Raw genomic sequence first — 57,145 nt, 5'->3', positions numbered from 1 at the left:
CCGTCCTGTCGAAGGCGAGCGACTTCGATGTCGAGACGATGCTGGTCAATGCCGACCTCGCGCTCTACAGCGCGAAGGACGCGGGCAAGAACCAGTGGCGCCTCTTCGAGAGTGTCATGGATCACGCTTTCCGCAACCGGCAGCTGATGAAGGCCGATCTTCGCAGCGCCATCGAGAGCCGGGCGCTGCGCGCGGTGTTCCAGCCGATCATCGACATGGGCACCATGCGCATCGCAAGCTGCGAGGCGCTGTGCCGCTGGGATCATCCCGAACTCGGCCCGATTTCGCCTGCCATATTCATTCCGCTCGCCGAAGAGATGGGCATCGTCGGCGACATCAGCGACTTCATTCTCGAAGCCGCCTGTGCGGAGTGCGCGACCTGGGCCGAGCATGTCGGCGTTTCCGTCAACATGTCGGCCAAGGATTTCCAGAACGGAGAGATCGTCAAGAAGGTCGAGGCCGCGCTGGCGCGACACAGGCTCAGTCCCGGCCGTCTCGAGATCGAGGTGACGGAGACGGCGCTTCTCGATGACAAGAAGGCCAGCATCCGCTACATCGAAGGGCTGAAGGCGATCGGCGTGCGCGTGGCCCTGGATGATTTCGGTACCGGCTACTCCAGCCTGAGCTATCTTCATTCTCTGCCGCTCGACAAGGTGAAGATCGACCGCAGCTTCCTTGCCGACATCGCGCAGGACCAGCGCTCGCTGGACCTGGTCCGCGGCGTGGTGGATATCTCCCGCGCTCTCGGGCTCAAGGTTACCGTCGAGGGCGTGGAAACCTTCGATCAGCTGCGGATCCTGCATCGCCTCGTCAAGCCGGATCTGGTCCAGGGGTTCCTGTTCGGCTCGCCGCTGAGCGCCTCGGGCATTGCCACGATGTCGAATACGACATGGCCTTTCGCCAGCCAGTTGGACGGCGAAGTCAATTACTCCCGCGCTTGATTTCCTGCCCGCTATCCAGGCAAGGATGCGCCCGCCTGCTTGCCTGCCTCGTTAAGGTTAACGAAGGGTAAAGGCCCGTAGGGAAATATTAGCCTTCTTTCTTCTGCTCTGGTTAGTTATCTTTTCTAGGGCGAAATAGGAGGCAGGGTGATGCGGATAGAATCTTCGCGGGAAGGCATGGCCAGCAGCGCCCCGCCGATTTCGGCGTTCGCCCGCAATGTTTTATCCTTGCTTGAGAATGTCGAATACAGGCGATGCGAGAGCGGCGAGGATCTGGAGGCGATCTATCGGCTTCGCTACAATTCGTTCCGCTCCCATGGACTTCTCCTTTCCGAGGACCCTGCGGAGAAGATGGCCGACGAGCTCGACGAGGCGCCCAATTGCTACCGCTTCGGCGTCTTTCTCGAAGGCACGCTCGTCGCCACCGTCCGCATCCATCACCTGGCGGCAGCCACCCCCTTTGCCCCGATCATGACCGTGTTCGGCGACCAGCTTCGACCGCGCCTCGAGCAGGGCGATTCCTTCATCGATCCGAGCCGGCTGGCCATCGATCCGGAACTGGCCGCTACCAACCGCGCGCTGCCCTATCTGACATTGCGGCTGGCGGTCATCGCCAACACCTATTTCGACACGACAAGCTGCGTTTCCATGATCCGGGCCGAACACACGGCCTTCTACAAGCGTGTCTTCCGGTCGGTGCCGGTGTGCGAGCCACGCCTCTATCCTCCTTTCACCATGCCGATACACTTCTATGAATCGCGCTGCGACCTGAACATGGAATGGATATTGCAGCGCTTCCCGTTTTTCCGTTCGACGGCCATGGAACGGCGGCTTCTCTTCAGTCGCACTGCCATCGGCGAACCCGGCCCGCTGACGATATTGCCGACGGCGCGCTACACCGGCATCGCGGCCTGAGAGGGCGCCATAAGGTCGCCTTGTCAGGGTGATGCTGTGCGTCCATAAGCATGGGCGGTCTGTCGAATGACGAACGGACCTGTTCCGGTGAGACATGGACACGAAGCGGGATATTGCGGCCGAAACGATCTGGGCCGGCGAACTGACCGATGACGAACTCGAACGCGCTCGGCGCGGGTTGATCGAGCGGAACTTCGGAAAGGGCGCATATATCTGCCACAGGGGAGACAGGCTGTCCTACTGGACCGGCGTGATCTCCGGCATCGCCAAGATCAGTGCGATCTCGCGCGAGGGGAAGGCGATGACCTTCGCCGGCACGGCTGCCGGCAGCTGGTTCGGCGAGGGCTCGGTCCTGAAGGACGAACCGCGCAAATACGACATCGTGGCGCTGCGCGAGACAAGGCTGGCGATGATGCCGCGCGCCACCTTCATGTGGCTCTTCGAGAACAGCGTCGGCTTCAACCGCTTTCTGGTCCGGCAGCTGAACGAACGCATGGGCCAGTTCATCGCCACCATCGAGTACGATCGTATTCTGACACCCAAGGAACGGGTGGCGCGAAACCTGTCCTGGTTCTTCAACCCCGTGCTTTATCCATCGGTAAGTCGTGAAGTGGAGATCAGCCAGGAGGAACTCGCGCTCCTGGTCGGACTGTCGCGCCCGGTGGTCAACCGGAGCCTCAAGGAGCTTGAGGAAGAAGGGCTGATCCGCGTGGCGCATGGGCGCATCATCGCGCTCGATCACCAGGCGCTGACCACCTACGAAGCTTGAGGGGAGGCGGGGCGGACAAAGCTCCGCGCAGCAAACCAACAATGCGGGCCCCTGTCTGTCAAGCGGCAAGTTGATTGCCGGTCCTTTTTCGTGGAAACTCGTGAAACATAAGCACAAGGGGCCGATGAACGGCCTCGTCGGAGGAATGCGGGCGTCGTTGCCGCCCGCCGGAGGAGATGGGTTTGGCGCAAGCGCAGACCGTCCTTGACACGTTTCCGAAATATCTGGCGCTGAACGCGAGGCGTTTTGCGGATCGCCCGGCGGTGCGCCACAAGGATTACGGAATCTGGCAGAGCTGGAGCTGGGCAGAACAGTTCGAGGAGATCCGCGCCTTCGCGCTGGGCCTGCGCGAGCTGGGCCTGACGCGCGGCGACAAGGTGGCGGTGATCGGTGCCAACCGCCCGCGGCTCTACTGGACATTCGCCGCCGTCCAGTCGCTGGGCGGCATCCCCGTGCCGGTCTATGCCGACGCGGTCGCCGAGGAGATGGCCTATGTGCTCGATCATGCCGGCGTGCGCTTCGCCGTCGTGCAGGATCAGGAGCAGGTCGACAAGGTCCGCTCCTACGGCGAAAAAATGCCGTCGCTCGAACGGGTGATCTATGACGAGCCGCGCGGCATGCGCGACTACGACCATACGGGTCTGCACAATTTCGTCGATGTCCAGCAGGCGGGCCGCGCGGCACTGGAGGGCGATCCCTCGCTCGCCGCGCGCTGGGAAGACGAAATCGCGGCCGGCAGCGGCGAGGACGTGTCGATCATCCTCTACACCTCCGGCACGACGGGCCGCTCGAAGGGGGTGATGATCAGGGCCAGGGCGGCCGTCAACGCCGCGCTCGACACGGTCGCCTTCGACAACATCACCGAGCATGACAGCGTGCTGGCCTATCTGCCGCTGGCCTGGGTGGGCGATCACTATCTCAACTACGCGCAGGGCTACGTGTCGGGCTTCTGCATGAACTGTCCCGAAAGCCAGGAGACCGTTGCGCACGATCTGCGCGAGATCGGCCCGAGCTTCTATTTCGCGCCGCCCCGGGTCTTCGAGGGTCTCCTGACGATGGTCACCATCCGCATGGAGGATGCCAGCGGGCTCAAGCGGCGCATGTTCGAATATTATATCGATCTGGCGCGCCGCCATGGCGAGGCGATCCTGGAAAAGCGGCCAGTGCCGTTTTTCGCCCGGCTGAACTACGCCATCGGCGAGCTGCTGGTCTACGGACCGCTCAAGAACGTCCTCGGCCTGTCCAGGATCCGCGTCGCCTACACCGCCGGCGAGGCGATCGGCGCGGATCTCTTCGCCTTCTTCCGCTCGCTCGGCATCAATCTCAAGCAGCTCTACGGACAGACGGAAGCCTTCCTCTACGTGACCGTCCAGAAGGACGGCGAGGTGAGGGCGGACACGGTCGGTCCGCCCGCGCCCAATGTCGACATCCGCATCGACGAGACGGGCGAGGTGCAGTTCCGTTCGCCGGGCATGTTCTGCGGCTACTACAAGGAAGACGAGAAGACCGCCGAGGCGATGACGCCCGACGGCTATGTGAAGACGGGGGACGCCGGCTTCTTCGACACAGACGGGCAGCTCAAGATCATCGACCGGGCCAAGGATGTGGGCAAGCTCGCCTCGGGCGCGCTGTTTGCGCCCAAATACATCGAGAACAAGCTGAAATTCTTCCCCAACATCAAGGAAGTGGTGGCCTTCGGCGATGGCCGCGACTATTGCGCCGTCTTCCTCAACATCGACCTGCAGGCGGTCGGCAACTGGGCCGAACGGCACAACATCTCCTACGGCTCCTACCAGGAACTCGCCCAGCATCCGGAGGTCCGCAAGCTGATCGCGGCCGATGTCGACGAGACCAACCGGCGCCTTGCCGCCGAGCCGATGATGGCCGCCTCGCAGGTCCGCCGCTTCCTGATCCTGCACAAGGAACTCGACGCCGACGACGGCGAACTGACCCGCACGCAAAAAGTGCGCCGCTCCTTCATCGCCGAGCGCTACGGCGAACTCATCGAGGCGCTCTATGACGGATCGGGCGAAAAATACGTATCTACGGAAGTGACTTACGAGGATGGGCGCAAAGGCCAGATCAGCGCCACGGTGAAGATCGTGGACGCCCACACTTTCGGAACCGGGGCTGCAGAGCCCGTGCGGGAGGCCGCCGAATGAACGCGCACGCACAGCCCCACGCCATGGCCACCGCGATGGATGACGGCATCGCCATGGGCGACACGCTGATGGAGGTGAAGAACGTCTCGCTGCGCTTCGGCGGCGTGAAGGCGATCACCGACATCTCCTTCGACGTCAAAAAGGGCGAGATCCGCGCCATCATCGGTCCCAACGGCGCAGGCAAGACGTCGATGCTCAACGTCATCAACGGCTTCTACACGCCCCAGGAGGGCACGATCGTCTTCCGTGGCGAGGAGCGGCGCGCCATGCGCCCGCATCACGCCGTGCGCCAGGGCATCGCGCGCACCTTTCAGAACGTCGCGCTCTTCAAGGGCATGACGACGCTGGAAAACATCATGGCCGGACGCTCCGTCATGATGCACCGCAACATTCTCTGGCAGATGCTGTGGCGCGGTCCGGCGCTGGACGAGGAGATCGCGCATCGCGAGAAGGTCGAGGAGATCATCGACTTCCTGGAGATCGAGCATATCCGCCGCACGCCGGTGGGCCGGCTGCCCTACGGCTTGCAGAAGCGGGTCGAACTCGGCCGCGCGCTCGCCATGGAGCCCTCGCTGCTGCTGCTTGACGAGCCGATGGCGGGCATGAATCTCGAGGAGAAGGAGGATATGAGCCGCTTCATCCTCGACGTGAACCAGCAGCGCGGCACCACCATCGCGCTGATCGAACACGACATGGGTGTGGTCATGGACCTTTCCGACAGGGTAGTCGTTCTCGATTACGGCAAGAAGATTGCCGACGGAACGCCGGATGAGGTCAAGACAGACCAGAGCGTCATCGACGCGTATCTTGGCGTTGCGCATTGACCATGGAAAGGAAACGCAATGCCAGACTTGCCGCTCACACCCCTGATCGCCCTGATCGCGGGTGTCGTCATCCTGATCGCGCCGCGCCTGCTCAACTACATCGTCGCGATCTACCTCATCATCATCGGGCTGCTCGGCCTGTTCCCGCAATTGATGGGGTAAGGGGCAACACCAGCGCGAGGGGAACGCGCAAGAGGGAGGAAGCCGGAGAATGGACCTTCTAGGACGGATATTCGTCAAGCCGTTTCAGGATATGGCGGCAGCACCCGATTTCCTGATCCAGGTAGTCTGGGAAGGGCTCGTCTCCGGCACCCTCTATGCCCTCATCGCGCTGGGCTTCGTGCTCATCTACAAATCCTCGCGCATCTTCAATTTCGCGCAAGGCATCATGGTGGTGTTCGCCGCGCTCACTTTGGTGGGTCTCCACCAGATGGGCGTGCCGGCGCTGCTGGCGCTGCCGATGACGCTGGTGGTGATGTTCTTCCTGGCGGTGGCCATCGAACGGCTGGTGCTGCGCCCGCTGGTCAACCAGCCCGACATCATCCTGTTCATGGCCACGATCGGCATCACGCTGTTCCTGATCGGTTTCGGCGAGACCATCTTCGGCGGCGAGACCAAGCGCATGATCACGCGCGAGCTCTACATACCCGCCGGCAGCACCATCTTCGAACCCTTCGGTGGCTTCGTGGCCATCGAGCATCTGGACCTCACCGCGCTTGTGGCGGCCATCCTTCTGGTTACGAGCCTGCTCGTCTTCCTCAACAAGACCCGCATCGGACGCGCGATCCGGGCGCTCGGCGACGATCACCAGGCGGCCCTTTCGGTCGGCATCTCGCTCTCCATGATCTGGGTCGTGGTCTGGTTCATCGCTGGCATCATCGCGCTGGTGACGGGCATCGCCTGGGGCGCCAGGGCAGGGGTCTCCTTCGCGCTGGAGATCATCGCCCTCAAGGCGCTGCCGGTGCTGCTCCTTGGCGGGCTGGAATCGGTCGCCGGCGCGATCATCGGCGGGCTGGCGATCGGCGTGCTCGAAAAGCTCTTCGAGATCTATTGGGGCCAGCCGCTGATGGGCGGCGGCACGGAAACCTGGTTCGCCTTCGTCTTCGCCCTCATCGTCTTGCTGTTCAGGCCCCAGGGCCTGTTCGGCGAGCGCATCATCGAGCGGGTGTAAGAACATGCTCTATCGCGTCGCCGGACAATACAAGACCAGCTACCAGGCCGATTACGCGCTGTTTCCCGTGCGCCAGGATGCGTTCCTGCTGGGCATCATCCTGATCATGGCCTTCGTCGTCTTGCCCGCGACGGCGAACGACTTCGTCTTCCGCGCGCTTCTGATCCCGGTGCTGATCTACGCGCTGGCGGCCATGGGCCTCAACATCCTCACGGGTTATGCGGGGCAGCTTTCGCTGGGCACGGGCGCCTTCATGGGGGTGGGCGCCTATGCCTGCTTCAAGCTGGTGACGATCTTCCCGGAGATGAACATCCTCGTGGCGGTGCTCCTGTCGGGCTTCTTCTCGGCCACAATCGGCATGGCCTTTGGCCTGCCGTCGCTCAGGATCAAGGGTTTCTATCTCGCCATCGCCACGCTGGCGGCGCAGTTCTTCCTGGTCTGGCTGTTCCAGAAATGGGGCTGGCTCTACAACTACCATACGTCCGGGGCGATCCTGGTGCCCAACATCCAGATGTTCGGGATCACGGTTTCCGGTCCGACGGCCACCGCGATGGCGCAGTATTATTTCGTGCTGGGCGTTGTGGCGCTGATGACGATCCTGGCCATCAACGTCACGCGCGGGCGCATCGGGCGCATCTGGAAGTCGGTGCGCGACATGGACATCGCGGCAGAGCTCGTCGGCATCAACCTGATGAAGGCCAAGCTCATGGCCTTCTTCGTGTCGTCCTACATCGTCGGCGTTTCGGGCGCGCTCTTCGTCTTCATGTGGCGCGGGGCCGCGGAGGCGGAGCTGTTCGACGTGCAGCTTTCGTTCCGGGTGCTGTTCATCGCCATCATCGGCGGGCTCGGCTCGATCCTGGGCAACTATCTTGGCGCGATCCTGATCGTGGCCCTGCCGGTTCTGCTCAATGTCGTGCCGCGCGCACTCGGCCTGCCGATCAGTTCGTCGATGGTCGAACATCTCAACACGATGACCATCGGCGCGCTCATCATCTTCTTCCTGATCGTCGAGCCGCACGGGTTGGCGCGCTTCTGGCAGATCATCCGGGAGAAACTCATTATCTGGCCGTTCCCGCATTGAGGACGGCCGCAACCGGCCCGCGTGGCCCAATGAAGGGGGCGGTCCGCCCTTCCGCGACGGAGAAACGGACAAGTGGAGGAACCGAGATGAAAAGACTGATGAAGGCAGCGGTCGCGACGACCGCGATACTGGCGGCGGCCGCGTTCACGGCACCGCATCTTCTGGCACAGGATTCGCTCTATGTGCCGAACCTGTCCTACCGCACCGGCCCGTTCGCGGCGACCGGGACGCCGCTCATGAACGGGCAGAAGGACTACATGACGCTTCTGAACGAGCGCGATGGCGGCATCAACGGCGTGCGCATCGACTATGACGAGTGCGAGACCGGCTACAACACCGAGCGCGGCATGGAGTGCTACGAGGCGACGCGCGCCAACGCGGTCGTCACCCAGCCCTGGTCGACCGGCATCACGCTGCAGGTCCTGCCGCGCACCAATGTCGACCAGATTCCGGTGCTGGCGCCGGGATACGGCTTCTCGCCGATGGCCGATGGCCGGACCTTCAAATGGGCCTTCAACCCGCCATCCTCCTACTGGGACGGGGCGTCGATGCTGCTCAACTTCGTCGCCGACGGTGACCTGTCGAGCCTGGAGGGCAAGAAGATCGCGCTCCTGCATCTCGACGCGCCCTACGGACGCGAGCCGATCCCGCTGCTTGAGGACTATGCCCGCGAATACGGGTTCACCCTGCTGCCGATCCCGGTCGCGGTGACCGAGATGCAGAACCAGTCGGCCCAGTGGTTGCAGATCCGCCGCGAAAGCCCGGACTTCGTCTTCATGTGGGGTTGGGGTGCCATGAATGCGGGGGCCATCACCGAGGCCGTGCGCACGCGCTATCCCATGGACCAGTTCTTCGGCATCTGGTGGTCCGGCCATGACGGCGATCTGGCGCAGGCCGGCGAGGCGGCCTCAGGCTACCGCGCCGTCTCGTGGAACGTGCCGGTGCCGGACGCCCCGATCATGGGGGAAATCCGCGAGCACGTGATCGACGCTGGATTGTCGAGCATTGGCGAGAACGAGATCGACTGGGTTTTCTACCAACGCGGCATCACCATGTCGATGATGCTGGCCGAGGCGATCCGCACCGCGCAGGAAGAGTTCGACGAGACGGTCGTGTCGCCCGAGCAGGTGCGCTGGGGCCTCGAAAACCTCGACATCAGCGAGGAGCGGCTCGAGGAACTGGGCATGTCGGGCATGATTGTGCCCTTCCAGACGAGCTGTGCCAACCACACCGGCCATGGCGGCGGCTGGATCATCGAGTGGAATGGCGAGCGCTTCGAGCGCGTCTCCGACCATCTGCAGGCGGACCGCGATCGCATCACCCCGCTCGAGGAGGCGGAAGCCGCGAAATACGCGGAAGCCAACGCGCCCTGGCCGATGAACGACGAGTGCGAGCTTTAGGTTTCTTACCCTCCCCTTGATGGGGAGGGTCGGACCGAAGGTCCGGGGTGGGGTGATCCCCACCCCCTCCCGCCGCTTCGCGTCGATCTCCTCCATCTAGGGGATGTGGGCGCCAGGCTTAACCGAGTTTCCAGGACCAAAAGAACCATGTCCGACATCGCAACCGCCGCTCCGTCGCCTGCCGCCGCAGAGCCCATCCTGACGGTCAACAATATCGAGGTGATCTACGACCACGTCATCCTCGTGTTGAAGGGCGTCTCTCTCGCGGTGCCGCGCGGTGGCATCGTCGCCATTCTGGGGGCCAATGGGGCGGGCAAGACGACGACACTCAAGGCGATCTCCAACCTCTTGCGCGCCGAGCGCGGCGAGGTGACCAAGGGCTCGATCGTCTTCGAGGGCGAACAGGTCCAGTCCATGTCGGCCAACGCGCTGGTGCGGCGCGGCTGCATCCAGGTCATGGAGGGGCGGCGCTGCTTCGCCCATCTCACGGTGGAGGAAAACCTGATGACCGGCGCCTTCACGCGCCGCGATTCGTCCTCCGACATCGCCCGCGACCTGGAGATGGTCTACACCTACTTCCCGCGCCTCCGGGAACGCCGCTCGAGCCAGGCCGGCTACACGTCCGGCGGCGAGCAGCAGATGACGGCGATCGGCCGCGCGCTGATGAGCCGACCCAAGATGATCCTGCTCGACGAACCCTCCATGGGGCTGGCACCGCAGCTCGTCGAGGAGATTTTCGAAATCGTCAAGAAACTCAATGACGAGCAGCAGGTCTCCTTCCTTTTGGCCGAGCAGAACACCAACATCGCGCTGCGCTACGCCGAATATGGCTACATCCTGGAATCCGGTCGCATCGTCCTGGACGGCGAGGCCAAGGCGCTGCGCGAGAACGAGGACGTGAAGGAATTCTATCTCGGGGTGGGCGGCGAAGGCCGCCGCTCCTTCAAGTCGGTCAAGCACTACAAGCGGAGGAAACGCTGGCTGTCGTGAGCGCCCGTTGGGCCGGTCCGGCCGCGCCTCCGGGTCCTTCAGCCCGCTGAGGCGAGGAACCGCGCGCCTGGCCCTTCGAGGCCCGCCTCGTCGCCCGGGTTGCGCAGCGGGCAGTCCCGCATCGAGAGGCAGCCGCAGCCGATGCAGCCGTCGAGCCTGTCGCGCAGCTCCGTCAATTGCCTGATGCGCTGATTCAGGTCGTTTCGCCATGTGCTTGAAAGTTCGGCCCAATCCTTTGCGTCCGGCGTGCGGCCCTCGGGCAGGGCGGCCAGGGCGTCCCTGATGCGGGCAAGCGGGATGCCCGCCTGCTGGGCGATGCGGATGACGGCGACGCGGCGCAGCACGTCGCGGCCGTAACGGCGCTGGTTGCCGTCACTGCGCCAGGCCTTGATCAGCCCCTTGCGCTCGTAGAAATGCAGCGCCGACACCGCGACGCCCGCGCGCCGCGCGACTTCGCCCACCGACAGGTCGCGGCCGGTTCTGCTGTCCATGTGCTGCTCCTCGCAAGCGCTTGCGCGCCTCAACCATTGTGGAGGTTTTACGCAGGCTGGTGCGATCCTTCAACGGGAGGCCATCGGCGCAGCGTTGCCACGCCGGCGCTAAGCTGCCTATTCGGCCGTCTCGACGGGGCGCGCGCCGCCGGGCCCGTCCGCTTCTGGTGCATCCGGGAGGGTTTCGGCCGGCGCGACCGGTTGCACGATGGCGACGAGGCCGGCTTCCTGCATCTGCGCGAAATGGGTCTCGACATCGGCCATGATGCGGCGCTCGTCGATATCCGGAAAGGCCTCGGCCAGGAGTGCCGTGCACAGATCGACGCTCATCGGGTTCTCGACGAGGTTCCAGAGGGCGCTCGAGATGGGATTGAGCCTGAAGACGGCACCGGCTTCACCCAGGGTGAGGAAGGTTTCGTCCTCGATCTGGTGGTGGGTGGCACCGTCCGCGCGGACGAAGCGCAGGCCGATGGCGAAGGTCCGCTGGGTGCCCTCCTGGGTGGCAGGGGTCGGCGACGCGGCAGCTTCGTCTTCGACGGGCGCCGGCGCGGCCTCGATCTCCTCGCCCTCGACGAAGACGGCGCGTAGTTTCGCCACGGCGTCGGCGAGGTCGCCGTAGCTCAGGCGGTAGCACGGTATGCCGTCGAGCACTGTTGCCAGCCGCGGCAGGGCATCGGCTTGCGACAGGGCCGGCGACAGCTGCTGCATCATCAGTTCCTGAAGCCCGTCGCCGGGGATGACGGAAACCAGCTCGGCGTCACGGCCTTCTTCGCGCTCCAGGAGGACGATCGCGCCCAGCCGGGCCGTGCGGCCAAACGAAGGGCCGGCGCCCTCGGGCAGGGCGAGATAGGCGTATTTGTCGTCTTCGGCCGCGCTGTGGTCGGCGACAAAACGCGCGAGTTGCGCATCGGCTGCGTCCGGCAGGGGCAGCCGCAGCCGCGGGTGCATGCCGAGCGAGATCGCATGCGGCGGCTGCTCGGAAGACAGCGCCAGCACGTCATCGGCGAGCACGGGAAAGCCGGCGGCCGCCAGGGCGACGCTGAGCGTGCTCTTGCCCGCGCGCGAGGAGCCGGGAAACAGCACGGCCGTGTCGCCAAGCACGGCACAGGCGCCGTGGATCGCAAGAAGGTCCGGGTGCTCGTCGAGATGGGCTTCGAGAAGATCGACGGCAAGATTTGCCGCGGCGCGGAAGGGATCGGATTCGTCGACCGGCGCATCCTGCCACGGCGCGCTCAGGCGGAAGCGGCCGTCTGCCAGCGCCACCTCGAGCGGCGCCAGCCTCTGCGCCTCGGTGACGGGCTCGAACGACCAGCCCGTGCACAGGCGCGGCAAAAGCTGCAGCAGAACCTCGCTGCCGCCGACAAAACGCACTGCGCCTTCAAGCGGAGCGAAGGCGTAGAGACGGGTGTCCTCCTGCGTCAACGGCTCGGCCGGGTGGCGCGGGTGGCCGTGGTCGGGCGCGTCTGGGCTGCGGCCGGCGAAAGATCCGTCAGCACGGGCGCGGCATAGGCGGCTGCGGCCGAAAGGCCGAGCAGCTTGAGGAGGTTACGACGACGCATGTCGCTGCCGGGCGTGGCGGAATTCTTCATCAATGTGATTCCTCGCGAGATCGATCCAAGCAACGCCAACTAAGAGCCGAACAGGCCTCGTCAACTTTGACAGGCTCACGAATTCTGACGCCGCGAAACAGAACTGCGCCCGGAAGCCGCTTCCGCGACAATCCTGCCATTGCCCTTGGCGGCTGTTTTCGCTATCAGCGCGGATGATCATGCCGGAGGTAGGTTGACATGGCCGAGACGACGCCGCACGAGCCCGCAGAGTTGGGCGCCCAGATGGACTATCAGGAACACGAGAACACCTACGACCTGTTCCTGGCCATTACGAAATACACGACACTTTTCGTGGTGGCGCTTCTGGTGTCCCTGGCGTTCGGTATGTTCACCGCGGCCGGCTTCATTTCGGCGACGGTTCTTTTCATTCTGATCTGCGTCATCGGCGCATATTTCCTGCGATAGCCGTTTCCTGTCCGCACGCCGGCGACAAGTGGCCGGCGTAGGGAGGAGTGGGCCCGGCCGAAAGGACAGTGGCGGTGGGACAGACGATCTTCGTGCCTAAGGAAAGTGACGCAGCGGAACCGCGCGTCGCGGCATCAGCCGATACCGTGAAGCGGCTGGCGGGGCTGGGCTTTTCCGTAATCGTGGAGAAGGACGCGGGCGTCCTCTCGCGCATCACCGATGCCGAATTCGAGAAGGCCGGCGCCAGGATCGGCAAGGCCGCCGATGCGTCGAGCGCCGATGTCGTGCTCAAGGTCAGGCGCCCGAGCGAGGCCGAGCTCAAGGGCTACAAGCGCGGCGCCATCGTGCTGGCCTCGATGGACCCCTACGGCAACGAGAAGGCGGTCGCCGCGATGGCATCTGCCGGTGTCTCCGCTTTCGCCATGGAGTTCATGCCGCGCATCACGCGTGCCCAGTCCATGGACGTGCTGTCTTCCCAGGCCAATCTCGCCGGCTACCAGGCCGTCATCGACGGGGCGGCGGAATATGACCGCGCCATGCCGATGATGATGACGGCGGCAGGCACCGTGCCCGCCGCGCGCGTCTTCGTCATGGGGGCGGGCGTTGCCGGCCTGCAGGCCATCGCCACCGCAAGGCGCCTCGGCGCGGTCGTCACCGCCACCGACGTGCGCCCCGCCGCCAAGGAACAGGTCGCCTCGCTCGGCGGCAAGTTCGTCGCGGTCGAGGATGACGAGTTCAAGGCGGCCGAGACGGCGGGCGGCTACGCCAAGGAAATGTCGAAGGAATACCAGGCCAAGCAGGCCGCCCTTGTTGCCGAACACATCGCCAAGCAGGACATCGTCATCACCACGGCGCTCATTCCCGGGCGCCCGGCACCGAAGCTGATCTCGGCCGGGATGGTCGCGTCCATGAAGCCCGGCTCCGTGATCGTCGACCTGGCGGTCGAGCGCGGCGGCAATGTCGAGGGTGCGGTCGCGGGCAAGGTCGTGACCACGAAGAACGATGTGCGGATCATCGGCCATCTCAACATGCCGGGCCGTGTCGCGGCCTCCGCCTCGCTGCTCTATGCCAAGAACCTCTATGCCTTCCTGGAGACCATGGTCGACAAGGAAGCCAAGCTGATCGCGCCCAATCTCGATGACGAGCTGGTCAAGGCGACGTTGCTGACCCATGCCGGCAAGGTCGTCCATCCGGCATTCGCGGCCGCCGCGCCCCCGCCCGATGCGGAAACCGCCATTGCGGCCGAGGGTACCGAACCCGGCCTCGACGTCGCGCCGAAGAAGCCCGCGCGCAAGGCCCCGGCCCGCAAGGCTTCGCCGAAATCCAAGCCCGAGGGAGGTGCATGATGGCCGAACCCCAACTGGAGCAGGCGCTCGAACAGCTGGACGGCGCGACCGAGGCGATCCGCAACGCGATCGCCAACATTCGCGCCGAAGACGCGGCCGAAGCAGCTTCCGCGCTCGGCTATGCGGCGGGTGTGGATCCCTTCGTGTTCCGCTTCGCCATCTTCGTGCTCGCGATCTTCGTCGGCTACTACGTGGTCTGGTCGGTGACGCCGGCGCTGCACACGCCGCTGATGTCGGTCACCAACGCCATTTCCTCGGTGATCGTGGTCGGTGCGCTTCTGGCCGTCGGCATCTCGGCTTCGGGACTGGCCACCGGCTTCGGCTTCATCGCCCTGGTGCTTGCCTCGGTGAACATCTTCGGCGGCTTCCTCGTCACCCAGCGCATGCTGGCGATGTACAAGAAAAAAGAGAAGTGAGGCCGGCCCCATGAGCGAGAATTTCGCCTCCTTTCTCTACCTGGTCTCCGGTGTCCTGTTCATCATGGCGCTGCGTGGCCTGTCGCATCCGACGACGAGCCGCCAGGGCAATGTCTATGGCATGATCGGCATGGGCATTGCCGTCCTGACCACGCTGGCGCTGACGACGCCCAGCTGGGGCGGGATGCTGATGATCATTGTCGGTATCGCCATCGGCGGCTCCATCGGCGCCTATATCGCCCGCAACATCGCCATGACGGCGATGCCGCAGCTGGTCGCCGGCTTCCACAGCCTCGTCGGCCTCGCCGCCGTCCTGGTGGCCGCCGCCGCGCTCTATTCGCCCGAAAGCTTCGACATCGGCGTGATCGGCCATATCCACACCCAGGCCATCATCGAGATGTCGATCGGGGCCGCCGTCGGCGCGGTCACCTTCACGGGCTCGATCATCGCCTTCCTGAAGCTCGATGGGCGCATGTCCGGCAAGCCGATCCTCCTGCCGATGCGCCACATGCTCAATGCGGGCATCGGCATCGCGATCCTGCTCCTGGTCGTCATCCTCGTCTCGACCCAGAGCCCCACCGTCTTCTGGCTGATCGTCATCCTGTCGCTGGCCATCGGCATCCTGCTCATCATCCCGATCGGCGGCGCCGACATGCCCGTCGTCGTGTCGATGCTCAACTCCTATTCGGGCTGGGCTGCGGCCGGCATCGGTTTTACCGTCGGCAACCTCGCCCTCATCATCACCGGCGCGCTGGTCGGCTCTAGCGGCGCGATCCTGTCCTACATCATGTGCAAGGGCATGAACCGCTCCTTCATCTCGGTCATTCTCGGCGGCTTCGGCGGCGAGACCACGGCGGCCGCCGATGACGGCGTCGAGCGCAACGTCAAGCTCGGCTCGGCCGACGACGCCGCCTTCCTGATGGCCAACGCGACCAAAGTCATCATCGTGCCGGGCTACGGCATGGCGGTGGCCCAGGCCCAGCACGCGCTGCGCGAACTGGCCGACAAGCTCAAGGCCGCCGGCGTCGAGGTCAAATACGCGATCCACCCGGTCGCCGGCCGCATGCCGGGCCACATGAACGTGCTGCTCGCCGAAGCCAATGTGCCCTACGACGAGGTTTTCGAGCTGGAAGACATCAACGCCGAATTCGCCCAGGCCGACATCGCCTATGTGATCGGCGCCAACGACGTCACCAACCCGTCGGCGCGCGACGACAAGGCCTCGCCCATCTACGGCATGCCGATCCTCGACGTCGACAAGGCCAAGACCTGCCTCTTCGTCAAGCGATCGCTCGGCTCCGGCTATGCCGGCATCGACAACACGCTGTTCTACAAGGACGGCACGATGATGCTCTTGGGCGACGCCAAGAAGATGACCGAGGACATCGTCAAGGCGATGGACCACTAGGTCTCACGATTTCCAGGAGCCCGGCCCGCGCCGGGCTTTTTCTTGTTCGATAATACAACCACAGATGGTTCTTTCCCTAACGGCACAATCGCGCTAGAATTGGCTTTCGCTCGCGAGGGGGCAGCGATGGGCAAGCCGAAAGCCGAGAGTGTCCAGGACCCGTCAGCGGCCGCGCCGCTGGATGTCCGCAAGCAGGCCGTCGTCGTCATCCACGGCATGGGTGAACCTGTACCGATGGACACGATGCGCAGCTTCGTCGACGCGGTGTGGGAAACGGATCCGTCCTTCGACACGCTTGCCGGCGATCTGCAGGGCACGCGGGCCAGCCAGAAGCACAATGATTCCTGGCTTGTGCCTGATCAGCGGACCGGTTCGCTCGAACTCTTCCGGATCACGACGCCGCCCTTCGTTCCGAAAGGGTCCGCAAAGCCGCAGACAGCCGCGCGCACCGATTTCTACGAATTCTACTGGTCCGACATCATGGAGGGCACCACCTTCCAGCATGTCAGGGCGTGGATGGCCGGCCTGCTTTTCAGATGGCCCTATCAGGTCCCGCGCCGTGTCATGGCGGCATGGATTCTGCTGTGGGTCTCGGTCATCGTGGCAACCTGGCTGGCTGTGGCGGGGCTGCTGGGACTGGACCCTCGGGGGCAGCACTCCTTCCTGTGGCAGACCTTGTTTGATCCCTGGTGGAATCCTGAACTTGCCGGGCGCGGGCTGACGCTGTTTGCCGCCGCCATACTGCTCTGGGCGTTCGTGGCGAGGCTGCGTGGCAGCCGGATGCCGGGCGAGCAGTCCGTACGACCCTTCCTGTCCTGGTTGCTGGCACTGGCCGTCCCTGCGGCCATTGCGGCGGCTGGGTGGTTCCTCGTGCCGTGGCCGCAAGTGCTGGTTCCGCCAGTCCTGCTTCTGCTACTGTCCGCGCTGCTCGGCTACTTCATCCAGGTCTTTCTTGTCCCGTATTTCGGAGATGTGGCGCGCTACGTGCGTGCGGCGCCCGACACGATCGCCAAACGCGCGGAGGTTCGCGAACGCGGATTGAAACTGTTGCGCGAACTCCATCGCGTGCGCCCTTCCAAGGAAGGGGAGCCGGCCGATGAGGGTTATCAGCGCATCGTGGTCGTGGCGCACAGCCTCGGATCGATCATCGCCTACGACATTCTGAACCATTTCTGGGCGGAGATGGGGCCGACCGGTAGCCACAACCCGCCTGAAGGCGAGGTTCCAAAGGCCCTCAAGGACGTCGATGACTATATCGCGGCGCATACCGTCTTCAGGCCGGGCACTGCGCCAGGCAGCCGCGCGGGCAGTACAAGGAAGGTGAGCCGCTCGATCATTGGGGCTAGCTTCGACGCGCCCGATTTTCGCGGGCACCAGCGCAACCTGTCCAGGGCACTGGTGCGACAACCGGGCGGGAAGGGCTGGCGCATTTCCGATTTCATCACGCTCGGGAGCCCGCTGTCGCATGCCGAGTTCTTGCTCGCGCGCGACCGTACCGGACTGGAACAGCGCATTGCCGAGCGTCAGATCGCCACCTGCCCGCCTTACCCCGATCCTGCGAGCGGGAGCATCCTCTATCGGGGGAAGGACAAGGATGGAAAGGCGAAAGACTACGCCCATCATGCTTCCGTCTTCGCCGCGACGCGCTGGACCAACATCCACGATCCCCACGTCCTGACCTTTTTCGGCGACATCATTTCCGGCCCCGTCGGTGGCCGGACTGACGGCGGTTCGTCGGTTGCCGACGACCTGTTCGGCCGAGGTATTCGCGATGTCGGCGTCAGGATGAGGCGGCGCTGGTTCGCCTTCTCGCGCCTGTTCACACACACATTCTACTGGTCCCTCGACGTGACTGGGGAACGCGTGAACGGCGATGGCACACGGCCAGAGCCAGAAGCGGCTACAGACGAACGTCTCGACCACGTGACCGAGCTGCGCAAGGCCGTCAATCTCGCGGAGATATTCGACTGACCGGGCAGGCTCGGTGCCGCATCGATCCGTCCGGGTTCATTCCATTGCCTGGACCGACATTCTTCCGGCCTGGCGGCGAGCCTGCCATCCTCGCCTTTTTTTGCCAAAATCTATCCACGCCTTTCGCGCCCGCCGTAACATCGCCCGTCTTGTGTCGCGGGAGAGGCGGATGAAGCGGGTGCGGGAAGAAGACGAAAGGGCGCTCAGGCGCATCGTGGCGCTGCTTTTCGCCTTGGCGCAGGTCGCCGAGCGCGCCGGCGCCATGTCTTTCCCCGCCCGTCTCCTGTTTCTCGCGATCCTGCGTCATGTCGAGATCGTTGCCTGGGCATTCGCCTGCGGCCTCGCTTCCGCCCCCGCGCAAGGGCGGAAGGTCGTCCAGCTTCAATACCTGGACACGGCCGGCCTCTTTGTGCCGAGCGACATCGCTGCCGTCGAGGCAGCCCGTCTCGCTCTTGGCCTGCGGGTCCTGGCGCTGTTCATCGCCGGCTGCGCGAACAGGATCTTGCCACCTGGAGGAAGGCGCGAGATCGTGGACCGCGTTGTCGTAATCGCAAACGCCCGACCGCCGCAAGGCTGGCGAAGTGTCGGAGCGCCTTTTGCTCCCGACACCTCATGAAGCCAATCTGGCCGAAGTAGGAACCTACTGCGCGGAGCGCAGCTGGAATTCCGACACGCCGAGCGCGATGTTGAAGCCCGTCTGGGCCTGCACGCTTAGCGGCTGCAGGGCGACCGTCTCGTGCGAGCCCCCGACCAGCAGATTCGCGCCGCCGCCGATGCCCGCGGTGGCTTCCGCGCTGGCACCGAAATAGTCGCCGGCGAGACCGCCGGGAATGTAGGGATCGGTGGTGGGCGCCAGCACCAGCCATTGCATGATCGCCTCGTCGGTCACGCCGATGTCGAGGCCATAGCGGTTGATCACGCCGATATAGGCTTCCGGCGCGCGGCTCTCGTCGGCCGGCAGGAAGGTGCAGCCGACTTCGCGCGAAGACGAGAGGATCTGGCCCACATTGGCCTCGACCACGCATTCGAGCAGGCCGATTTCCGTCTGGTCCTGGGCGCTTGCCGAGCCGATGGCCAGAAGGGTCGCCGCGGTGGCGAGGAGGGCGGTACGGGTCATGGTCTTCTCCTGTTGACTTGCGACGGGACAACAGGCGGCGCCGCGGAAGGTTCCTGCCGCAGCCTATCTCAGTTCCGACAGGACGCTCCGGATGCGCGCCTCATGCGCTTCCACCTTTCCGGCCGCGATCGCTTCGGCCGCGTGCAGCGCCAGATAGGCGAAGCGGGCCTGCGGCGCGCAGCCCTTGGCGATGGCTATCTTCAGCATGCGCCTGACCGGCTGCCACATGACCAGTGTGTCGATCCACCAGGGCGAGCCCAGCGTGGTGAAGGAAACGAAATGCCGGAGCCGGGTGAGGGCGGGGCGGATCGCTCCGCCATCCGATCCGTGATGAAATGCGACGCCCGGCGCGAAGGTGCGATCGATCCAGCCCTTCAGGATCGCGGGCAGGCCGAACCACCAGGTCGGAAACACCAGGACCAGCGCGTCGGCTTCCTGGAGAAGCCCCGCATGCTCGGACGGTACGCGGGCGGTGGCATCGGCCGCGTAATGCGCGGCCCTTTCCGCCCTGCTCAGGCGGGGCTCGTAATCCTCCTCGTAGAGATCGAGGCACGTGACCTGATGACCCGCGGCCTCGAGTTCGGCAAGCACCAGCTTCAGGAAGCGGCCGTTGAGGCTGTCCGGCAGGGGGTGGGCGAAGACGACGAGGCAGTTCACGCCGGCTCGGCTCAGCTGGTGCCGCGCGTGCGGGCAAGGCCGTTCCTGGCCGCCTCGAATTCGGGATCCAGCCGCAGCGCCTCGGAGAAGGAGCGGGAGGCCCGTTCGCGGTCGCCCCGCCTCTCGAGCACCAGACCCTGATAGGCCCAGCCCTCGGCATTGGTGCGGTCGAGCTGGATCGCCGTGTTGAAATCCGACAGCGCGTTGTCCTCGTCGTCGCGGGCGAGATAGGACAGGCCGCGCGCATTGTAGGGCGGCGCAGTGCCAGGGGCGAGCGAGATCGCCCGCGCGAAGTCCTCGATCGCGTAATCATGCTGGCCACGGCCCTGATAGAGGAGGCCGCGATTGTGGTAGGCGCGCGCGTCTGTCGTATCCAGCTGGATGGCGCGTTCGAAGTCCTGGAAGGCGTCGTTGGTGCGCCCGGCAAGCCGATAGAGATTGCCGCGGCCGATATAGGCGACATCGTAACGTGCGTTGATCTCGATCGCGCGGTTGTAGTCGGCCAGTGCGGCCTGCTGGTCGCCCAGGAAACGGTGGATCAGCGCGCGGTTGGCATAGGCCTGGTAGAAGCGCGGGTTCAGCTCGATCGCGCGGTCGAAATCGGCGATCGCCTCCTGGTAACGGCCGCCGCGGCCATAGGCCGTGCCACGGACATTGTAGGCTTCGTAGTCGTTGGGGTTGCGCTGGATGACAGCCGACAGCGAGGAGATGTTTTCCTGCGATCCTTGCGCCGCCTCGATCCCCGCCACCTCGCCCAGGGGGCCTGTCGCCGTCTGGCAGCCGGCCAGAAGGGCGGTGGCCAATATCGCGGCCGGTGCTATTCCCGCGCGAAGAACGCTGGAGCGATTGCGGAAGATCGTCATGGCGGTTCTACCCTTTGTCATGCAATGGTCGTCACGCAAGTTGGTTCGCGGCAAAGAAAAAGGTGGCGGCGATTCTTCATCGCGCCACCTTATCTATTTTCCGAAAGGGACGAAATCGCGGCGCATCAACGCGCCGGCGCAACCCGTCCACCGGCGACGAGGCCTTCACGCTGTGCCCGCTTGCGTGCCAGCTTGCGCGCGCGGCGGACGGCCTCGGCCTTCTCGCGTGCACGCTTCTCGGAAGGCTTTTCGTAGTGACCGCGCATCTTCATTTCGCGGAAAATGCCTTCGCGCTGCATCTTCTTCTTCAATGCGCGAAGCGCCTGGTCGACATTGTTGTCGCGGACGAGTACCTGCACGGGCGTTCCTGTCGTTCCGTTGTGGCGAATGGCCGGGTTGTTGCTCATCCGAATGGCTGCCTCGCTGAAGCAATAGCCATGCGGTTCCGCTGCGGAAAGCGCGGCGGATTGATCTGGCAATTAGCAGAATCACCTATTCTTGTCCACACGCTAGATGAGCCTGTGCGACAAGTATTTCCGGCCCCTCTGCACTTGCCCGTTGCCGACCGTCGCCGCCGCGCCGTTGGCCGTCGCATTCAGGGCAAGGCCGGTGGCGCGTTTTCGCTAGTCATGACGAATTCGCAGGCCGCGGAAACGGCTCGAACGAGGCAGCATCATGCGTAGATATTCCGCTTTCGCCATCGCACGCGAGGCCCTTCGCGGCCACAAGGGCTGGCCCGAGCAATGGGGGTCGCCCGAACCGCGCAGCGAGTATGACGTCATCATCGTGGGCGGCGGCGGGCACGGGCTGGCGACGGCCTATTATCTCGCCAGCCAGCACGGCATCACCAATGTCGCGGTGCTGGAAAAGGGCTGGCTCGGTGGCGGCAATACCGGCCGCAACACGACCATCATCCGCTCCAACTACCTCTACGACGAATCCGCCGCGATCTACGATCATGCCGTCAAGCTGTGGGACGGGCTGAGCCAGGAGCTCAACTACAACGTCATGTATTCGCCCCGCGGCGTCATGATGCTCGCCCACAATGTCCACGACGTGCAGGTCTTCAAGCGCCACATCCACTCCAACCGGCTGAACGGCATTGACAATGAATGGCTGTCGCCGGAAGAGGCCAAGTCCTTCTGCCCGCCGCTCAACATCTCGCCTTCCGCGCGCTACCCGGTGATGGGTGCGGCACTGCAGAGGCGCGGCGGCACGGCACGCCACGACGCGGTCGCCTGGGGCTACGCCCGTGCGGCGTCCGACCGCGGCGTGCACATCATCCAGAACTGCGAGGTCACCGCGATCCGGCGTTCGGCCAATGGCCACGTGACCGGCGTCGACACGACCCGCGGGCCCATCTCGGCAAAGAAGGTCGGGGTGGTCGCGGCCGGGCATTCCTCGGTGCTGATGGCGATGGCGGGACTGTCGATGCCGCTGGAATCCTATCCGCTTCAGGCGCTGGTGTCGGAACCGGTCAAGCCGGTCTTTCCCTGCGTGGTCATGTCCAACACCGTGCATGCCTACATCTCGCAATCCGACAAGGGCGAACTCGTCATCGGGGCGGGCACCGACCAGTATTATTCCTATTCGCAGACGGGCGGGCTGCACATCCTGGAGCACACGCTCGAGGCCATCTGCGAGATGTTCCCGGTCTTCACCCGCATGAAGATGCTGCGCTCATGGGGCGGCATCGTGGATGTCACGCCGGACCGCTCGCCGATCCTGGCCAAGACGCCGGTGCCGGGGCTCTACGTCAATTGCGGCTGGGGCACGGGCGGCTTCAAGGCAACGCCGGGTTCGGGCCATGTCTTTGCCCAAACCATCGCCAACGACAATCCGCACCCGATCGCCGCACCCTACAGGCTGGAGCGCTTCCGCACCGGCCGGCTCATCGACGAAGCGGCCGCCGCCGCCGTCGCGCATTGAATCGGGAAACCCTGCCATGCTCCTGATCCGTTGCCCCTATTGCCAGGAAGAGCGTCCCGAGCTCGAGTTCCGCCATGCCGGCGAGGCGCACGTTGTGCGGCCTCACAACATCGCCGACATCTCGGACGAGGAATTCGAGGCCTTCTTCTTCCATCGCGCCAATCCCAAGGGCATCACCCATGAGCGCTGGCGCCACGTGCATGGCTGCGGCCGTTTCTTCAACGCGGTTCGCGATACGGTCAGCGACAGGTTCGTGACGACCTACAAGGCGGGCGAGCCGAAGCCGGCTCTGGAGGAGCACAAGGCATGACCAGCTTTCGTCTTGCCGATGTCGGTCGCCTTGACGCTTCGAAGACTGCCCGCTTCACCTTCGACGGGCGGTCGCTTTCGGGCCTCGAGGGCGACACGCTTGCCTCCGCGCTGATCGCCAACGGCATCCATCTGGTGGGTCGCTCCTTCAAGTATCACCGTCCGCGCGGCATCCTGTCTGCCGGCTCGGAGGAACCGAACGCGCTTGTCGGCGTCCACCGCGACGCCGCGCGGCGGACGCCGAACGTACGGGCCACGGTCCAGGAACTCTATGACGGTCTGAGCGCCGTCTCCCAGAACCGCTGGCCTTCGCTCGCCTTCGACATGGGCGCGGTCAACAATCTCGGCGCGCCCTTCTTCTCGGCCGGCTTCTACTACAAGACTTTCATGTGGCCCAAGGCCGCCTGGAAACATCTCTACGAGCCGCAGATCCGCAACGCGGCCGGCCTCGGCACCGCTCCCGAGGAGTCCGATCCGGATCACTACGCGTCGCGTTATGCCCATTGCGAGGTGCTGGTCGTCGGCGGGGGAGCCGCCGGTCTGGCCGCAGCCAGCGCGGCTGCCGAAAGCGGGCAGCGCGTGATCCTCTGCGACGAGCAGGCAGGCCTCGGTGGTGCGCTGCGCTTTGAAAGCGGCTCCCAGATCGACGGCGTGGCCGGATGGGACTGGGCCCAGGCCACGGCCGCGAAGCTGGCCGGCATGGACAATGTCCGCATCCTGCCGCGCACGACGGCCTTCGGCTATTACGCGCAGAACATGGTCGGCCTCGTCGAACGCGTGACCGAGCATCTCGCGACCCCCGATCCCGAACTGCCGCGCGAGAGGCTGTGGCATGTGCGCGCGAAGCGGGTGGTGGTCGCCACCGGCGCCATCGAGCGCCACATGGTGTTTGCCGACAACGACCGGCCGGGCATCATGCTCGCCTCGGCCGCGCGCCACTATCTCAACCATTACGGCGTCGCGGTGGGACGCGAGGTCGGTATCTACACCGCAAACGATTCGGCCTACGGCGCCGCGCTCGATCTTCACCGGGCGGGGATCAGGATCGCCGCCATCGTGGACCTTCGTGACGATCCGCGCGGCGAGATGATTGATGCCGCGCGTGCGGCGGGCATCGAACTCCTCACGGGACATTGCGTCGCGAAGACCGGCGGCCGGCTGCGTGTCTCCTCGATGGCGGTGATGCCGAAGGCCGGCGGAGCGAGCAGGATCATACCCGTCGACGCTTTGTTGGTTTCCGCAGGCTGGACGCCCTCCGTCCATCTCTTCTCGCAATCGCGCGGCAAGCTCGCATTCGATACGCGTCGTCAGATCTTCCTGCCGGGCGCGCAGGCGCAGGAGTGCATCTCGATCGGCGCCTGCAACGGCACCGAGAGCCTCGCCGAAACCCTGGAAGAGGCACTCGCGGCGGGAGCGCAGGCCGTGCGTGGGGTTGGAGGGGAGGCGTCGCGGTCCATCTCGCTGCCGAGCCGGACGGCCGAAAGCTGGACAGGCGGTATGTCGGGCTCGGCCCCCGGCGCCGAGCCGGGCAAGGCGGTGAAGGCCTTCGTCGACTTTCAGAACGACGTCACCGCCAAGGATATCGGCCAGGCCGTGCGCGAAGGCATGCGCTCGATCGAACACGTGAAGCGTTTCACCACCAACGGCATGGCCACCGACCAGGGCAAGACGTCCAATCTGCATGGCCTTGCCATCGCGTCCGAGATCCTCGGCAAGCCGATGCCGGAAGTGGGGCTCACCACCTTTCGCGCGCCCTTTACGCCCGTCACCTTCGGAGCCATCGTCGGGCATGGGCGCGGCGCGCTGTTCGATCCCACGCGCAAGACGCCCATGCATTCCTTCGCCGAAGAGCAGGGTGCCGTCTTCGAGGATGTCGGCCAGTGGAAACGCGCCTGGTATTTTCCGCAAGCCGGCGAGGACATGCATGCCGCGGTCGCCCGCGAATGCAGGACGGTGCGCGAGGCGGCTGGCATGTTCGACGCCTCCACGCTCGGCAAGATCGAGGTTGTGGGCCCGGATGCGGCCGAGTTCATGGAACTCATGTACACCAACCCCTGGAAGAAGCTCGGGGTGGGTCGCTGCCGCTACGGGATCATGCTGCGCGAGGATGGTTTCGTCATGGATGACGGCGTGGTCGGGCGCCTCGCCGATGACCGTTTCCACGTCACCACCACCACGGGCGGCGCGGCGCGGGTTCTGCATCACATGGAGGACTACCTCCAGACCGAGTTCCCGCATCTGAACGTCTGGCTGACCTCCGTCTCCGAACAATGGGCGGTGATTGCCGTCCAGGGTCCCAAGGCGCGCGACATCATCGCGCCGCTGGTTGCTGGCATCGATCTCTCGGACGAGGCCATGCCGCACATGTCGGTGCGCGAGGGCACGATCCTTGGCGTGCCGACGCGGCTTTTCCGCATGTCGTTCACCGGCGAGCGCGGCTTCGAGATCAACGTGCCGGCCGACTATGGCCGCGTCGTGTGGGACGCCGTCTGGGCCGAAGCGCGGGGCCAAGGCGCCTGCGCCTATGGCACCGAAACGATGCACGTGCTTCGCGCGGAAAAGGGCTTCATCATCGTTGGCCAGGAAACCGACGGCACGGTCACGCCGCACGATCTCGGACTCGACTGGGCGATAGGTTCGAAGAAGTCGGATTTCGTCGGCATTCGCGGGCTCAAGCGACCCGACCTCGTGGCATCGGGCCGCAAGCAACTGGTCGGGCTGAAGACGAAGGACCCGAAGATCGTCCTGGAGGAGGGGGCCCAGATCGTTGCCGATCCGCGCCAGCCAATTCCCATGAAGATGATCGGCCACGTCTCCTCGTCCTACTGGTCCGAGAATTGCGGCCGTTCGATCGCCCTCGCCTTGCTGCAGGATGGCCGTTCGCTGATGGGCGAGACGCTCTTCTTGCCGATGCCGGACCGGACGATCGAAGTCGAGGTCACGAGCCCGGTCTTCTTCGACGAGAAAGGGGAACGGGTCCATGGCTGAGATCGCGACGCGCATGGGGCCGCTCGACGGCCGTTCCCTTGCGACAAACGCTGTTGTCATCGAAGCTGCCAGGCCCGCCAGCCGCATCGCGTTGCGAGCGCCCTCGGCCTCGCTCGCGGCCCTGTCCCTGGCCCTGGGGGTCGACCTGCCCGACAGGCCCAAGAGCGCCGCATCGCGAGGCACGCGCCATGCGTTTTGGCTCGGTCCGGACGAATGGCTCATCATCGACGAAGACCGAACCGACCTCAATGTGGCCTGCCGCGGCGCGGAAGTCCTCCATTCCTGCGTGGACGTATCCCACCGCAATACGGCGATCCTCGTGTCCGGCGCGCGGGTGGAGGACGTTCTGTCGGCCGGCTGCCCGCAGGATCTGTCGCTGGAGGCGTTCCCGGTGGGGGCCTGTTCGCGCACCGTTCTTGGAAAGATCGAGATCGTTCTTTACCGGACAGCCGAGGACGATTTTCGCATCGAGGTGTGGCGGTCCTTTTCGGACTATGCCTTCACCTTGCTGACAGAGGCGGCGCGCGACCTGTCGAGCTGAAACCTTGATTCCACGCTCGGGCCCAACACATTGGTGTCGCTGAGATATCTGCTGCGGCAGCGGTCAGGAGGCGTTCAGCCAGCGTCGCGACCGCACGAATTCGACAACCTCGTCGCCGCACATCGGCCGGGCAAAGGCAAAGCCTTGAAGATACTGGCAGCCCAACTGCCTCAGGATGCGGGCATGTTCGAGGGTCTCGACGCCTTCGGCCAAAACCTCGATACCAAGCGACTTGCCGATGTCGATGATCGAGCCGACGAGTTGGCGCTGGCTGGGTGATCGCACGATCGGAAGAATGAGCTGGCGATCGATCTTGAGGCGCTTCGGCTTGAGGTTGAGCAGGCTGACGATCGATGCGTAGCCGGTGCCGAAATCATCGATCTCGATGTCGATGCCCAGATCCTTCACGGATTCCACATTCCAGGACAGCAGGTCGTCGTGCTCGTCGAGGAAGATGGATTCGACCAGCTCGAATGAGAGGGTGCCGGGCGTGATCGACATGCCACGGAGGCTTTCGATCAGGCCTTCGTCGTTGAGCCTTCTGGCGGACACGTTGACCGACGCCTTTGGCAAATCGAGGCCCGCTGCCTGCCACTTCGCCAGCCAGCCGGTGGTCTCCTCCAGCACTATCCTGTCGATGGTTCCCACCACATTCAATTCGTCGGCAATCTTCAGGAAGGCTCCAGGTGGGAGCACCCCTTCGGTCGGATGGTTCCAGCGCGCCAGCGCTTCAACGCCAATGATCTCGTGCGTCACCGCGTCGACCTGAGGCTGGAACCACGCCGTGAACTCGCCACGGTCGATCCCCGACAGTATATCGTCGGCGATCTTCTTGGTGCGGACGATCTCGTTTTGCAGGGAGTCGGTGAAGAACTGGTGGCCGTTGCGGCCCTGGGCCTTGGCGCGGTAGAGGGCAATGTCCGCATTCACCAGCAAGCGCGACGGATCGGCGATCCCGTCGGTATCGACAGCAATGCCGACCGATGCGCCACAGCGGCACTGGTGCCCCTCATAGAGAATGGGGTCGCGAATACCCGCGATGATCTCTTCCGCAAGGTCGCTCAGGCGGCCCGAATGAAGATCGGGCGAGCCGGTGTCGCGGCGGCACACCACGACGAACTCGTCGCCACCCACCCGCGCCACGAAGTCCTGGCTGCCCGCACAAGTCGTCAGGATCTTGGCCGCGTGGATCAGCACGGAATCACCGGCGGGGTGGCCCAGCGTGTCGTTGATCTGCTTGAAGCGGTCGAGATCGACATGCAGGAGGGCAGCGCGTTCGCCATGCTGGAAATTGACGGCGTGTTCGGCCAGCACCTCATCGAGATAGCGGCGATTGGGCAGGCCCGTCAAAGCGTCGTGCATCGCGGTGAACTCCACGCGCGTGCGGGCCGCTTCCAGCTCGATGTTGCGGGCCTCGGTGAGTTTGCTGGCCCGGCGAAGCTCCTCGTTGCGGTTGAGGTCCTCCGTCACATCCCAATTGACGCCGACGATCCGGGCGGGCTCGCCGGGATTCTGGTAGACGGAGCCGAGCGCGCGGATGTAGCGGATCGTATTGCCGGGGAGAACGAGGCGGTATTCAGAGTGATATTTGCCGCGCCTGCGGAGGGCTTCGGCGAAGTCGGCTTCGGCGCGTTCCTTGTCCTCGGGATGGAGAACGCTTGCCCAATGGGTATAGTCGCGCGGGCCCGAGCTTTCATAGCCGTAAAGCTCGTTCATGCGCGGATCCCAGAAGAGCACGTTGTTCTCGATGTCGAGTTCCCAGACGCCGACCTGGGAGGTCTCCAGGGCGAGGCCCAGCCTGCGGGAGATTTTCTCGAGCTGGAGTTCGCGATCCTTCAACTGGCGAATGTGGCGCTGGCGCTCGTCGATCAGCCTGCCCGACAGGAGTGTGGGCACCATGATCAGCGACGCGGCCAGCAATATCCATAGGTGCAGGCGGAGGCTGTTCTCGGGCTCCTGGCCCCAGCCACCCAGTGGGGTTGCCTTCATCACCCAGCTGCCGGCCGGGAGCGCGACCTCGGCCATGATGGGCTCATCGCTGGCAACGCTGGGATCTCCGAAGAATTGCAGGCCGTCCTCGCCCAGCCCGTCGCGTCCGATAATGGCCACACTGATGTCGATGTCGGGATCGAGAAGACCGCTGTGTCGGTAGAGCAACTCGGTATCGATGACGGCCGACACGATGCCCCAGAAGTGATCGGCCGAATGCTCGCTGGGCACGAAGACAGGGAAACGCGCGACAAACCCCTGGCCTCCCTGGACGAGATCAACCGGTCCGGCCAGCACCATCTCCTGGCTGTCGCGAGCCCGCAGAGTGGCCTCGAGCTGTTCGGCATTGGTGGTGTAGTCGAGCCCGATGACCGCCTCGTTGCCCTCGAGAGGATAGGTCATGGAGACTACCAGACCCGGCGCGGCGGCTATGTTCCTGATCTGCGCATTCCGGTCCAGAAGTCGCTTGGAAAGGGCGGTAAAGCGCTCCTGCGTCATGTCCGGCTCGGTCGCGATGGCGGCGACGAGTCCCCTCACCAGCTGGATGTTGCCATTGATGGCGCCTTCCAGGCGGGCGCGGATGAGGCTGAGGTCGTTTAGGACTTCCGCTTGCTCGCTCTTGAGGTGGATGCCACGGTTCTGCATCTCGGCGAAAAGGCCCGCGCCGACGATCACGATCAAGGCCAGGACAGCTGGAATGCGGCTCAAGCGGAACAGACCGTTGCGTTCTTGCCGCTTGGGCGAAGCCTCTACGCTCGTCTGCGACATTTCCCCCTCGGCTGTTTGCTCAAGCATCTTCCGAGAGATTATGTGCAAGGCATTAACTTACCCTTAGCCGCCACGGGCATGCGCGTTGTCCGATCCTGCCCTGCTGATTCCTGAAATCGTCGCAAGAAGCTGAATATGCTGCAAGATCGGTTTGCAATACTCGGGTGCTCGGCGCGCCTCAGGCGGCCTCGACCCTGCCTTCGGTCCAGCTGCCGGCATGGGCGAGGATGCGGTCGGGATTGGCGTATTGCGCCACGAGTATCTCACGATAGAGGTCGCCCTCGGCCGCCCGGTCAAGCGGCGCGTTGGTGCCGGCAAGTCCCATCAGGGCCTCGGTGAGCATGTCGACGGTGCCCGAGCCTTCGTCGAACTGCGCCTTCTTGCGCCAGACGAGATCGTGGGGAAGCAGGTCGGCACAGGCCTTGCGCAGGATCCACTTCTCGGTCGTGGCGCCGGTGCTCTCGCGGGCGCCCGGCTCTGTTCGGCACAATTTGAGAGTCGCGGGAATGGATTGCGCGAAGTCGATGAGGTCGCGGTCGAGGAAGGGCGTGCGCGCCTCAAGGCTCTCGCCCATGGTGATGCGGTCGACGCGCTGCAGGTTGATGTTGTGCATGGCGTTCAGCGAGCGGGTCAGTTCCTCGGCCAGTTCGCGCGGGCGCTCGACATAGGCGTGGTGGTAGGTGTAGCCGGCAAAGAGTTCATCGGCTCCTTCGCCGGTCAGCACCGCCTTCACATAGCGGCGTGCCAGGCGGGCGGCGAAATGGGTCGGGATCGCGCTGCGCACCAGATCGATGTCGGCCGATTCCAGGTGGTAGATGACCTTGGGCAGTACCTCGGCAACGTCGTCGGGCCCGAAGGCATATTCGAAATGGTCGGAGCCGATGTGCTCGGCTACCCTGCGCGCTGCCAGGAGGTCCGGGCTCCCCTCCGCACCCACCGAGAATGTCTTGAGACGGTAGGACGAATGGCGTGCCGCGAGGGCCGCGATGATCGAACTGTCGAGCCCGCCGGAAAGAAAGCACCCTACCTCGACATCGGCGGTCATCCATTTCTCGACGGCCTCTTCCATGACCAGGCGTAGCTCCGCCGCTGTGGCCTCCACGCTCAGCCCTGGTTCCGCTACGGCCGCGCCGTGCGGTGTGCGGTACCAGCGGCGCGGACCTTCCAGGCTGTCGTAAAGGCCGCCCGGCGGGATTGCCTCGATTGAATCGACATCGATCCCGTCATAGGCCTTGAGTTCCGAAGCGAAGGCCACACCGTCGCCGATACGCGCCATATAGAGTGGCTTGATGCCAAGCGGATCGCGGGCCGCGATGATGCGTTCCGAGGTTGCCAGGACGAACGCGAACATTCCGTCGAGCCGCTTTATCCAGCGCAATTCGCCCGAGCGGAACAGGTGCAGGATGGACTCGCTGTCGCTCGCGGTGGTGAAGGCACTCTCGCCCAGGATCGCACGTAGGTCGGCGTGGTTGTAGATCTCGCCATTGACGACCAGCAGGTCGTCATTCTGATAGATTGGCTGGGCGCCGTTCTCGGGGCCGATGATGGAGAGCCTGGCATGTGCCATGATGACGGGGGCGTTGCGGGCGCGAACGACCTCGGTAGCGTCGGGACCACGATGGGCGATGCGGCCGATCATGGACTGCGCCAGCGCCTCGTCGTCAATGTTCCACAGGCATACGAAACCGCACATGGTGTCTTCTCCCGGTCATGGTCATGTGGCCGGAAGCAAGCACGAAACCGGTTGCCGTGTCGCTTGTTTTCGAGACTGCCGGCTCAGACTGCAGTGATGCCGCCGTCGCAAGCCAGCGTCTGGCCGGTCATGAAACCGTTCTTCGGATCGGCGGCAAAGAGGATGACCTCGATCACCTCTTCCACCTCCGCGAGCCGTTTCATGGGAACGCCCCGCACCATCTCGGCTTCCGCGGATTTGAGCGCATCGCCTTCGAGATCACCGAACGCCGCAAGCGCCATCGGCGTCCTGGCGAAAGAAGGGCAGACGGCGTTGATTGCAATGCCTTTGGTTGCGTATTCGGCGGCGGCCGAGCGGGTAAGCCCGACCACGCCGTGTTTTGCCGCGGCGTAGATTCCCAGCCGGGGGGCACCGGCGATGCCGGCCACGGAGGCGAGATTGACTATCCGTCCGCCACGAGCCGACTGCCGGAACTGGCGTTCCATCTGGGGAAGCTGGTGTTTGAGGGCGTAGAACACGCCCATCAGATCCACTTCGATGACCCGGCGGGCCTGCGCGGAATCGATCTTGGGCAGCTTCGCGAGGTCCTGGACGATTCCGGCATTGTTGAGCGCAATGTCGAGGCGGTCGAATTTCTCGACGGCGAGCGCGACGAGGTCGCGCGACAGGTCTTCGTCGGCCACGTCGCCGGCGAGGATCACCGTCTCCGCATTCAGCCCGTCGGCAAACGCAGCCAGGCGGTCGGCGTCGATATCGGAAAGCACCAGCCTGGCGCCTTCTTCCGCAAAACGCTCGGCCGATCGCGCGCCAAATCCGCCGGTCGCGCCCGTGATGAGCACGGTAAGCCCTTCGAATCGTCCCATTGCATTCCTCCCCGAAGCGCCTTCAGGCGCGCTTTTCGATAACCTCCACCGCGAGGCTCGACAGCAGCTTCACGGCCGCGCCATAGGTGCGCGCCTTCTCGGGATTGGAGGCGTTGCCATCCAGCGCACGCTTGTAGACGCCCTGGCAGATCGCGGCGAGCCGGAAGAAGGAGAAGGCAAGGTAGTAGGGCCAGTTGTCGATGCCCGAGATGCCGCGGCGACGACAGTACGCTTCGACATAGGCATCTTCAGTCGGCACGCCGATCGCCGCCCGGTCCAGTCCCCCCAGGCCGCGAAAACCGGAATCGTGGGGCAGGCGCCACTGCATGCACTGATAGGAGAGGTCGGCATAGGGGTGCCCCAGCGTCGACAATTCCCAGTCCAGGACTGCGACCACTTCGGGGCGCTCTGCGTGGAAGATCATGTTGTCGAGGCGGTAGTCGCCATGCACCAGCGAGACCACGCCGTCATCCTCGACGCTGTTGTCTTCGAGCCAGTCCAGCAGCGTTTCCATGTCTTCCACCGCGTCCGTCTGGGAGGAACGGTACTGTTTCGACCAGCGAGAGAACTGGCGCTCGAAATAGCTGCCGGGCCTTCCGAAATCCGCGAGACCGGCTGCGTCCACATCGATATCATGTAAAGCCGCGAGAACTCGGTTCATGGAATCGTAGATGGCCGTCCGCTCAGCCGCGTTGGCGGCCTCTGGAAGGGCAGGGTCCCAGAAGATGCGGCCTTCCACATGTTCCATGACATAGAACATGCGGCCGATGGGGGAGGCCTCCTCGGACAGGTGCAGAACCTTCGGCACCGGCACCTTCGATCCTTCGAGCGCCTTGATAACGCGGAACTCGCGGTCGACCTGATGCGCCGACTTCAGAAGCTCGCCCGGCGGCTTGGCGCGCAGCACATAGCGGCCGCTCGTGGCCGCGATCGCATAGGTCGGGTTTGACTGGCCGGCAGAAAATTTCCTGATTTCGATAGGGCCCCGAAAGCCGTGGATATGCGTCTCGAGATACGACAGAAGCGCGTCGGCGGGCAGGGAGTTTGGGTCGGCATTGGTCATGCGGTGGCCTGTTCGTCGTCGCGTCTTAGCACGGCCAGGGTGAGCCACTGGGCGGTGATGGCGGGCTTACGCTCGCCTTCGATCTCGATGGTGACGTCATGCTGGATCTGGACCCAGCCGGAGGGGCGGACATTCGCGCTGACCAGCGTGAAGCGTGCCCTGACGCGCGCGCCGCATCTGACCGGCGAGACAAACCGCAGGCGGTCGAAACCGTAATTGATGCCCATCTCCGCCCCTTCGAGGGGAGGAACGGTTTCATAAGCCATCGCCGACAGTAGCGAGAGTGACAGGAAGCCGTGGGCAATGGTTCCGCCGAAGGGTGTCTCGGCCGCAGCCCGCACCGGATCGACGTGGATGAACTGGTGGTCGTCGGTCGCGTCCGCGAACTTGTCGATCATCTCCTGGGTGACTTCGCGCCATGGCGAGACGCCGACCTCTTCGCCGATGGAAGACATCATCGTTTCGATCGATACGGGCTTCAAAAGCTGAGCCATGGCCGGGGTTCACTCCTTGAAAAGCCGCATGCCGTGCTGGACCGACTGGCCGCCATCGATGGGAAGGATCGCGCCGGTGACATAGCTTCCAGCACGTCCGCAGAGATACAGCGTCGCCCCGGCAATGTCATCCAGTGAACCTAGCCGTCCCATCGGCACCCGCTTGGCCACCATCTCGGCCTGTTCGTCAGTGCCCGTGGCAAATTCCGTCATCTTGCTCTGGAAAGGACCCGGAGCGAAGGCGTTCACCGTGATACGGCGTCCGGCCAACTCGTTGGCCAGCGTTTTTGTCAGATGATGAACGGCCGCTTTCGAAGCGGTATAGGAATAGGCGCCGTCCGCCATGGGTTGCGTACCCATGACGGAGCCCAGATTGATAATCCGTGCCGGGTCGCCGTGGCTCGCAGCCTTGTCGAGGAGCGGAAGAAGTTCCCGGGTCAGGTGAAAGAGGCCGGTGACGTTGACGTCCAGCACGCGGGCCCATGCCTTGTAGGGAAAATTGGCCAGTTCGGCCCCCCAGGATAACCCCGCATTGTTGATCAGGATGTGCAGACTGTCCGTGCGTCTGCCAAGCTCTGCAGCCAGCGCCGCGACGCCTTCCTCGCTGCCCACGTCGCCTTCAAACCCCTCCGCGCGCCCGGTGCCTCCCAAAGCGTTGATTTCGGAGGCGGCGGCCTCGCATGCGGCTCCCTTGCGTGATGCGATGAAGACCCTCGCTCCTCCCATGACAAGCGCGGTGGCGGCCATGCGGCCAATCCCGGTGGCCGCACCCGTCACAAGGGCCGTCTTGCCGGTGACCGAAAACAGTTCATCGATGTAGGACATCGCGCAACTCCCCCCCTTTGCGTTCGACCTTTTCGATCGCGGCCGATCCGCGTTGACAACATACCCGGTAGTATGTTCATCTTTCTTCGACCCGTAAAGAGCGGATGCGGATCGGTCACAAGAACCGAGTGGAGCCGCCGAAATGGGTGGGAGGAACGGCCAGATGTCTCTGAGCGAGCGAGAGTTGACGCTTGAGAGTTCCCACGGGGATATCCTCGCGGCGGCGGCCGAACTTTTCATGGATCGAGGCTACGCTGCGACATCGCTGGACGAGGTGGCCAGGAGCCTGGGCGCCACCAAGGGCCGCATCTACCATCACTTCCCGTCGAAATCAGTGCTTTTCGCCGAAGTGTTCCGGCATGGCATGGCGATGAACTATGCGGCCATCGAGCCGCACCGGCATCTGGCGGGCTCGCCAACCATGCGCTGGCGGCGGATGGCTTTTGCGCATGTCATGCAGATGATCACGACCAAACCTTTCCAGATGGCTGTCTGGATGGGCGTCGAGATGCACCTGCGCGGCGCGACAACACCTGAACAGCGTACGGTGTTCAACGAGCTCATCCAGTATCGGAAGGATTATGGCGACCTGTTCCGGTCGGTGATCATCGATGGGCGTGAGAAGGGCGAGTTCGATTTCGAGGACGTGAGCGTCACCAACCAGCTCATGTTCATGACGCTCAACTCGCCGATCTTCTGGTACCGCCCGAAAACGGGCGAGACGAAGGCGAACCGAGAGGATCTCGCCAGGAAAGTCGTCGTCTGCGCGCTGCGCGGGCTCGGGGGCAAGGAGTAGGAATAGCATGGCATCGCCCACACCTCACATGAACCTAGGCATGACCGAACGCCTGAAGCCGATCCACGAGAAGGTGGCGGCGATGGTGCGCGACGAGATCATGCCGCTCGACGAGGAATTCCTGGCCGAGGTCGGCAAGGGCGACCGCTGGACCTATACCGCCCGCCAGACCGAGATCCTGGAAGGGTTGAAGACCAAGGCACGTGAGCGGGGACTGTGGAATTTCTGGCTGACCGATTCCGAACGTGGATACGGCCTGAGCACCGTGGAATATGCCTATCTCGCCGAGGAGATGGGCAAGGCGCATCTGGGCGCGGAGACCTTCAACTGTTCGGCCCCGGACACCGGCAACATGGAGGTTTTGGAACGCTACGGAACTCAGGACCACAAAGACCGTTGGCTCGCACCTCTGCTCGAGGGCCAGATCCGCTCCGCTTACCTGATGACAGAACCCGATGTCGCGTCTTCGGACGCCACGAACATCTCCATGAGCTGCGTGCGTGACGGCGACGATTACGTTCTCAATGGCGAGAAGTGGTGGTCGTCGGGCGCTGGCGATCCGCGCTGCAAGATCTACATCGTCATGGTACGCACGCCGGATGAGGGCCGACCAAAGCACCAGCAGCACTCGATGATCCTCGTGCCGGCCGAGACTGCGGGCATCACCAAGTTGCGCGCGATGCAGGTCTATGGCGAGGACGATGCGCCGCACGGGCATCTGCATCTCAGATTCGAGGATGTGCGCGTCCCGGTCACAAGTCTGCTGGTCGGCGAGGGCCAGGGCTTCGCGATCGCCCAGGGCCGCCTCGGACCGGGCCGCATCCACCACTGCATGCGGGCGATCGGCCAGGCGGAGATGGCGCTGGAACTGATGTGCAAGCGCTCCATGCGCCGCGAAGCCTTCGGCAAGCCGCTGGCTTCGCTCGGCGCCAATTACGACATAATCGCAAATTGCCGCATGGAGATCGAGATGGCGCGTCTCCTCTGCCTCAAGGCGGCATGGATGATGGACCAGGGAGACGGCAAGGCGGCCGCGCCCTGGATCAGCCAGATCAAGGTGATTGCACCGCAAGTTGCGCTCAAGGTGACCGACGAGGCGGTGCAGATGTTCGGCGGGCAGGGGATCAGCCAGGACACGCCTCTGGCGCGTTCGTGGACCAATCTGAGGACCCTTCGTCTCGCCGATGGACCCGATGCCGTGCACCGCCGACAGGTGGCGCGCACGGAACTGCGCAAATACACCCAGGAGAAGGTGTGACATGAAGGCGATCATCGCCAGGGAATTCGGGCCGCTCGCGGCTCTCGACTATGCCGACTGGCCCGAACCGGTCGCCGGCCCGGGAGAGGTCGTGATCAAGGCCGAGGCGATCGGCGTGAACTTTCCCGATGGCCTTTTGGTCCAGGGTCTCTACCAGATGAAACCCGAACCGCCCTTCGTGCCGGGCATGGAAATGGCCGGTCGCGTGATGGCGGTGGGCGAAGGCGTGTCGTCTCCGAAGATTGGCGATCGGGTCGCCACGTTGGGCACGCTCGGCGCCTATGCCGAGAAGATGGCGACACCGGCCAGGTCGGTCTTCCCGTTGCCCGATGGCGTGTCCTACGAGGATGCCTGCGCGCTGATGTGCGGCTACGGCACCGCCCACTACGCGCTCAAGCAACGGGGCCAGTTGCAGGCCGGCGAGACGCTCTGCGTACTCGGCGCCTCCGGCCTGACCGGCATTGCCGCGGTGCAGATCGGCAAGGCGATGGGAGCCAGGGTCATCGGCGTGGCCTCCACGGTGGACAAGCGCGAGATTGCAAAGACGGCCGGCGCGGACGTGGTGATCGGCTACGACAACCTCAAGGACGATCTGAAGACGGCGACCGCCGGCAAGGGTGTCGACGTGGCCTTCGATCCTGTCGGCGGCGACAGCTTTGATGCGCTCGCGCGGTCGATGGGATGGGGCGGACGATTGCTCGTCATCGGCTTCGCCTCTGGCACCATCCCCAAGTTGCCGGTCAATCTGACGCTCGTGAAGGGCTTCTCGGTGGTCGGCGTCTTCTGGRGCGCGTTCACCCAGCGCGAGCCGAAGGTCTATGCCGACAACATGTCCGAACTGCTGGCCTGGTATGCCGAAGGCAAGGTGAAACCGGTGATCGAGGGCGTCTATCCGCTCGCGGATGCCCCTGCCATACTCAATCGCGTACTCAATCGTGGCGCGACCGGAAAACTGGTATTGAAACCATGAATGTGCCCACCCGCATGAAAGCGCTTTTGCAGAAGCATGATGGCTACGCCACCGAGCACTCCGGCGTGGTGCTGGAGGCAATGGCGCCCTATCTGGAGCAGGGCGAGATCGCGCTGCCGCAACCGGGCGAAGGGCAGCTGCTCATCAAGGTTTCCCTGGCGGCGGTCAATCCTTCCGACGTCATGTTCGTCAAGGGGCTTTACGGCCAGCCGCGGCAGAAGGGCCGGCCGCCGGGCTTCGAAGGCGTGGGCGAGGTCGTGGCCGCCGGCCCGGACAAGGAGTCCCAGGCGCTGATCGGCAAGCGTGTCGCCTTCGCTACCGGCAGGTCGGGTTCCGGAAGCTGGGCCGAATACGCCATTGCCGACGCGCGTGCGGTCATCCCGGTGATCGACCAGCTTCGCGACGAGGATGCGGCGGCCTTCATCGTCAATCCGCTGACCGCGCTCGCCATGTTCGATCTGGTGCGCGAGGAGGGCGCGAAGTCCTTCATCCTGTCCGCTGCGGCCAGTCAGCTTTGCAAGCTGATGATGCGCGCCGCCCGAGACGAAGGCTTCCGACCGATTGCGCTGGTACGCCGCGACGATGACGGGCATCTGGCGGAAGCGGGCGCCGCCCATGTTCTCAACGTCACCGCCCCTGATTTCGAGGCGCGCCTCGCCGCCGTCCTGAAGGAGGAAAAGCCGCGTGTTTTTCTCGACGCGGTGACCGGAAAAATGGCGGGCCAGGTCTTCAACGCCATGGGAAGAGGCGCGCGCTGGGTGATCTATGGCCGCATGGATTCGGGCGACACGGTCATCCCGGAACCCGGCCAGCTGATCTTCATGGGCAAGCGCATCGAGGGTTTCTGGCTGACCGAATGGATGGGGGTGACGCCCACCGACCGCAAGGCGGTCGTCGTGATGGAGGCGCAGAAGCGCTTCGCCGACGGGCGCTGGCAGACAGACGTTACCGCCATCGTGCCGTTGGCCGAGGCGATGGACCGCCTGCCGCAGGAACTGGAGAAGCCGGACGGAAAGGTATTCGTGGCGCCCTAGCGGCGCCCGTCGCGGCCGGGGAAGGAGGCCCCGGGCGTGATCGAGGAGGAACAAGGGCACGGCAGCGTCCGCGCCCTGCAAGTGGAGGAGATAGCGTCTTGGACGTGTTGCAACTGCTCGTCAGCGGCCTTGCCAATGGCTGTGTCTATGGCCTTATCGCCATGGGCTTCGTGCTGATCTATAAGGCCACCGAAGGTGTGAATTTTGCCCAGGGCGACTTCATGATGCTCGGCGCCTTCATCTGCGTGGGCCTCACCAATCCACAATTCATGGGACTGCCTTTCTGGGTCTCGGTCCCCGTCACGATCGCCGCGATGGGCATGTTCGGATATGCGCTCGACCTGGTGGTCATCCGGCGCATGTTCGGCCAGTCGCAGATCGCGCTGGTCATCCTGACAATCGCGCTGGGCTTCGTGCTGCGCTTCATCGCCGGCGCGATCTGGGGTCACGAGCCGATCTCGCTCGCCTCACCCATAGCCGGGCGGGATGTGCGCTTCGGGGGATTGGTACTCGGGCTGGACGAGGTGTTCGTCATCTTCGTGACGATCCTGCTCACCGTCGTGCTCTGGCTCTACTTCAACCGGACCAAGCTCGGTGTTGCGATGCAGGCGTCCTCGCAGAACCAGCTCGCTGCCTACTACATGGGCATCCCCGTCAAGCGCGTGCATTCACTGATCTGGGCACTTTCCGGCATGACGGCGGCGGTGGCGGGCATCCTGTTTGCCTCCAAGGGCTCGATCGACCCTTCGGTCGGCCTGCTCGGCATCAAAGCCTTTGCCGCAGCCGTTATCGGTGGCTTCGGCTCGCTGCCTGGCGCGCTGCTGGGGGGCATCATCATCGGGGTAATCGAACCGTTTGCCGGCCGCTACATGCCATCCGGCTATGCGCAGATCATGCCGTATCTGCTTCTCTTCCTGATTCTGGTCTTCCGTCCCCACGGAATCCTGGCTCAGGTCCACGCGAAGAAGGTGTGAGGGCAGGGCGATGAGAACCGTTTTCAAGACGAGCTACGATGCCGACATCAACATGTTCCAGCATGGCTACCAGTTCGGCTGGTATGCCCTCCTGCTGATCATCGCGCTGGTGCTGCCGTTCTATCTGGGCTCCTTCTGGCTGGGAGAAATGACCAGCCTTCTCATCTGGTCGATCGCGTGCATGGGGTTGATGATCCTGGTCGGGCAGACAGGTCAGGCGAGCCTTGGCCATGCCGCGTTTCTTGCCATCGGCGCCTACGCGAACGTGCTTCTGCAACAAAGGCTCGGGCTGCCCTTCCTGATTTCCTTCCCGCTGGCCGGGGTGATCGCCGGCATCTGCGGCGCGTTGATCGCGCTTCCCATGGCGCGGCTCCACGGCATCTACCTCGCCATCGGCACGCTGGCGGTGACGATCCTGGTCGACGATTTCATCGTTATCGCGGCGCCGCTGACCAATGGCGTGCAGGGGTTGTTCGCCCCGGCGATCGAAATCTTCGGGCTGACCATCGATCGCTACCGCACGCCGATGCACTTCTACTATCTGGCCTTGGCGGTGACGCTGCTGGTGGTCTTTTTCTACCGCAACCTGTTGCGCTCGCCGCTTGGGCGGGCCTTCGCCGCGATCCGCGATTCCGAGATTTCGGCTCAGGCCATGGGCGTCAACATTGCACGCACCAAGGCGATTTCCTTCGGCATCTCGGCCGGCATAACCGGCCTGGGGGGCGCGCTCCTCGGTCACTATGCGGGCATCTTCAACAACGAGACGTTCAACATCATCATCTCGATCCAGTTGCTTCTTGCCATCGTGATCGGGGGGCTTGGATCCATCCATGGCGCCTTCTTCGGGGCAGCCGTCATCGCGATGCTGCCGCAGTCGATCGCGATCGCGCGTGACAATCTTAACTGGCTGTCCGGTAGCCGGGCCTTCTCGGTGCCAGGCATGGAGACGGCCATGTTCGGCCTGATCCTTGTCGTCTTCATGCTGTTCGAACCGCGCGGCATCTATGGCCGGTGGTTGAAGATCAGAACCTATTTCGAGCTCTTCCCCTTCTATCGCAAGGACATGTTCCGCCGTCAGAAGAGCTACCTCAAGACGGAGCGGATGCGATGAGCCTTCTCGAATTCGACAACGTCACGTTACGTTTCGGCGGCGTGGTGGCCGTCAACCAGGTCTCCTTCAACGTCGAGGAGGGCGAGGTCTTCGCCCTCGTCGGCCCCAATGGGGCGGGCAAGTCGACCGTCTTCAACCTGATCTCGCGCATCTACGATCCGGCGGAGGGCGACATACGCTTCGACGGCAAGTCGATCCTCGGCATGAAGCCATACGATATGGCGAGGCTCGGCATCGCGCGGACCTTCCAGAACATCGAACTCTTCGAGCACGCCACGGTGATGCACAATCTCCTGGTGGGCCGTCATCGTCATCGGAAGAGCAATTTCCTCACCGAACTGCTGTTCACGCCCTTCGTTCGATCCGAGGAGCGGCGCCATCGTGAAGCGATCGAAAAGGTGATCGATTTCCTCGACCTGCAGGTCTACCGCGACAAATACATCGCGGGTCTGCCCTATGGCGTGCGCAAGATCGTGGAGATGGGGCGCGCGCTCGCCATCGAACCCCGCCTGCTGTTGCTCGACGAGCCGGCTTCGGGCCTGTCGGTCGAGGAGACGCAGGATGTCGCCTTCTGGGTCGAGGATATCAAGAAGCAGATGGGCATCACCGTCATCATGGTCGAGCACGACATGCATCTCGTTTCAGCCGTTTCGGACCGGGTGCTCGCGCTTGCCGACGGGAAGACGCTCTCGCTCGGCACGCCGCAGGAAGTGCAGAGCGATCCCAGGGTGATCGAGGCCTATATCGGCACAACCGACGAGAATGAGGAGGTGCTGGCATGAACATGACGGTGACGGCACAGCGACCCGAAGTCGAGGCAGGCGAGGTCGTGCTTTCGGTACGCAATCTGGAGAGCTTCTACGGGCCGATCATGGCCATCCGCGGTTGCTCGCTCGACGTACAGGAAGGCCAGATCGCAACCGTGCTTGGCGCCAACGGTGCCGGCAAGACGACACTCCTGAAGACCATCTCCGGCGTCATGGATCCCGAAAAGGGCGAAATCCTCTATCAGGGCCAGAACATCGCGGGGGCCAACCCGGACAAGGTGGTCCGCATGGGTATCGTCCACGTTCCGGAAGGACGTGAGGTGTTTCCCCTGCTGACGGTCGCCGAGAACCTGCGGATGGGGGCCTATACCCGGTCGGACGCCAAAGGCATCGTCGAGGACGAGGAGATGGTCTACTCCTATTTCCCCATCCTGAAGGAGAGGCGGTCACAGGCCGCCGGAACGCTGTCGGGTGGCCAGCAGCAGATGCTGGCGATTGGTCGCGGACTGATGGCGCGCCCGAAGCTCATGCTGCTGGACGAGCCGAGCCTCGGGCTTTCTCCGCTTCTCGTGAAGGAAATCTTCCAGATCGTGCGCCGCCTGAACAAGGAGCGTGGCGTGACGATGATGCTGGTGGAGCAGAACGCCAAGGTTGCTCTCGAAGTAGCCGATTACGGCTACGTCATGGAGCTCGGGCGCATCGTGATGGCCGATACCGCCGACCGGCTGCTGGCTTCGAAGGACGTGCAGGAATTCTATCTTGGCGTCCAGGATCACTCGCCGCGTGGAAGCAAGCGCTGGAAACAGAAGAAGACGTGGCGCTGACCACGCGAAAAGGGAGGAAAGCATGACTGTTGTTGAGAAAATCCCCCCGCAGCAGACCGTTCGCGGACATTCCTTCAATCAGGACCTCGCCAAGGGACCATTCTATTTCGATGGCTGCGACACGCTGGTGAAGCTCTTCCGCCAGCGCTGCGAGGAGATGGGCGACAAGGTCGCTCATCGCGAGAAGGACTACGGAATCTGGCTCTCCTACACGTGGAAGGACTTCTACGAGCATGCCAGACTTATCGGCCTGGGCCTCGTTGCCCTCGGCCTGAAGCGGGGCGAGGTCGTATCCCTCCTGTCGGAAGACAATAAGGAATGGATCTATGCCGATCTCGGCATCCAGTCCGTAGGCGGCATCGTTTCGGGCGTCTACACGACGGATTCGGCAAGTCAGCTCGAATATCTGGTCAACGATTCCGATTCACGATTCCTGATCGTCGAGGGCGAGGAGCAACTCGACAAGTACCTGACTATCCGCGATCGGGTGCCGGGGCTGGTCAAGGTGATCATCCTCGATCGCGAAGGTCTGCACGAGTTCGAAGATGAAAAGGTCATCTTCCTCGACGATCTCTATCGCATCGGCCGTGATTTCCTGAGGGACAATCCCAAGACATTCGAGGAGGAGATCGCCAAGTCCAAGCCCGCCGATACGGCGATTCTGGTCTATACTTCCGGAACGACGGGGCCGCCCAAGGGGGCCATGATCAGCCACGAGAACATTATCGTTTCCATAGTAGGCTCGGTGCTCACCCTGCCGGTCGGGGAGGCCGAGGAGCAGGTCTGCTTCCTGCCGCTATGCCACATCCTGGAGCGCCTGATCTCGGTCTTCACGCCAATCGGGCTGAAATCGACCGTCAATTTCGCCGAAAGTCCCGAGACGGTCTTCGACAATGTGCGCGAAGTCAGCCCGCACGTCTTCACCGCCGTGCCGCGCGTCTGGGAAAAGGTTTACAGCCGGGTCACGATCATGGCCGGCGAGGCGACGATGCTCGGCAAATGGTCCTATCGGCAGGCGGTCAGAACCGGCATGAAGCGACTGGAGGCGATCGAGAATGGTGATTCGGTGCCGTTGGGCACGCGGATTGCCTATGCGTTCTGGGACTTTCTCGTGCTCAGGAACCTGCGCCGCATGCTCGGTTTTGACCGGTTGCGCCGCGGCACCACGGGGGCCGCGCCCATCTCCCCCGATCTCCTGAAATGGTATGGAGCTGTCGGTATCACGGTTCTGGAAGGCTACGGCATGACCGAGAGTTCCGGGGTCATTTCCGTCAATCTCATCGACAAGCAGAAGCGCGCGTCCGTTGGCCCGGTGGTTCCCGGCGGAGAACTGAGGATAGGGCAGGGCGGCGAAATCCAGTATCGCGGCCCCAACGTGTTCAAGGGCTACTGGAACAAGCCCGATAAGACGGAAGAGACCATTACCGAGGACGGCTGGTTGCTGACCGGCGACGTCGGGCGCCTGGACAATGAGGGATTTCTTTTCGTCACCGGCCGCGTGAAGGACATCATCATCACCGCCGGCGGCAAGAACATCACACCCGCCGAGATCGAGAACCGCCTGAAGTTCTCGCCCTATATTTCCGACGCGGTCGTCATCGGCGACAAGCGGAAATACCTGACCTGCCTGATCATGATCGACCAGGAAAACGTCGAGAAGTTCGCGCAGGACCGCAAGGTTCCCTTCAACAATTTCAAATCGCTCTGTGCAGCGCAGGAGGTGCGTGACCTGATCCAGAGCGTCGTCGAGGAAACGAACCGCGAGTTCGCTCGCGTCGAACAGATCAAGGACTTCCGCTTGATCGATGTGCTGTTGACCGCCGAAGACGAGGAGCTGACAGCCACGATGAAGCTGAAACGCAGCTTCGTTGAGACGAAACACAAGAAGCTGATTGATGACATGTACGGCCAGGGATGAACACCTGAGCCGTATGGGAGAAGAACCACCAAGGAGGAATGACATGAGGAAAGCTTTTGGAAAGAGCGTATTGGCCCTGGGACTGGCGCTTGGCCTGTCGACCAGCGCCATGGCGCAGCAAGGCGTGACCGACACGGAAATCCGCATCGGCTCGAATGGCGACCTGTCGGGCGTGTTCGCCGCGTTCAACGTGGGTGCGATCCGCGCCGCACAGATGGTCTTTGACGAGGTGAACGAGGCCGGCGGCATTCACGGCCGGCAGATCAACTTCATCGTGGAGGATCACGGCTACCAGGTGCCTCGCGCGGTGCAGAACTTCAACAAGCTGGTCAATTCCGACCAGGTCTTCGCGATGATCCTGAACCTTGGGACCCCGCACAACATCGCTGGCTTCCCGATCATGGAACAGGCGCAGGTCCACAATATCAGCCCGCTGACGGCCGCACGCCAGATGCTGGAGGGCGACATCAGCCTGAAGTGGACAGGTTTCTCCTCCTATTACGACCAGGTCCGGGCTGGCGTTCGCCATCTCGTGGAGGAGCGCGGTTCCACCAAGCTCTGCTCGATGTACATTCCTTCCGATTTCGGCCTGGAAGTCTTCGAAGCGACGCGTGACGAGGCAGAGGCGCTCGGCATCGAATATGTCGACGAGACGCAGCATCGTCCCGACGAGCAGGAATTCGTCGGTGCCATCCAGCGCCTGCGCGACTCCGGCTGCGAGATCGTCTCGATGGGCATTGCTGTTCGTCCGATCATCATCGCGCTCGGCACCGCCAAGCGTCTGGGCTGGGATGATGTGGCCTTCATCGGTTCGTCGGCGGGCATGAACACCGTCATCGCCAAGGTGCCTGAAGGCGTGACGGAGGGCTACTACGCGGCCGCCGGCTGGGTCGATTTCGAGGCACGCCTTGAAGAGGCGGAAGTGGCCGAGTGGGCACAGGCCTATCAGGCAGCTCATGGCGAGCCGGTCGGCACCGCCGCGCAGCTCGGTTACGGCGCAGCCAAGACCTTGGTTCGGGCGCTTGAGGAGGCCGGCGAGGACCTCAACCCGGACACGTTCCGCGATGCCATGGAAGGAATCGCCTTCTATGACGCCATCAACGATGTCGAGCTGAACTATGGCGAGGACCACCAGGGCAGCAATCTGGTCGTGATCTCGCAGATCCGCGACGGCATGTGGCACGAGGTCGCCCGCGTCGAGCAGGAGAGCGAAGCCGCGGACGAATAGTCACCACTACTTGCCAACGGAAAAGGCCGCGCGGTGAAAACCGCGCGGCCTTCTTCTTTTTGGTGATCAGGCCGGCTGTGTTTGTCCGAATGGTTGCACCGTACGCCGGGTGCCTACTCGGCGGGCTGCAGGCTCTCTTCGGCTTCGGCAGCTGCCGCAAGTTCGCGATCGAGCTTGGCGGCTTCTTCCACCTTAGGCGTGATGAAGCGGCCCAGGAGAAGATAGGCCACCGGCGTCAGATAGAGGGTGGAGATGGTGGCAAGCCCGAGGCCGCCGACGATCACCCAGCCAAGCGCCACGCGCGCTTCCGCTCCGGCCCCCGCCGCCATCACGAGCGGTATGCCACCCACAATGGTGCACAACATGGTCATGGTGACAGGGCGCAGGCGGATATTGGCGGCTTCCTCGATCGCTTCGCGGACATTGCGCCCGCGATCGCGCAGCTGATTGGCGAATTCGACGATCAATATGCCGTTCTTGGCCATGATGCCCACGAGCAGGACCAATCCGATCTGGCTGTAGACGTTGAGGCTGGTGCCCGTGATCAAGAGGGCAAAGACCGCACAGGCAAGCCCCAGCGGCACCGTCGCGATGATGATGACGGCCGAGACGAAACTCTCGAACTGCGCGGCCAGGACCAGCAGGATGATGACGAGCGAAAAGGCCATGATGGTAATCATCGCGTTCGCGGTCTCGCCAAGGGTGGCAGCCTCCGCCAGCGGCACGATACGGCTGCCGGCCGGCAGATGCGGCTCGGCAATGCGCTGGGCCTCGGCAAGCGCATCACCCAACGCTACATCGTCGCGAAGGCTGGAGGTTATCGCAACCGAACGCTGCTGTTGCTCGCGCGACAATCCCGGCGGCACGGCACGCTCCGTCATGGTCGCAATCGTCGACATCGGAACGTATCGGCCATCGCGCGCCTGGAGGAAGATATTCTCCAGATCCGTCGGATCGTTGACCGGGTTGGTGGTCGAGACGATCTTCACGGCGTAGGAGCGGTCGTCGATGAAGACCTCGCCGATCTCGCGGCCGTCGAGCATGGCCTGCAGCGCCTCGGACATTCCGGTGATGTCGATTCCGAGGTCGGAAGCACGCTCGCGATTTATCTCGATCGAAAGCTGCGGCTGGGTGACGTCGGTCGACAGTCGAGGGGCAGTGAAGCGGGGATCGTTCTCCATCTCCTCAATGATGGCGGTCGCGGCATGGCCGAGCTGCTCGTAATTGTTGCCCACCAGCGCGAACTGGAGGCCGGAGCCGGCACCGCGAATGCCGAGGCTGTTGGGCTGGAAGGCGAAGGCCCGAACGCCGGGCACTGCCTGTAGGCGCTGGTTGATTTCTTGCATGATCTCCTGTTGCGAGCGCTCGCGCTCGTGCCAGGGGGCAAGGGTCATGACCAGGAAGCCGCTATTGGCCTGGCCGCCGGAGCCAGCGAGGGAGAAGGTACCGACGATTTCACCAGAATCGCGTAGCGGCTGGATCAACGCCTCCATCTCGCGCATCTGGCTCGCCAGATAGTCGATGCTGACGCCCTGAGGCGCCGAAACGCGCACGAACGCGGCTGCGCGGTCCTCGGTCGGCGTCAATTCAGAGCGGATATTGCCGAAGAGGCCGAAAGCGATGGCCGCGAAGATCGCCGACAGAAAGATGACGAGGATCGGGGCGTTCAGTGCCGCTCCCAGCGAGCGGCGATAGCCGCCGCCTAGCCAGCCGCCGATGCGAGCGATCGGCCCGACGCGCTGTTCCTTGTCGCGGTCGTGGGCCTTGAGCAGGCGCGAGGCGAGCATGGGGCAAAGCGACAGGGCGACGACGGATGACAGGAAGACGGCCATCGCCAGTACGAAACCGAATTCGCGGAACAACCCTCCTGCCTGTCCGGGCAGGAAGGAGAGGGGCACGAAAACAGCGATCAGGGTGGCGGTCGTTGCCAGGATCGCGAAAAACACCTCGCGCGTACCGAGCACGGCAGCCGCACGGGGGCCTATCCCCTCGTTGCGGCGTCGAACAATGTTCTCGAGCACCACGATGGCGTCGTCGACCACGAGCCCGGTCGCCAGCACCAGCGCCAGCAGCGTGAGAATATTGACCGAGAAGCCCGCGAGATAAATGGCCGCGATCGTGCCGATCAGGGCCACCGGCATGGTGACTGCCGGGATGATGGTCGCGCGGGGATCGCGCAGGAAGACGAAGATGATCATCAGCACGGCGGCGACGGCCAGCAGGATGGCCATCTGGACTTCCTCGATGGCGCCATTGATGAAGGTTGCATCGTCGCTGGTGATGCGGATGTCGACGCCTTCGGGAAGGGTAGGGCCGATTTGAGCGACAGCAGAGCGGACGCCTTCTGAAATCTCCAGCGTGTTCGACTGGGCCTGGCGGATGATGCCGAGCCCGATGCCGGTGCGACCATCCGAGCGGAGCTGGGATTCACCGATGTCACCACCCATCGTCACCGTAGCGACATCACCGAGCCGAACCCGCTCGGTAAGGGCGAGGTTGTGAAACGCCTCCGGCGTGGTCACTGTCGCCGTGGCACGGACGATGAGATCTTGCGTGTTGCTGGTGAGTGAGCCTGCCGGCGCATCGAGCGATATGGAGCTGACGGCGTTACGAATATCGGCGACCGTTAGTCCAAGGCTCGCCAGGCGCGCCTGGTCGATGTCGACGCGGAAGATCTTGTCGCGCGCACCAAACACCTGCACGTCAGCCACGCCGACGACCGATGCAAGCGAGTCCACGATCTGGTCTTCGACCAGTACCGTCATGTCCTGCACGCTCATGGTCGAGGAGGTGACAGACAGACGCAAGACCGCCTGCGCGTTGTCGTCGGCCTTGATGATGCGTGGCTGCTCGGCAGCGGTCGGCAGACGGTTCTGAATCCGGCTGATGGCATCGCGCATGTCCGATGCGGCGACGTCGAGATCGATGTCGTCGGTAAATTCGACCGTCACCCGACTGCGGCCGAAATTGGAGGTCGACGAGATCGAACTGACACCAGGCACGCGGGCAACCGCGCCCTCGACGACCGCCGTCAGTTCACGGTCGATCGTTTCGGCGGCCGCGCCTGCATATTGCGTGGTGATGGTGATCACCGGACGGTCGACGTCCGGCAGTTCGCGGATTTCCACGCCGAAGAACGCCGCCAGACCAGCCACCGCGATCAGGATGTTCACCACGAAGGCGAGAACCGGGCGGCGGATGAAAAGCGCCGTGATGCCGGTCTGGGCGCTCGATAGCGTCTGGTTCATGGTTCCGGTCTCCGCGCGATTCAGGTGCCGCTGCTGGGCAGGCGGGCGGAAGGCATGCTGCTGTCGCTGCGCGTCCCTGCATCGCTCGCGCCGGGGCGATCCGCTATACGCACTTCACGTCCCTCGCGCACGTTGTGAACGCCTTCGGTCACGATCTCCATGCCTTCGGGCAGGTCGGCCGAGACCAGGACGTTGTCGGTATTGCGCTGGATAATGCGCACGGCCTGACGTTCCGCCACACCATCGCGGATGGCCCATACGAAGGCGCCTTCGGTACCCCACTGGATCGCCAGAGGATCGACGGCCGGAAAGGTGTCACCCGGAAAGCGGATCTCAACCTGGAACGACATGCCGGCTCGAAGTGTATCGTCCAGATTCTCGACACTTGCCTGGACCCTCAGCGTTCTGCTTTGCGGGTCAATGCGATTGTCGAGGGCGATGATCTCTCCGCTGAAATTGTCATTCGCGCGGGCGACCGAGGTGGCGGTGAGGGGCGCCCCAATCGCGAGCATCGAAGAGAACCGCTCGGGCACCCAGAAATCGATCATGATTTGCGAGCGATCGTCTACCGTGGCTATCTCGGTCTGGGAGGTGACGTAGTTGCCTGCCGACACCGAAATGATGCCGACGATACCATCGATCGGCGATGTGATCTCACGCCGTTCCAGCGCCAGTTCCGCATCGCGCAGGGCGAGCTCGGCGTTGCGGACCGCCAGATCGGCTTCGCTGACCTGAACGGTGGTGACCGTGTTGGAGGCCCGCAGTGATTCGAGGCGCTGAAGTCGTGCGCGTGCATCCTCCAGAGCAATGGATGCACGGTCGAGTGCTATTTGTTCAGCCTCGGAGTCCAGCCGGGCTATGACGTCGCCAGCCTGTAATCGGGCGCCCGAGCGAACCACGATTTCCGTCAGGCGGCCGCTGGTGAAGGGGGTAACCTGCACGGAGCGCAGGGCACGCCCGGTCCCGATAGCAGACAGTCGATCGTTGATGGTGGCCGCGATGACGGGGGTCGTGACCACACTGCCCCCCATGCCGCCCGGTCCGCCGGGGCCCCCAGGTCCCCTTCCCGGGGAAACACCCTGTGCGTCCTGGCTCGCGGGGGGCGCGAGCTGCGCGAGCGGCGTCCAGCCAAGGCCCCAGTCGGCCAGCGACTCGTTGGCGCCGGGCACGAAACGAGCCCAGACGACCGCCGCTACAGCGGCCACCACAAGGCAGAGCGCGAGCTGTTTCCATACCGCCATTGCATTCTCCGGGCTGGGCGAAAGCCGCTCTTTGAGCGACCCCATTGGCCTTGCTCGGGCGGAACCGTGTTCCGCCTCTCACATAGTGATACGCGGCACGTCACTCCCGGATGATCTTTATGCCTGCTTCGCTGCCGGCATGCACCCGCTGATTGATTAAATATCGGTAATTTGAAGCTGCCTGTTCGTTAGGCAGACTGACTCTATGGGCGTGACATACGCTCCAGAAGACGCTCGATCATCGCGATGCCGGCTTCGATCTGTGTGATCTCGACATACTCGTCAGGCTTGTGTGCCTGCTCGATGGAGCCCGGCCCGCAGATGACCGCCGAGATGCCGCAGGACTGAAAAAGTCCCGCTTCGGTACCGAATGACACGACGTCGGCATCATTGGCCCCGGTCAGTTCCGAAACGAGTTGAAAGGCCGGTGAGTGAGGGACGACCTCCAGTCCCTCCACCTCCCCGATCACGTTGGTCACGATGTCGGCCTCGGGGAAGTCGCGCCGCATTTCCGGCAGTAGCTCGTCTTCAACGAGAGCGTGCATCCGCGACCAGACATGGTCCGCGTCACCGGGGCGAACGGTGCGGACTTCCCATTCGAGTTGGCAATGGCCGGCAATGACGTTTCTTGCCATCCCGCCCTGAATCCGCCCGACCTGCACCGTTGACCAGGGAGGTTCGTAGCGGCTTCCTTCGGGCGACTGGCCTTTTAACTCGGCGCCCAGCTCCAGCAGGCGGCGGGTGAAACGACTCGCATAGTCGATCGCATTGACGCCGAGATCAGGCCGCGAGGCATGCCCCTCGTGGCCGGTGAAAACGGTTGTGTACTCGAAGCAGCCCTTGTGGCCCTCTATAACCCGCATCGAGGACGGCTCTCCGATGATCGCGACGGCCGGCTTGAAGGAAGATTTCTGTAACTCCCTGACCAGTTCGCGTCCCCCGAGGCAGCCTACTTCTTCGTCATAGGTGAAGGCCAGATGCAGCGGCCGCTTGAGATCGACCTCTGCGAAACGCGGTGCCAGCGCGAGGCAGATCGCCAGAAAGCCTTTCATGTCGCAGGTGCCCCGCCCGTACAGCCGACCGTTTTCCTCGACGAGGGAGAAGGGGTCGCTGGTCCAGTCCTGCCCTTCGACCGGCACCACATCAGTGTGTCCGGACAGTATGATGCCGCCATCTTTCTCCTCACCGATAGTGGCGAAGAGATTGGCTTTGGTGCCCGTTGCATCGAGTGACAGGGAGATGCTGGCGCCGAGGGAGGAGAGGAGGTCGCTCACGTAAGCGACCAGTTCCAGATTGCCGTCGGACGAGATCGTTGGAAAAGCCACCAGATCGGCGAGGATGCGTCGTGTCTCGTCAAGCGTCGTCATGGAGTTACCTGTCGCCCGAAGCAGATCGCCAAGCCGTAAAGCGGCGGCGACGGCCCGTCAAACGGCTCCAGTTGTCTGCATGACAAAAGACCCGCCACGGGGCGGGTCTTTCCTTTACTCAGCGACGGATAGGTCAACCGAGCGGGTTGTGGCCCGCCGGTTTCGCTACTCGGCCTTCGCCTCGATCTGCCGCGCAGCGCCGGGCTGGCCGCTGATGGAGATGCGGCGGGGCTTCATCTCCTCGGGGATGTTGCGCTTCAGATCGATGTGAAGCAGCCCGTTGAGCAGTTCCGCACCCCTGACTTCGACATGGTCGGCCAGCTGGAATCGGCGCTCGAAGGAGCGCGACGCGATGCCACGATAGAGGAACTCGCCCTCGGATTTCTGCTCCTCGGACTTCTCGGCCTTGATGCTGAGCACGTTGCGGTGGGCCTCGATCGCGATCTCGCTCTCGGTAAAGCCAGCAACGGCCATGGTGATGCGGTAGGCGTCCTCGCCCGTACGCTCGATATTGTAGGGCGGATAGGACTGGCCGTTATCCGGCTGCGAAAGCGAGTCCAGCATGGTGAACAGGCGGTCGAAGCCGACGGTGGAACGGTACAGCGGGGAAAAATCAACGTGACGCATTGGTGGTTCTCCTTGATCCAGCAAGAACAAAGCGTTGTGGACGCCACTTGGCGGCAATCTCTCAAGAGCATTGCCTGACGCCCAGCGACCCCTTTCAGGCAGCCGCAAGCAGGATGTGGGAAGTCGATTTGTGGAGTTCAAGATCGCGGAGTCGGAAGCTGAACGTCCGATGAACATCTCCTTCTGATCCCGTTCAGGCGCCAGCGGCTACCTTTCCCTCGACGAATACGAACCGACGGCAGCTCAAAGGGGGCCGCTGGTCGTCTCGAAGGCCGAGCCGGGTGTAACGTCCCTTCCTCCCGGCTTGTCCAGGCCGGAAGCGCAACAGTCGCTTCCGGCCTGCTTCGTTTGCGGACCCTGCCTCTGGCTCCGCCCGATTCCCTTTGCTTTTGAAAGCAGCGCTTTCTATTCAAGGTGCTAAAGACCTTTGCGAACGGCGCCTCATGCTTGCCCCAACGGACCATCCGACCAGCCTTCTCCGTGAAACGGAAGACAACCCGGTGCCGGAAAACGCGTCCGCCGGCATGCTCGCCATGCATGACGGCAAGCGGTTGCGATTTGCCCGTTTCGGGGCTACCGGGCGTCCGCTTCGGGGCACCGTTATCATCCTCGCCGGGCGAAACGAGTGCATCGAAAAGTACTTCGAGACGATCCGCGACCTGGCCGCGCGCGGTTTTGGCACGGCAATGTTCGACTGGCGGGGGCAGGGCGGTTCGGATCGGCTGATTCGTAGGGCAGACCGAGGCTTTGTCAGATCCTTCGACAGCTACGTCAGAGATATCGAACCCTTCTTCCAGGATGTCGTGCTGCCGGACTGCCGAGCGCCATTTTATATACTGGGTCATTCGACCGGCGCGCTGATCGCGCTGCTGGCACACCGCCAGCTGGCGATTCGCGTCAGGCGGATGGTCCTGAGCGCGCCTCTCCTGGAGTTCAACGACCTGCCATTTTCCATGCTCGGAACGCGGCGCATGACGGGCATGCTGAAGATGATCGGCCTCGGCAGGATGATCATGTCCGGGCGGGAAAGGAACGGCTGGCCGGCGCCCTTCGCGACCAACAAGCTGACCAGCGATCCGGACCGCTATCGGCGCAATCTCGGCATCTATGAGGCGCATCCGGAGCTCGGAACGGGAAAGCCCACCGTGGGATGGGTACATGCGGCCTGCAAGGCAGCGCTGAAGGTGCAGGATCCCGAATTCACCGACCGGCTCAGGGTCCCGAGCCTGTTTGTTGGCGCAGGCGAGGACACGGTGGTGTCGACCCCGGCCATCGAGGCATACGGCCGGTATCTGCGCGGCGCCTCGGTGGTGACGATCGACGGCGCGCGCCACGAGCTGCTACAGGAGCGCGACGTCTATCGCGACCAGTTCTGGGCGGCGTTCGATGCCTTCATTCCCGGAACCGAAAAGACATACGAGGCTGCGGTTCTCAGCGGTTGAGAAGCTCAATCGCGGCCGCGTGAAGCTGCGGTGTGGCCGCGGCGACAATGTCGCCGCCGCTTTCCGGGCGCCCGCCGTCCCAGGTCGTGACCACGCCTCCGGCGGCCTCGATCAGCGGAACGAGGCCCACGATGTCGTAGGCCTGCAATCCCGCTTCCACGACAAGGTCGACCTGACCGGCTGCAAGCATCGCATAGGCGTAACAATCCGTTCCATAGCGCGCGAGACGGACGGATCGTTCCACCCTGTCATAGGCCTGCCGCTTGGCGCCCTCAAAGAGGGAAGGCGTGGTGGTGCACATCAGTGCGTCGGTCAGAGAACGCGTCGGCCGGGTCGCGAGCGCCGCCTGTCCGTGCGGGTCCTCGCGCCCGCCCTTGCCGCCGCTGGCATGGAAGAGTTCGCCCGTGAAGGGCTGCGACATCATGCCGGCCACGGCACGTCCATCTTCCAGCAGTCCGACCAGCGTTCCCCAAAGGGGCAGGCCCGTGATGAAGGCCCGCGTGCCGTCGATGGGGTCGATCACCCAGACGTGGCGGCGGTCGGCCCCTTCGGTGCCGAATTCCTCGCCGACGATCCCGTGATCGGGAAAGGTCGCCTTGATGAGCGCGCGGATCGCCTGTTCGGCAGCACGGTCGGCTTCCGTGACCGGGTCGAAGCCCCCATCCTGCTTGTTGGTAATGGCGCCATTCTGCCTGAAACGAGGCAGCGTCTCGGACGCGGCCGCGGCGGCCACCTGGCGCATGAAGGATGTCTCTATGAGAAGGGTGTCAGTCATTGCGTGTGGCTCTTCCTATCGACCACCTCATCCTCAGGACAAGCCGGCTTGACATTTGTGCATTGCAGCATAAACTTTAAATCGGACAGTTCTTCTGTCCAATGCCCTCCTTGGGCGTTTCCTCCCTAGACTTCGGCCGCATCGTTCGTTCGGTGCGGTCTTTTTTTGGCGGGTTGTCGGTGGTGTTCACTCCGCAGCCAGGGGCAGAGCCTCCAAATGTTCTGGCGGCAATTGCGTGATGGCAGTGGCGAACCGCGTCAGATCCTCGGCCAAAGCTGCAAATCCACCCGTGCGTGCCAGCGTGGACTCGTCCAGATAGAGACCGCGGTTTATCTCGATCTGCAGAGCATGAAATCCCTTGGCGGGGCGTCCGTAGCGCTCCGTGATGTGGCCGCCGGCATAGGGCTTGTTGTGAGCCACCGTATAGCCCATGGCCGCCAGCGCGCCAATCGCGTGTTCGGTCAAAGCACCCGAACATGAGGTGCCAAACCGGTCGCCGACGATGAAGTCGGGCCTGAGCCCCGACTCGCCGATGCGCACGCTGGCCGGCATGGAATGGCAATCGACAAGCACCGCGACCCCGAAGCGTGCATGGGTGCGCTCCACCAACCGCTCCAGCATGCGGTGGTAGGGCCTGTAGAAGGCATCTATCCTGCCCATGGCTTCGGCAACCGCCATCTTGCGCGGGTAGATTTCCTGGCCTTCGCCGACCAGTCGGGGAATCGTGCCCAATCCGCCGGCTACCCGCGGAGAGCGCGTATTGGCATGAGGGGGCAGCGCACCGACGAACATGCGCGGATCCAGTTCAAGGGCTTCGCGGTTCACATCGAGATAGGCGCGCGGGAAATTCGCGGCCAGTAGCGGCGCACCCAGCCGCGTCACGCCGGCAAAGAGTTCATCGACGTAGCAATCCTCCGAACGGCGGATCGCATGCCTGTCGAGACGAGCCATTGCCAGGAAACGCGGAGGATAATGACTGCCGCTGTGCGGAGAATTGAACACGAAGGGCACCCGCGGGCGCACGGGCGAATGCACGACGAAGGGCGGCGTGGCGGAAAAATCCTCAGCGGGCGTCATGCGGGAGCCAGACCTTCCAACCCTCTTCCTCGATTCCTTCGAAAACTGCCATCCGGCGGGGAGACTGTCCAGTTGCGCGCTAGGCCCGCTCTGCGCCAATTCACTTGATGTTTACCCTGTGCCTAGCATAAATCCGAATCGCCAGGGGCGCGTGTGCGCCGCGGGGACTGGAATTGGACGGTATATATGGCAAGGATTCTTCTGGCGGAAGACGACGACGACATGCGCCGTTTTCTGGTCAAGGCGCTTGAACGCGCCGGCTACGACGTGATCGATTACGATAATGGCGCCAGCGCCTATGAGCGGCTGCGCGAGGAGCCGTTCTCGCTTCTGCTGACCGATATCGTCATGCCCGAGATGGATGGGATCGAACTGGCGCGTCGAGCGACCGAAATCGATCCTGACCTGAAGGTGATGTTCATCACCGGTTTCGCAGCGGTGGCGCTCAACCCGGATTCCCGCGCACCCAAGGATGCCAAGGTGCTCTCAAAGCCGTTTCATCTCCGCGACCTCGTCAACGAGGTCGAAAAGATGCTGCAGGCGGCTTGAACTCGTCGCGGCGAAAGGGCGCTCCAGAGCGGTTTCAGAGCTATTGACGGCTCAAATCTTCTGTGGTCTATGCCCGCCACGGATGGGCGTGTAGCTCAGCGGGAGAGCACTACGTTGACATCGTAGGGGTCACAGGTTCAATCCCTGTCACGCCCACCATCCAAATCAAGGGTTTAGCAAGCATCTGCGTAGTGTCCGTTAGGTTCGGTGAACCTGATGGGTCGCAGTTCATTCCACTTATGACCAGAAACCAAGACGACGTACTCTTCGAGTTTCCCGAATTAGGACCCTCCGATTGGGGCTCTGGTCAATGCCGCACGATGGGCGGCAGGCTGGAATTGCGTAAACCCCTATAGGTGCCAAGATCCCGATGGAGATCGTCGTTGGCTAAGACGGCTTTTGCACAGGCTATTGCACGACCCTTCGCGCCGCGGCCTCGACCGCAGCGGTCAGACGAGTACCAGTGACGCGATGGGTTAGCGGCGTAGCCTGCCCAGCGTTGGAAGCGGTTGTAAGGTGATTTCTTTGAGCCGTAGACGGCAGAGTGCGTGAAGCCAACGCTTAACCACTCAGACGCCACGGGATAACGCAAGATGGTGGCAGCCTCGACAGGGCGGCAGGCGCTCCGCTATTTAGCGGTGGAAGAATCGCTGGAAGGGCGCTGGAAGGAACGAAATGCCGAGTCTTATGGACAAGCTCGCTCGGAAATATCTGATGCGGCGAGGTTTTTCTGTTTCGCAGATACCTGCGGACGAAGGAGACTACGCCCTTTATCGATATGAGAGCAGGGGCGTCTTCGATTACGGTCGTTACAAGACAATTCAGGAAGCTGGCAACAAGAGGAAGATCGGGAAGGTTTGGGCAGACGAGGTAACGATCGAGCTGATCTGCGACCGTCTCCGGAAGAGTTCAGCTACCGTTCGCTCCGGCCTGTGTCACGGGTCGCGCAACGGCGCGGAAGTCAGATGGTTCGAAAAGCACTTGGCAGCTGACGTCGTGGGGACAGACATCTCCGAGACAGCCTCCGACCATGGCCTAGTGCAGTGGGACTTTCACGAGCGGCGTGAGGAATGGGTGGGGCGTTTCGACTTTGTCTACACCAACTCGCATGATCACGCTTACGACCCTAAGAAGGCTTTTCAAACTTGGGTGGAGCAGCTGGCTCCTGGAGGGCGACTTATCATCGAGCATTCGATGGCTCATTCGCCCTCGGGAGTGAATGAATTGGATCCCTTTGGCGTCGATCCACGCATATTGCCTTACGTCCTGCTAGAATTTGGCGAAGGCCGCTTCGCGGTAACCGACATGATTCGTCCCCCACACAAAAAGGCAGGGACATCCATATGGGTTTTCTTCTTAACCAAAGTATGATCCGTGGCGAGTGAAGCGAAACACGCATCGCCGGCGGATAGGGCGTCGGTATAGTTCGCGGTGATTGCTTAGTTCGTTTTGGTTTCTACTCCCTGGCCTGCTGCCGGTTTCGTGGACACCGAGATAAGGTGTTTGACGGAACTGGCGAGTGGGAATGCGAAGAAGGAAGTTCAGCCGCGAGTTCAAGCTTGAGGCAGTGAGGTTGGTGAGGGATCGGGGCGTTGCGGTTGCGCAGGCGGCCCGCGATCTGGATTTGCACGAGAACGTGCTGCGCAAATGGATCCGGGAGCTCGGTGCCGATCCGCAACACGCCTTTCCTGGCCATGGTCATGAAGCCGGAGCAGCAGGAGATTGATCGCCTGCGCAAGGAGGTCGCGAAGCTGAAGGCGGAGCGCGACATCCTAAAAAAGGCCGCAGCCTTCTTCGCGAGGGAAGCGATATGAGGTTCGCTTTCATTGCGAAGCACCGTTCGATCTGGCCGGTGGCATGGCTGTGCGACGCGCTGGATGTATCCCGGTCGGGCTTTCATGCCTGGCTCAACCGCAGCCCCAGCGTTCGCTCCCGGCAGG

At 63.5% G+C, this 57,145-nt stretch carries 52 protein-coding genes, 1 tRNA gene and 1 pseudogene (1 of these 54 cut by a window edge); 35 read left to right on the top strand and 19 right to left on the bottom strand.

Annotation, left to right across the window (positions count from 1 at the left end; genetic code table 11):
- From GRZ55_RS08145 to GRZ55_RS08100, 10 genes are all read left to right on the top strand, one after another.
- Positions 1-941: the 3' portion of an EAL domain-containing protein gene (locus tag GRZ55_RS08145; RefSeq protein WP_169286417.1), read on the top strand. Its footprint begins 1,372 nt before the window's first position; only the last 941 of its 2,313 coding nucleotides appear in the window; its start codon lies beyond the left edge, outside the window; the stop codon is at positions 939-941.
- 150 nt (positions 942-1,091) lie between these two features.
- A complete protein-coding gene (locus tag GRZ55_RS08140; protein ID WP_169286416.1) occupies positions 1,092-1,856 on the top strand; it encodes a hypothetical protein in 765 nt (254 codons plus the stop codon).
- Between the two features lie 94 nt (positions 1,857-1,950).
- Positions 1,951-2,625: a Crp/Fnr family transcriptional regulator gene (locus GRZ55_RS08135; protein WP_169286415.1), complete on the top strand. Its 675-nt coding sequence runs from the start codon at positions 1,951-1,953 to the stop codon at positions 2,623-2,625.
- A gap of 182 nt (positions 2,626-2,807) precedes the next feature.
- On the top strand, positions 2,808-4,787 hold the full coding sequence (locus GRZ55_RS08130; RefSeq protein WP_246734598.1) for a long-chain fatty acid--CoA ligase: 1,980 nt from the start codon (positions 2,808-2,810) through the stop codon (positions 4,785-4,787).
- Between the two features lie 23 nt (positions 4,788-4,810).
- Positions 4,811-5,611: an ABC transporter ATP-binding protein gene (locus tag GRZ55_RS08125; RefSeq protein WP_169286646.1), complete on the top strand. Its 801-nt coding sequence runs from the start codon at positions 4,811-4,813 to the stop codon at positions 5,609-5,611.
- Between the two features lie 18 nt (positions 5,612-5,629).
- Positions 5,630-5,773: a DUF3096 domain-containing protein gene (locus GRZ55_RS08120; RefSeq protein WP_169286413.1), complete on the top strand. Its 144-nt coding sequence runs from the start codon at positions 5,630-5,632 to the stop codon at positions 5,771-5,773.
- Positions 5,774-5,822: 49 nt separating this feature from the next.
- Positions 5,823-6,782: a branched-chain amino acid ABC transporter permease gene (locus GRZ55_RS08115; RefSeq protein WP_169286412.1), complete on the top strand. Its 960-nt coding sequence runs from the start codon at positions 5,823-5,825 to the stop codon at positions 6,780-6,782.
- Positions 6,783-6,786: 4 nt separating this feature from the next.
- Complete coding sequence (locus GRZ55_RS08110) at positions 6,787-7,863, top strand: branched-chain amino acid ABC transporter permease (RefSeq protein WP_169286411.1); 1,077 nt, start codon at positions 6,787-6,789, stop codon at positions 7,861-7,863.
- 86 nt (positions 7,864-7,949) lie between these two features.
- The gene (locus tag GRZ55_RS08105) at positions 7,950-9,263 is read left to right on the top strand and encodes an ABC transporter substrate-binding protein (RefSeq protein ID WP_169286410.1); all 1,314 of its coding nucleotides are present in this window, start codon (positions 7,950-7,952) and stop codon (positions 9,261-9,263) included.
- A gap of 147 nt (positions 9,264-9,410) precedes the next feature.
- Positions 9,411-10,253 (top strand): ABC transporter ATP-binding protein, encoded by an 843-nt coding sequence (locus GRZ55_RS08100; protein ID WP_169286409.1) that lies wholly within the window; start codon positions 9,411-9,413, stop codon positions 10,251-10,253.
- 38 nt (positions 10,254-10,291) lie between these two features.
- Here the strand turns inward: GRZ55_RS08100 and soxR are convergent, their stop codons facing one another.
- From soxR to GRZ55_RS08085, 3 genes are all read right to left on the bottom strand, one after another.
- Entirely contained in the window at positions 10,292-10,744 is a 453-nt protein-coding gene (gene soxR, locus GRZ55_RS08095) for a redox-sensitive transcriptional activator SoxR (protein ID WP_169286408.1), read from the bottom strand.
- Positions 10,745-10,861: 117 nt separating this feature from the next.
- Positions 10,862-12,166, bottom strand: coding sequence for a PqqD family peptide modification chaperone (locus tag GRZ55_RS08090; protein WP_169286407.1), 1,305 nt, complete (start codon positions 12,164-12,166; stop codon positions 10,862-10,864).
- Positions 12,163-12,333, bottom strand: a complete 171-nt coding sequence (locus tag GRZ55_RS08085) for a hypothetical protein (RefSeq protein WP_169286406.1) — start codon at positions 12,331-12,333, stop codon at positions 12,163-12,165. The genes GRZ55_RS08090 and GRZ55_RS08085 overlap by 4 nt, the downstream gene beginning before the upstream one ends.
- Positions 12,334-12,531: 198 nt before the next feature.
- On the opposite strand from GRZ55_RS08085, the gene GRZ55_RS08080 reads away from it, so the two are divergent.
- From GRZ55_RS08080 to GRZ55_RS08055, 6 genes are all read left to right on the top strand, one after another.
- Positions 12,532-12,759 carry an aa3-type cytochrome c oxidase subunit IV gene (locus GRZ55_RS08080; protein ID WP_169286405.1) on the top strand — a complete coding sequence of 76 codons (228 nt, stop codon included), beginning with the start codon at positions 12,532-12,534 and terminating at the stop codon, positions 12,757-12,759.
- A gap of 74 nt (positions 12,760-12,833) precedes the next feature.
- A complete protein-coding gene (locus GRZ55_RS08075) occupies positions 12,834-14,105 on the top strand; it encodes a Re/Si-specific NAD(P)(+) transhydrogenase subunit alpha (RefSeq protein WP_169286404.1) in 1,272 nt (423 codons plus the stop codon).
- Positions 14,105-14,521 (top strand): NAD(P) transhydrogenase subunit alpha, encoded by a 417-nt coding sequence (locus GRZ55_RS08070; protein WP_169286403.1) that lies wholly within the window; start codon positions 14,105-14,107, stop codon positions 14,519-14,521. The genes GRZ55_RS08075 and GRZ55_RS08070 overlap by 1 nt, the downstream gene beginning before the upstream one ends.
- 10 nt (positions 14,522-14,531) lie before the next feature.
- Positions 14,532-15,929, top strand: a complete 1,398-nt coding sequence (locus GRZ55_RS08065) for an NAD(P)(+) transhydrogenase (Re/Si-specific) subunit beta (RefSeq protein WP_169286402.1) — start codon at positions 14,532-14,534, stop codon at positions 15,927-15,929.
- 126 nt (positions 15,930-16,055) lie between these two features.
- Positions 16,056-17,900 carry a hypothetical protein gene (locus tag GRZ55_RS08060; protein ID WP_169286401.1) on the top strand — a complete coding sequence of 615 codons (1,845 nt, stop codon included), beginning with the start codon at positions 16,056-16,058 and terminating at the stop codon, positions 17,898-17,900.
- A 169-nt stretch (positions 17,901-18,069) separates the two neighbouring features.
- Complete coding sequence (locus GRZ55_RS08055) at positions 18,070-18,516, top strand: hypothetical protein (protein ID WP_169286400.1); 447 nt, start codon at positions 18,070-18,072, stop codon at positions 18,514-18,516.
- Positions 18,517-18,540: 24 nt separating this feature from the next.
- On the opposite strand, the gene GRZ55_RS08050 is transcribed toward GRZ55_RS08055, so the two are convergent.
- The 4 genes from GRZ55_RS08050 to rpsU all read right to left on the bottom strand — a co-directional run bounded on the left by GRZ55_RS08050 (position 18,541) and on the right by rpsU (position 20,944).
- Positions 18,541-19,017 (bottom strand): DUF992 domain-containing protein, encoded by a 477-nt coding sequence (locus tag GRZ55_RS08050; protein WP_169286399.1) that lies wholly within the window; start codon positions 19,015-19,017, stop codon positions 18,541-18,543.
- A gap of 63 nt (positions 19,018-19,080) precedes the next feature.
- Positions 19,081-19,674, bottom strand: coding sequence for an NAD(P)H-dependent oxidoreductase (locus tag GRZ55_RS08045; protein WP_169286398.1), 594 nt, complete (start codon positions 19,672-19,674; stop codon positions 19,081-19,083).
- Between the two features lie 11 nt (positions 19,675-19,685).
- Positions 19,686-20,537 (bottom strand): tetratricopeptide repeat protein, encoded by an 852-nt coding sequence (locus GRZ55_RS08040; RefSeq protein ID WP_169286645.1) that lies wholly within the window; start codon positions 20,535-20,537, stop codon positions 19,686-19,688.
- A gap of 125 nt (positions 20,538-20,662) precedes the next feature.
- Positions 20,663-20,944 carry a 30S ribosomal protein S21 gene (gene rpsU / locus GRZ55_RS08035; RefSeq protein ID WP_210257272.1) on the bottom strand — a complete coding sequence of 94 codons (282 nt, stop codon included), beginning with the start codon at positions 20,942-20,944 and terminating at the stop codon, positions 20,663-20,665.
- A 268-nt stretch (positions 20,945-21,212) separates the two neighbouring features.
- Here rpsU and GRZ55_RS08030 point away from each other — a divergent pair, with 268 nt between their 5' ends.
- The 4 genes from GRZ55_RS08030 to GRZ55_RS08015 are packed head-to-tail and all read left to right on the top strand — an operon-like array spanning position 21,213 to position 26,304.
- Positions 21,213-22,466, top strand: a complete 1,254-nt coding sequence (locus tag GRZ55_RS08030; protein ID WP_169286397.1) for a sarcosine oxidase subunit beta family protein — start codon at positions 21,213-21,215, stop codon at positions 22,464-22,466.
- A gap of 16 nt (positions 22,467-22,482) precedes the next feature.
- Positions 22,483-22,776: a sarcosine oxidase subunit delta gene (locus tag GRZ55_RS08025; RefSeq protein WP_169286396.1), complete on the top strand. Its 294-nt coding sequence runs from the start codon at positions 22,483-22,485 to the stop codon at positions 22,774-22,776.
- Positions 22,773-25,763 (top strand): sarcosine oxidase subunit alpha, encoded by a 2,991-nt coding sequence (locus GRZ55_RS08020; protein WP_169286395.1) that lies wholly within the window; start codon positions 22,773-22,775, stop codon positions 25,761-25,763. Before GRZ55_RS08025 ends, GRZ55_RS08020 begins: the two co-directional genes overlap by 4 nt.
- Complete coding sequence (locus tag GRZ55_RS08015) at positions 25,756-26,304, top strand: sarcosine oxidase subunit gamma (protein WP_169286394.1); 549 nt, start codon at positions 25,756-25,758, stop codon at positions 26,302-26,304. The genes GRZ55_RS08020 and GRZ55_RS08015 overlap by 8 nt, the downstream gene beginning before the upstream one ends.
- Positions 26,305-26,367: 63 nt before the next feature.
- Here GRZ55_RS08015 and GRZ55_RS08010 read toward each other — a convergent pair whose 3' ends face one another.
- The 6 genes from GRZ55_RS08010 to GRZ55_RS07985 all read right to left on the bottom strand — a co-directional run bounded on the left by GRZ55_RS08010 (position 26,368) and on the right by GRZ55_RS07985 (position 33,999).
- Positions 26,368-29,061, bottom strand: coding sequence for an EAL domain-containing protein (locus tag GRZ55_RS08010; RefSeq protein WP_210257271.1), 2,694 nt, complete (start codon positions 29,059-29,061; stop codon positions 26,368-26,370).
- Between the two features lie 178 nt (positions 29,062-29,239).
- Entirely contained in the window at positions 29,240-30,754 is a 1,515-nt protein-coding gene (asnB, locus tag GRZ55_RS08005) for an asparagine synthase (glutamine-hydrolyzing) (RefSeq protein ID WP_169286393.1), read from the bottom strand.
- A gap of 83 nt (positions 30,755-30,837) precedes the next feature.
- Positions 30,838-31,617, bottom strand: a complete 780-nt coding sequence (locus tag GRZ55_RS08000; RefSeq protein ID WP_169286392.1) for an SDR family NAD(P)-dependent oxidoreductase — start codon at positions 31,615-31,617, stop codon at positions 30,838-30,840.
- Positions 31,618-31,639: 22 nt separating this feature from the next.
- On the bottom strand, positions 31,640-32,680 hold the full coding sequence (locus GRZ55_RS07995) for a phosphotransferase (protein WP_169286391.1): 1,041 nt from the start codon (positions 32,678-32,680) through the stop codon (positions 31,640-31,642).
- Positions 32,677-33,174 carry a MaoC family dehydratase gene (locus GRZ55_RS07990; protein WP_306785596.1) on the bottom strand — a complete coding sequence of 166 codons (498 nt, stop codon included), beginning with the start codon at positions 33,172-33,174 and terminating at the stop codon, positions 32,677-32,679. Before GRZ55_RS07990 ends, GRZ55_RS07995 begins: the two co-directional genes overlap by 4 nt.
- Before the next feature lie 9 nt (positions 33,175-33,183).
- Positions 33,184-33,999, bottom strand: a complete 816-nt coding sequence (locus tag GRZ55_RS07985; RefSeq protein ID WP_169286390.1) for an SDR family oxidoreductase — start codon at positions 33,997-33,999, stop codon at positions 33,184-33,186.
- A gap of 163 nt (positions 34,000-34,162) precedes the next feature.
- Between GRZ55_RS07985 and GRZ55_RS07980 the strand changes: the two genes are divergently transcribed.
- The 10 genes from GRZ55_RS07980 (at position 34,163) to GRZ55_RS07935 (ending at position 44,879) form a co-directional block, all read left to right on the top strand.
- Positions 34,163-34,795 carry a TetR/AcrR family transcriptional regulator gene (locus GRZ55_RS07980; RefSeq protein ID WP_169286389.1) on the top strand — a complete coding sequence of 211 codons (633 nt, stop codon included), beginning with the start codon at positions 34,163-34,165 and terminating at the stop codon, positions 34,793-34,795.
- 28 nt (positions 34,796-34,823) lie between these two features.
- Complete coding sequence (locus tag GRZ55_RS07975) at positions 34,824-36,053, top strand: acyl-CoA dehydrogenase family protein (RefSeq protein WP_169286642.1); 1,230 nt, start codon at positions 34,824-34,826, stop codon at positions 36,051-36,053.
- Position 36,054: 1 nt separating this feature from the next.
- Positions 36,055-37,023 carry an NADPH:quinone oxidoreductase family protein gene (locus GRZ55_RS07970; protein ID WP_169286388.1) on the top strand — a complete coding sequence of 323 codons (969 nt, stop codon included), beginning with the start codon at positions 36,055-36,057 and terminating at the stop codon, positions 37,021-37,023.
- Positions 37,020-38,057, top strand: a complete 1,038-nt coding sequence (locus tag GRZ55_RS07965) for a zinc-binding dehydrogenase (RefSeq protein WP_169286387.1) — start codon at positions 37,020-37,022, stop codon at positions 38,055-38,057. Before GRZ55_RS07970 ends, GRZ55_RS07965 begins: the two co-directional genes overlap by 4 nt.
- 104 nt (positions 38,058-38,161) lie before the next feature.
- Positions 38,162-39,031: a branched-chain amino acid ABC transporter permease gene (locus tag GRZ55_RS07960; protein ID WP_368856603.1), complete on the top strand. Its 870-nt coding sequence runs from the start codon at positions 38,162-38,164 to the stop codon at positions 39,029-39,031.
- 10 nt (positions 39,032-39,041) lie between these two features.
- Positions 39,042-40,142 (top strand): branched-chain amino acid ABC transporter permease, encoded by a 1,101-nt coding sequence (locus tag GRZ55_RS07955; RefSeq protein WP_169286385.1) that lies wholly within the window; start codon positions 39,042-39,044, stop codon positions 40,140-40,142.
- Positions 40,139-40,924 carry an ABC transporter ATP-binding protein gene (locus GRZ55_RS07950; protein WP_169286384.1) on the top strand — a complete coding sequence of 262 codons (786 nt, stop codon included), beginning with the start codon at positions 40,139-40,141 and terminating at the stop codon, positions 40,922-40,924. The genes GRZ55_RS07955 and GRZ55_RS07950 overlap by 4 nt, the downstream gene beginning before the upstream one ends.
- Positions 40,921-41,733, top strand: a complete 813-nt coding sequence (locus tag GRZ55_RS07945) for an ABC transporter ATP-binding protein (protein ID WP_210257270.1) — start codon at positions 40,921-40,923, stop codon at positions 41,731-41,733. The genes GRZ55_RS07950 and GRZ55_RS07945 overlap by 4 nt, the downstream gene beginning before the upstream one ends.
- Before the next feature lie 22 nt (positions 41,734-41,755).
- A complete protein-coding gene (locus tag GRZ55_RS07940) occupies positions 41,756-43,651 on the top strand; it encodes a long-chain fatty acid--CoA ligase (protein WP_169286383.1) in 1,896 nt (631 codons plus the stop codon).
- 43 nt (positions 43,652-43,694) lie between these two features.
- Positions 43,695-44,879, top strand: coding sequence for an ABC transporter substrate-binding protein (locus GRZ55_RS07935; protein WP_169286382.1), 1,185 nt, complete (start codon positions 43,695-43,697; stop codon positions 44,877-44,879).
- A 113-nt stretch (positions 44,880-44,992) separates the two neighbouring features.
- On the opposite strand, the gene GRZ55_RS07930 is transcribed toward GRZ55_RS07935, so the two are convergent.
- The 4 genes from GRZ55_RS07930 to GRZ55_RS07915 all read right to left on the bottom strand — a co-directional run bounded on the left by GRZ55_RS07930 (position 44,993) and on the right by GRZ55_RS07915 (position 51,362).
- Positions 44,993-48,127, bottom strand: a complete 3,135-nt coding sequence (locus GRZ55_RS07930) for an efflux RND transporter permease subunit (RefSeq protein WP_169286381.1) — start codon at positions 48,125-48,127, stop codon at positions 44,993-44,995.
- A gap of 20 nt (positions 48,128-48,147) precedes the next feature.
- A complete protein-coding gene (locus GRZ55_RS07925; RefSeq protein ID WP_169286380.1) occupies positions 48,148-49,368 on the bottom strand; it encodes an efflux RND transporter periplasmic adaptor subunit in 1,221 nt (406 codons plus the stop codon).
- A gap of 203 nt (positions 49,369-49,571) precedes the next feature.
- The gene (gene argE / locus GRZ55_RS07920) at positions 49,572-50,735 is read right to left on the bottom strand and encodes an acetylornithine deacetylase (protein ID WP_169286379.1); all 1,164 of its coding nucleotides are present in this window, start codon (positions 50,733-50,735) and stop codon (positions 49,572-49,574) included.
- Between the two features lie 165 nt (positions 50,736-50,900).
- The gene (locus GRZ55_RS07915) at positions 50,901-51,362 is read right to left on the bottom strand and encodes an Hsp20 family protein (protein ID WP_169286378.1); all 462 of its coding nucleotides are present in this window, start codon (positions 51,360-51,362) and stop codon (positions 50,901-50,903) included.
- A gap of 443 nt (positions 51,363-51,805) precedes the next feature.
- Here GRZ55_RS07915 and GRZ55_RS07910 point away from each other — a divergent pair, with 443 nt between their 5' ends.
- Entirely contained in the window at positions 51,806-52,804 is a 999-nt protein-coding gene (locus tag GRZ55_RS07910; RefSeq protein WP_169286377.1) for an alpha/beta fold hydrolase, read from the top strand.
- Here GRZ55_RS07910 and hisN read toward each other — a convergent pair.
- Together hisN and GRZ55_RS07900 are read right to left on the bottom strand one after the other, a co-directional pair.
- Positions 52,794-53,579 (bottom strand): histidinol-phosphatase, encoded by a 786-nt coding sequence (hisN, locus tag GRZ55_RS07905; protein ID WP_169286376.1) that lies wholly within the window; start codon positions 53,577-53,579, stop codon positions 52,794-52,796. The two genes, GRZ55_RS07910 and hisN, sit on opposite strands and share 11 nt — an antisense overlap.
- Positions 53,580-53,765: 186 nt before the next feature.
- A complete protein-coding gene (locus GRZ55_RS07900; protein WP_169286375.1) occupies positions 53,766-54,656 on the bottom strand; it encodes an N-formylglutamate amidohydrolase in 891 nt (296 codons plus the stop codon).
- Positions 54,657-54,842: 186 nt separating this feature from the next.
- Here GRZ55_RS07900 and cpdR point away from each other — a divergent pair, with 186 nt between their 5' ends.
- The 4 genes and pseudogenes from cpdR to GRZ55_RS07880 all read left to right on the top strand — a co-directional run.
- Positions 54,843-55,205 (top strand): cell cycle two-component system response regulator CpdR, encoded by a 363-nt coding sequence (cpdR, locus tag GRZ55_RS07895; protein WP_169286374.1) that lies wholly within the window; start codon positions 54,843-54,845, stop codon positions 55,203-55,205.
- A gap of 84 nt (positions 55,206-55,289) precedes the next feature.
- Positions 55,290-55,364, top strand: a tRNA-Val gene (locus GRZ55_RS07890).
- A gap of 528 nt (positions 55,365-55,892) precedes the next feature.
- Positions 55,893-56,576, top strand: a complete 684-nt coding sequence (locus GRZ55_RS07885; RefSeq protein WP_169286373.1) for a trans-aconitate 2-methyltransferase — start codon at positions 55,893-55,895, stop codon at positions 56,574-56,576.
- A 154-nt stretch (positions 56,577-56,730) separates the two neighbouring features.
- Positions 56,731-57,145 (top strand): annotated as a pseudogene (locus GRZ55_RS07880) (transposase); the annotation flags it as partial.

It is taken from the genome of Chelativorans sp. ZYF759, from assembly GCF_012911015.1.
Lineage (GTDB): Bacteria > Pseudomonadota > Alphaproteobacteria > Rhizobiales > Rhizobiaceae > ZYF759.
Note: the sequence above shows the minus strand (reverse complement) of the source record. Positions and strands in the feature narration are given on the sequence as shown.

Coding starts and splice junctions, on each gene's coding strand:
- GRZ55_RS08140 (WP_169286416.1), top strand. CDS start 1,092: ATGCGGATAGAATCTTCGCGGGAAGGCATGGCCAGCAGCGCCCCGCCG.
- GRZ55_RS08135 (WP_169286415.1), top strand. CDS start 1,951: ATGGACACGAAGCGGGATATTGCGGCCGAAACGATCTGGGCCGGCGAA.
- GRZ55_RS08125 (WP_169286646.1), top strand. CDS start 4,811: ATGGCCACCGCGATGGATGACGGCATCGCCATGGGCGACACGCTGATG.
- GRZ55_RS08120 (WP_169286413.1), top strand. CDS start 5,630: ATGCCAGACTTGCCGCTCACACCCCTGATCGCCCTGATCGCGGGTGTC.
- GRZ55_RS08115 (WP_169286412.1), top strand. CDS start 5,823: ATGGACCTTCTAGGACGGATATTCGTCAAGCCGTTTCAGGATATGGCG.
- GRZ55_RS08110 (WP_169286411.1), top strand. CDS start 6,787: ATGCTCTATCGCGTCGCCGGACAATACAAGACCAGCTACCAGGCCGAT.
- GRZ55_RS08105 (WP_169286410.1), top strand. CDS start 7,950: ATGAAAAGACTGATGAAGGCAGCGGTCGCGACGACCGCGATACTGGCG.
- GRZ55_RS08100 (WP_169286409.1), top strand. CDS start 9,411: ATGTCCGACATCGCAACCGCCGCTCCGTCGCCTGCCGCCGCAGAGCCC.
- soxR (WP_169286408.1), bottom strand. CDS start 10,744: ATGGACAGCAGAACCGGCCGCGACCTGTCGGTGGGCGAAGTCGCGCGG.
- GRZ55_RS08085 (WP_169286406.1), bottom strand. CDS start 12,333: ATGAAGAATTCCGCCACGCCCGGCAGCGACATGCGTCGTCGTAACCTC.
- GRZ55_RS08080 (WP_169286405.1), top strand. CDS start 12,532: ATGGCCGAGACGACGCCGCACGAGCCCGCAGAGTTGGGCGCCCAGATG.
- GRZ55_RS08070 (WP_169286403.1), top strand. CDS start 14,105: ATGGCCGAACCCCAACTGGAGCAGGCGCTCGAACAGCTGGACGGCGCG.
- GRZ55_RS08065 (WP_169286402.1), top strand. CDS start 14,532: ATGAGCGAGAATTTCGCCTCCTTTCTCTACCTGGTCTCCGGTGTCCTG.
- GRZ55_RS08060 (WP_169286401.1), top strand. CDS start 16,056: ATGGGCAAGCCGAAAGCCGAGAGTGTCCAGGACCCGTCAGCGGCCGCG.
- GRZ55_RS08055 (WP_169286400.1), top strand. CDS start 18,070: ATGAAGCGGGTGCGGGAAGAAGACGAAAGGGCGCTCAGGCGCATCGTG.
- GRZ55_RS08050 (WP_169286399.1), bottom strand. CDS start 19,017: ATGACCCGTACCGCCCTCCTCGCCACCGCGGCGACCCTTCTGGCCATC.
- GRZ55_RS08040 (WP_169286645.1), bottom strand. CDS start 20,537: ATGACGATCTTCCGCAATCGCTCCAGCGTTCTTCGCGCGGGAATAGCA.
- rpsU (WP_210257272.1), bottom strand. CDS start 20,944: ATGAGCAACAACCCGGCCATTCGCCACAACGGAACGACAGGAACGCCC.
- GRZ55_RS08030 (WP_169286397.1), top strand. CDS start 21,213: ATGCGTAGATATTCCGCTTTCGCCATCGCACGCGAGGCCCTTCGCGGC.
- GRZ55_RS08025 (WP_169286396.1), top strand. CDS start 22,483: ATGCTCCTGATCCGTTGCCCCTATTGCCAGGAAGAGCGTCCCGAGCTC.
- GRZ55_RS08020 (WP_169286395.1), top strand. CDS start 22,773: ATGACCAGCTTTCGTCTTGCCGATGTCGGTCGCCTTGACGCTTCGAAG.
- GRZ55_RS08015 (WP_169286394.1), top strand. CDS start 25,756: ATGGCTGAGATCGCGACGCGCATGGGGCCGCTCGACGGCCGTTCCCTT.
- GRZ55_RS08010 (WP_210257271.1), bottom strand. CDS start 29,061: ATGTCGCAGACGAGCGTAGAGGCTTCGCCCAAGCGGCAAGAACGCAAC.
- asnB (WP_169286393.1), bottom strand. CDS start 30,754: ATGTGCGGTTTCGTATGCCTGTGGAACATTGACGACGAGGCGCTGGCG.
- GRZ55_RS08000 (WP_169286392.1), bottom strand. CDS start 31,617: ATGGGACGATTCGAAGGGCTTACCGTGCTCATCACGGGCGCGACCGGC.
- GRZ55_RS07995 (WP_169286391.1), bottom strand. CDS start 32,680: ATGACCAATGCCGACCCAAACTCCCTGCCCGCCGACGCGCTTCTGTCG.
- GRZ55_RS07990 (WP_306785596.1), bottom strand. CDS start 33,174: ATGGCTCAGCTTTTGAAGCCCGTATCGATCGAAACGATGATGTCTTCC.
- GRZ55_RS07985 (WP_169286390.1), bottom strand. CDS start 33,999: ATGTCCTACATCGATGAACTGTTTTCGGTCACCGGCAAGACGGCCCTT.
- GRZ55_RS07980 (WP_169286389.1), top strand. CDS start 34,163: ATGTCTCTGAGCGAGCGAGAGTTGACGCTTGAGAGTTCCCACGGGGAT.
- GRZ55_RS07975 (WP_169286642.1), top strand. CDS start 34,824: ATGAACCTAGGCATGACCGAACGCCTGAAGCCGATCCACGAGAAGGTG.
- GRZ55_RS07965 (WP_169286387.1), top strand. CDS start 37,020: ATGAATGTGCCCACCCGCATGAAAGCGCTTTTGCAGAAGCATGATGGC.
- GRZ55_RS07955 (WP_169286385.1), top strand. CDS start 39,042: ATGAGAACCGTTTTCAAGACGAGCTACGATGCCGACATCAACATGTTC.
- GRZ55_RS07950 (WP_169286384.1), top strand. CDS start 40,139: ATGAGCCTTCTCGAATTCGACAACGTCACGTTACGTTTCGGCGGCGTG.
- GRZ55_RS07945 (WP_210257270.1), top strand. CDS start 40,921: ATGAACATGACGGTGACGGCACAGCGACCCGAAGTCGAGGCAGGCGAG.
- GRZ55_RS07940 (WP_169286383.1), top strand. CDS start 41,756: ATGACTGTTGTTGAGAAAATCCCCCCGCAGCAGACCGTTCGCGGACAT.
- GRZ55_RS07935 (WP_169286382.1), top strand. CDS start 43,695: ATGAGGAAAGCTTTTGGAAAGAGCGTATTGGCCCTGGGACTGGCGCTT.
- GRZ55_RS07930 (WP_169286381.1), bottom strand. CDS start 48,127: ATGAACCAGACGCTATCGAGCGCCCAGACCGGCATCACGGCGCTTTTC.
- GRZ55_RS07925 (WP_169286380.1), bottom strand. CDS start 49,368: ATGGCGGTATGGAAACAGCTCGCGCTCTGCCTTGTGGTGGCCGCTGTA.
- argE (WP_169286379.1), bottom strand. CDS start 50,735: ATGACGACGCTTGACGAGACACGACGCATCCTCGCCGATCTGGTGGCT.
- GRZ55_RS07915 (WP_169286378.1), bottom strand. CDS start 51,362: ATGCGTCACGTTGATTTTTCCCCGCTGTACCGTTCCACCGTCGGCTTC.
- GRZ55_RS07910 (WP_169286377.1), top strand. CDS start 51,806: ATGCTTGCCCCAACGGACCATCCGACCAGCCTTCTCCGTGAAACGGAA.
- hisN (WP_169286376.1), bottom strand. CDS start 53,579: ATGACTGACACCCTTCTCATAGAGACATCCTTCATGCGCCAGGTGGCC.
- GRZ55_RS07900 (WP_169286375.1), bottom strand. CDS start 54,656: ATGACGCCCGCTGAGGATTTTTCCGCCACGCCGCCCTTCGTCGTGCAT.
- cpdR (WP_169286374.1), top strand. CDS start 54,843: ATGGCAAGGATTCTTCTGGCGGAAGACGACGACGACATGCGCCGTTTT.
- GRZ55_RS07885 (WP_169286373.1), top strand. CDS start 55,893: ATGGACAAGCTCGCTCGGAAATATCTGATGCGGCGAGGTTTTTCTGTT.